Origin of the sequence: Nocardia sp. NPDC004860 (genome assembly GCF_040609015.1) — a bacterium.
GTDB lineage: Bacteria > Actinomycetota > Actinomycetes > Mycobacteriales > Mycobacteriaceae > Nocardia.
On sequence record NZ_JBEXJI010000008.1, the window covers coordinates 196,534 to 252,891 of the forward strand.

The window sequence follows — 56,358 nt, forward strand, 5'->3', positions numbered from 1 at the left end:
TGGTCATGTTGGTGCGTGGCGCGGACTTACCGACGGTCGCGTAGTTCTGTGTGCTGCAGATCCGTCGGTGGTCGCGTGAGTTTGTGACCCGCAGGTCGACCGGTGGTTGTGTGGGTGCGTGATGCGGAGCTACCAATGGTGGCGTAGTTCTGTGTGCCGCAGGCTATCGGCGGTTGTGCGAACGTGGAGGTCTCCGCGGTCGTGGTTCGGTGCGGGTTGGGCGGTAGCGGATTCGCGGCGGTTGTCAGCCGGGGACGTTGCGGTCGAGCTCGTCGAGCCAGGCGGCGGCCGAGGCATCGCTCGGTGCGCGCCAGTCACCGCGTGGGGACAGGGATCCGCCCGAGCCGACCTTGGGGGCATTCGGGAGGGTGGAGCGTTTGAACTGGCTGGTCTGGATGAAACGGCGCAGGAATTCGGCCAGCCAGTGTTTGACGGCGGGCAGGTCGTATTCGTGGCGCTGGTCGGCGGGGACGAGGTCGGGCCAGCCGCCGCGGGTGCGGTCGGACCAGACATGGTGGGACAGGTAGGCGATGCGGCTCGGCAGGTCGCCGAAGCGGAGCAGGTGGTAGAGGTGGAAGTCCTGGAGTTCGTAGGGGCCGACGGTGGCCTCGGAGCTCTGCGGCGGAGCGTCGCCGTCGGCGGGAATGAGTTCGGGGGAGATCTCGGTGGCGAGAATGGAGGCCAGGACCTCACCCGCCTCGGGCCCCAGCTCGCCGGTGTCGATCGTCCAGGCCACCAGGTATTTGATCAATGTCTTGGGGACCGAGGCGTTCACGCTGTAGTGGGCCATGTGGTCGCCGACGCCGAAGGTGCACCAGCCCAGCGCGAGTTCGCTGAGGTCGCCGGTGCCGACGACCAGGGCATCGTGCAGATTGGCGAGCCGGAACAGGTGTGAGGTGCGCTCGCCCGCCTGCACGTTCTCGTAGGTGACGTCGTACCGCGGAACCCCTTCGGCGGCAGGGTGCTTCAGGTCTCGCAGCATCTGCGTGGCCGATGGCCGGATGTCGATCTCGTGTGCCGTCGCCCCGACCGCCCGCATGAGCCGCCGCGCGTCCTCGAGGGTGCGGGTGCTGGTGGCGAAGCCGGGCATGGTGTACGCCAGGACATTCGAGCGCGGCAGGCCCAGCCGGTCCATGGTCTTGGCGGCCACGATGAGCGCCACCGTGGAGTCCAGGCCGCCGGACACCCCGATCACCACCCGCTGTGATCCGGTGGCGGTCAGCCGTGTGCTCAGTCCCTCCACCTGGATGCGATGCACCTCGGCGCAGCGCTCGTTGCGGCGGGCCGGATCGGCGGGAACGTAGGGGAAGCGCGGGATCTCGCGCCGCAGCGCGACGGTCCCGGCGGGCACGGGCAGCTCGACGTCGATGCGCCGGAACCGTTGCAGCCGCTCCCGATGATCGTGCACGGTGTCGGCGAAGCTGGTGGTGCGCAGCCGGTCCGCGGCCAGCCGCCGCAGATCGATATCGGCGGTGACCACCTGCGGGTGTCCGGCGAACCGCTCGCCCTCCGCCAGCACATTGCCGTTCTCGCACACCAGTGCCTGTCCGTCCCAGGCCATGTCGGTGGTCGACTCGCCGTGCCCGGCAGCCGAATACAGGTACGCGGCGAGATACCGCGCCGAATGTGAGGCGCACAGTTCGCGCCGGTAGTCGGCCTTGCCGATGACGATATTGCTGGCCGACAGATTCACCAGCACACTGGCCCCGGCCAGCGCGGCGAAACCGCTGGGCGGCAACGGTACCCAGCCGTCCTCGCAGATCTCGAGATGGAACACGAAATCCGGCAGGTTGCGTGCGGCGAACAGCAGATCGGCCCCGAACGGCACCCGCTGCCCGGCGATCACCACCTGGTCGTCGAGGGCCTCCCGCGCGGCCGCGAACTGACGCTTCTCGTAGAACTCCCGATAGTTGGGCAGGTAGCTCTTGGGCGCGGCGCCCAGCACCCGGCCCCGGTGAATCACGATGCCGCAGTTGAACAGCCGGCCCTGCGCCCGCACCGGCGCACCCACCACCAGCACCGTCTCGATGGCGGTGCTCTCCTCGATCACGCGCTCGAGTGCCAGGCCGACCGCGGCGTCCAGCGCGTCCTGATGGAACAGGTCGTCGGCGGTGTAGCTGGACAGCCCGAGCTCGGGGAAGATCGTCAGCGCCGCGTGCTCGGCCGCGGCGCGCCGGGCCAGCAGCAGGGTCTGTTCGGCGTTGAAGCTCGGATCGGCGACCCGCACCGGTGGCACGGCCACCGCGACCCGCGCGAACCCGTGCCGATACAGCGAATCGAACGGCAGTTGCTGTGACAACACCGACCCCTTTGCATCCGGCCGAGGCGATCATGACCCGACCGCAATCTACCCATCCTGGGCGCGCGCCGGGGCCCCGGCCACGCCGGAGTCACTCGCGGGCGGATTGTTCCCGCAGGCGGGCAAGGGTTTTCGAGAGGATCCGGGAGACGTGCATCTGCGAGATGCCCATCTGCTGGGCGATCTGGGTCTGGGTCATGGATTCGAAGAAACGCATGGTGAGGATGCGGCGTTCGCGTTCGGGGAGCCCGGCCAGCAGGGGCCGGATGGCCACGTATTCCTCGACGCGGTCGAACTGGGATTCTTCCTCGCCGAGGGTGTCGAGGAGTGAGGCCTCGGTGTCGCGGCCGACGGAGACGGCGTCGATGCTGCTGGGCTGGTAGGCGTTTCCGGCGATGACCGCCTGGGTGACCTCGTCGGCGTCGATCTCGAGGGCGGCCGCGATCTCCTTGGCGGTGGGGGAGCGGCCCAGCTGCTGGGAGAGGGCGTCGATGGCGGAGCCGATGCGCAGGTGGGTTTCCTTGACGCGGCGCGGCACCCGCATGGCCCAGGTGTTGTCGCGGAAGTAGCGGCGGACCTCGCCCATGATGGTCGGCACCGCGAAGGACAGGAAGTTGGAACCGCGGGAGATGTCGAAGCGGTCCACCGCGTGCACCAGCCCCACCCGCGCGACCTGGGTGAGGTCGTCGAAAGGCTCACCGCGGCCGCTGAATTTGCGGGCGATGTGGTCGGCGAGGGGAATGCAGCGGTTGATCAGTTCGGTGCGCAGTGCGGCTCGCCGCCCGGATTCCGGTGCGGCGGCGGCCAGTTCCGCGAACAGCGTGGTGACGTCGTCGTAGCCGGAGACGCTGCGCGCGACCTCCTCGGCCTCGTCGGCGTCGACCGTCTCCTCGGCGGTGTCCTCGGTCTCGGTCTCGTCCGTTTCGGTTTCCCGGTCGTCGCGCGGTTCCTCGGGTCCCGGTGCGTCGGCGGATGCTGCGAACACGTTGTCTCCGTCGGTCACTACGCCTTCCCCCGGACCCGCCGGAACTCCACCGCCGTCGGGTATCCGGAGATCGCCGGATCGAAGGGTTCCTGGGTGGCGGTGACCTCGTCGGAGAGCGTCCGCAGCACGTGCCAGCCGAAGCTGCGCTGGTCCGGTAGCCCCTCGGCCCCGGCGATGCCGCTCACCCGCACGATCAGATCCGAGTCGCCGACGGTGAACACGCACTGCAGCGTGGTGCCCGGCGCGGCGACGGCGATCAGCGTGGAGGCCGCCTCGTCGACGGCGAGCCGGATATCGGCCACCTCGTCCAGGGTGAAATCGCTGAGCAGCACCAGTGTTTCGGCGAGTCCGCGCACGATGGGCAACTGGGAGACGGACGCGGCGACACCGATCTCGACCGGTGTACCTCGCAACCCTTGTTCCGCCGAAATGTTGATCACTCTGTAGAGGCTACCCATTCCGGTGCGCGGCAATCAGCCATTCCCGTTGACGTGGGGGCGATGGGGGGCTGCCGATAGACTGCGGCCCGTGTGCACCTCTTCCTCCCCCTTCCAGCGGCCCGCTCCGATGATCGCCCCGTCCATCCTGTCCGCCGACTTCGCGAATCTCGCGGCCGAACTGCAAGCGATCGAGGGCGCCGACTGGGTGCACGTCGATGTGATGGACAACCATTTCGTCCCGAATCTGACGCTGGGTCTGCCGGTGGTGGAAAGCCTGTTGAAGGTGACCGACATCCCGATGGACTGCCACCTCATGATCGAGAACCCGGAGCGCTGGGCCCCGGGCTACGCCGAGGCCGGTGCCTACAACGTCACTTTTCACGCCGAGGCCACCGACAACCCGATCGCGGTGGCGCGTGACATCCGCGCCGCGGGCGCCAAGGCGGGGCTCTCGGTCAAGCCGAACACCCCGATCGAGCCCTACCTCGAGATCCTGCGCGAGTTCGACACCCTGCTGGTGATGAGCGTCGAACCCGGTTTCGGCGGACAGTCTTTCATCGCGCACGTGCTCGACAAGGCCCGGCAGGTGCGCCGCCTGGTCGACGCCGGTGAGCTGCGCCTGGTCGTGGAGATCGACGGCGGCATCAATATGGACACCATCGAGCAGGCTGCCGAGGCCGGCATCGACTGCTTCGTGGCGGGCTCCGCGGTGTACGGCACCCCGGACCCGGCCGCGACCGTGGAAATCTTGCGGCAGAAGGTGATCGCGGTCGAGGCGGCGTCCGCGCAGTAGCGCGGGCTCAGTGCTGTAGCACCGCTTCGATCACCGATTCCAGCGGCGGAACCGTGTCACTGGAATCGGGGCAGTGCACCCAGGTGCGATATCCCGTCCGCTCGTCGTCGGCGGACGGGAGCACGACCTGCGCTCCCGGGCACGCGACGGTGGCGTAGAGCCGGAACAGGGCGGCGGCCACCGATTTGGTGAGGGATTCGGGCCGGGCGGGGCCGGTGATGAAGGTCCATCGCCGTGCCCGGGGGTGGTGCACGACCGGCCCGGCCAGATCGGCCTGCGCCAGCTGCTGCTGGACGCGTTCGCCGAGGTCGGCGGGCATGGTGATGGCACCGTACCGAGTGCCTATTTCCAACAGGATGTGCCGTGACGTCGGGTCGATCGATGCCGGCAGGTGAAATTCGCGTCGGTACTGTACGCAGCGAACTTCGAGTGTCGAATCGAGAAGCATGGTCACGCCGCACCCCCAACTGTGCCGATTGTGTTGTCTGCCACCTGAATCCGACCCGCGCGGGGTCCAACCTTCCTTCGGTTCTGCTTGCGATGATCGTCACCGCCCGGATGGCCGTGGACACGGTGACCGTTCTGCACTGAACTGCTCGCGGAGAAGTTGAACTGTGGGAATCAGCTGCATAACAATCTTGCGACCATTCTCGCTGCCGCGCAAGATTCTGGGTTGAGCGAGTCGTGAATTGGGTACCAATCCGAGTTGGGCCAGGTCAGGCCATTCAAAGTACCGGTAAATCCCGGCGTTTCAATTGGCGATCGCGACCAATGAGCGCAATTATCCGATCGCACATTGGCGTACGCCCGATTCCGTCCATCCACCGGTATCCAACGCTCCAGTGAACGAGGCCGCATGTCGCCTACGACCCCGCGTCGTTAGGCTGAAGGGGACAGCTGTCCACGCGGGGAATACCGCGTACCGCACCGGCTGTTGGCTCGAGCGGAGCACGCACACGCGATCAGGGAGAGGTACGCATGTTCACAGGCATCGTCGAGGAGCTGGGCGAGATCCTCGCCACCGAGCAGCTGGACGATTCGGCGCGGCTGACCATTCGCGGACCGCTGGTGACCTCCGATGCGGGACACGGTGATTCGATCGCCGTCAACGGCGTCTGCCTCACCGTGGTCGACCGGAAGATCGAGGGCGACACCTTCACCGTCGACGTCATGGCCGAGACCCTGGACCGCTCCAGCATCGGCGGCCTGACCGTGGGCTCCCGCGTCAACCTCGAGCGCGCGGCGGCCGTGAACAGCCGCCTGGGCGGGCACATCGTGCAGGGTCACGTCGACGGCACCGGCACCATCGTCTCCCGCACCCCGTACGAGAACTGGGAGGTCGTGCGAATCTCCCTGCCCGACAGCATCGCTCGCTACGTGGTGGAGAAGGGCTCGATCACCGTGGACGGCATCTCGCTGACCGTCTCGGGCATCGGCCCGGCCGAGGACGCCTTCGCCGACGGCGCCAAGGACTGGTTCGAGGTGTCGCTCATCCCCACCACCCGCGAGCTCACCACCCTGGGCACGGCCCCGGTCGGCACCACCGTGAATCTCGAAGTCGACATCATCGCCAAGTACGTCGAACGGCTCGTGCAGCGCGGCTGACGTCCAAGGTTCGCGGCCCGTCTCGTTCTGGACCGACAGAGCGGGGGAGCGAAGCGGAGGAGCGGAGGAGGGAAGAACGAGACCTCCAGGGCCGCGAACCCGCGACGCCGGAGGCGGCGCAAATTGGACAGTGCCCTACTGTAATGAGGCACCTAATTCGAGATGGAGCACAACAGACGTGACCAGGTTCGACACCATCGAGCGCGCAGTCGCCGACATCGCCGCCGGTAAGGCGGTTGTCGTCGTCGACGACGAGGGCCGGGAGAACGAGGGCGACCTCATCTTCGCGGCGGAGAAGGCGACACCCGAGCTGGTGGCCTTCATGATCCGCTACACCTCCGGTTACATCTGTGTGCCGCTCACCGGGGACGACTGCGATCGCCTGGGCCTGCCGCCGATGTACGCGGTCAACCAGGACAAGCACGGCACCGCCTACACCGTCTCCGTCGACGCCCGCGAGGGCATCACCACCGGTATCTCGGCCGCCGACCGCGCCACCACCATGCGCGTGCTGGCCGACCGCAACGCCAAGTCCGACGATCTGACCCGCCCGGGCCACGTGGTTCCGTTGCGCGCCAAGGATGGTGGCGTGCTACGCCGGCCCGGCCACACCGAGGCCGCCGTGGATCTGGCCCGGATGGCCGGGCTCAGCCCCGCCGGCGTCATCTGCGAGATCGTCAGCCAGAAGAACGAGGGCGATATGGCGCGCACCGAGGAGCTGCGCATCTTCGCCGACGAGCACGATCTGGCGCTCATCTCCATCGCCGACATGATCGCCTGGCGCCGCCGCAACGAGAAGCACGTCAAGCAGGTGGCCGAGGCCAAGCTGCCCACCGAGTTCGGCGACTTCCTGGCGATCGGCTACGAGAGCGAATACGACGACGCCGAGCACGTGGCCCTGGTCATGGGCGATATCGGCGACGGCATGGACGTACTGGTGCGGGTGCACTCGGAATGCCTCACCGGCGACGCCTTCGGCTCGCTGCGCTGCGACTGCGGCCCGCAGCTGGACGCCGCCATGGAGATGATCGCTCAGCAGGGCCGCGGCGTGCTGCTCTACATGCGCGGCCACGAGGGCCGCGGCATCGGGCTGCTGCACAAGCTGCAGGCCTACCAGCTGCAGGACGGCGGCGCCGACACCGTGGACGCCAACCTGGACCTGGGCCTGCCCGCCGACGCGCGCGACTACGGCATCGGCGCTCAGATCCTCGCCGACCTGGGCATCACCTCGATGCGGCTGCTCACCAACAATCCCGACAAGCGTGCCGGGATCGAGGGCTACGGCCTGAGCATCAGCGAGCGGGTGGCGATGCCCGTGCGCGCCAACAAGCACAATCTGCGGTATCTGCGCACCAAGCGGGATCGGATGGGCCACGACCTGGTCGGCCTGGAAGACCTGGACCTGGGCGAAACCGCGAACTGACGCGCCGGAACCGACTACCGAGAGGGCGGAACGAGAATGAGCGGTACAGGCGTACCGACCTTCGAGCTGGCCGATGCCAAGGACCTCAAGCTGGGGATCGTGGCGTCGCGCTGGCACACCACCATCTGCGACGCGCTGGTCGCGAACGCGGAGCGGACCGCCCGGGCCGCGGGCGTCGCCGACATCACCGTGGTCCGGGTCGCCGGCGCGATGGAGCTGCCGGTGGTGGCGCAGGCACTGGCCCGCAGCCATGACGCGGTGGTCGCGCTGGGTGTCGTGATCCGTGGTGAGACACCGCATTTCGAGTACGTGTGCGATTCGGTGACCGCCGGTCTGACCCGGGTGTCCCTCGATGAGAGCACCCCGGTCACCAATGGCGTGCTCACCGTGAACACCGAGCAGCAGGCGCTGGATCGCGCGGGCCTGCCCGGCTCGATCGAGAACAAGGGCGAGCAGGCCGCGGCCGCCGCCCTCGACGCCGCGCTGACCCTGCGCGAGCTGACCCAGACCGTCTAGCCATGCCGGTCGTGCGGATCTGGAAGCGGGACGGCGGCTCCGAGGAGCCGCCCCGCAAGCCTGCCGCCACGCCGGAAACGCCTGCGGCGCACTCCGATCCGCGGGCCGAGCAGAGAGCGGAGTCCGAGGACGCCATGGCCGAGCCGACCGAAACCGAGACACCGGTGCAGCCCGGCACCGCCGCGGGCGATTGGGATCTCGAGGTGCGGCCGCACCACGCCATCGTCACCGTGCGGATCGTGGCGGCGGTGCTGGCGGCCATCTTCATCTTCGGCGGCATCGTGCTGCGGCACGGATCCACCGGCGTGAACTTCCGGGTCTCCGACCAGATCGGCCTGATGGTGTTCGGCCTGCTGCTGGCCGGCGGCGTGCTGACGCTCACCCGGCCCCGGGTGCGGGTCGGCCGGCGCGGGGTGACGGTGCGCAATATCGTGGGCGACAGCGAGTTCCAGTGGAAGGACATCCGCGGGATCTCCTTCCCGGACAAGAAGTCCTGGGCCCGGCTGGAATTGGCGCACGACGAGTACGTGCCCATGATGGCCATCCGCTCCAACGACAAGATGCGCGCCGCCGAGGCCATGGACCGGTTCCGGGAACTCGGCGCCAAGTACAGCGCCGAGAACCAGGACCGACGCTAACACGGGGCGCCGAGCACCGCGCCCTCGCGGCGCGGGTCCGCGCCGCCGATCCAGCCGTTACCGTCGCGGACCAGGGCCGACAGACCGCTGGACTGCGGGGCGACCGAGACCTGGTCGCCGTACTGGCGCAGTTTCTGCACCAGCGGATCGTGGTCGCCGTTGCCGGAGGCGTCGACGGCCGGATGCTCACCACCCACATAGGTGGTGGGGGAGTTGGCCGCGCCGAAGTCGATCATCGACACCGCCTGCTGCGGGTTCATGCCCCAATCCAGCATGCCCACCAGGGTTTTCACCACGAACTGGATGATTACCGCCCCGCCGGGCGAACCGGTGACGTAGCTGAGCGCGCCGCGCGAGCCGTCGGGATTGCGGTCGAAGACCAGGGTCGGGGCCATGGAGCTGCGCGGCCGCTTGCCGGGGTCGAGGCGGTTGGCGATCGGGGCGCCGTCCTTGTCGACCGGTTCGGCCGAGAAGTCGGTGAGCTGGTTGTTGAGGATGAACCCGTCCACGAAATGGAATGACCCGAACGCGGATTCGACCGTGGTGGTCATGGCGGCCGCGTTGCCGTACTTGTCGACGATGGAGATGTGGCTGGTGCCGTGCTCGGGCTGCTGCGGGCCGTTGCCGACCGGCACCGGGCCGAAGTCACCCGGCTTGGCGGTGCCCAGGCTCTTGGCCGGGTCGATGAGCGCCGCACGCTGCTTCAGGTAGCCGGGATCCAGCAGGGTCTGCGGCGAATTGCCCGGCAGCGGAACGAAATCCGAGTCGGCGATGTACTTGTCGCGGTCGGCGTAGGCCAGGCGCTCGGCCTCGGCGATCAGGTGCACGGCCTCCGGGGTGGGTTTGCCGCCGTTGCGGGCGGTGGTGCTGTCGCCGCCGAGGTCCGCCGGTTTCATCGACGCCAGATCGAAGTTGGACAGGATGCCCAGGGTCGCCTCCACCGCGATGCCGCCCGAGGACGGGTTGGGCATGCCGCACACCTCGTGGGTGCGGTAGGGCGAGCACACCGCGGTGCGCTTCTTCGCCCGGTAGGACTGCAGATCCGCCAGGGACAGCAGCCCCGGGGTGCGTCCGCCCGCGGTGGTGGCGGTGGTGTCCACGATGTCCGCGGCGATCGCGCCGGTGTAGAAGGCGTTCGCCCCGTCGGTCGCGATGGCCGAGAGGGTCTTGCCGAAGGCGGGATTGGTGAGCGTGGTGCCGGACGGCTTCGGGCTGCCGTCGGGCTGCAGGAAATACGCCTTGGCATTGTCGTCGCGCGCCAGGTCGGCCTGGGAGTCGGAGATCTGGCTCGCCATCCGCGGTGAGATCTTGAAGCCCTGATCCGCCAGGTTGATCGCCGGGGCGAACAGGTCCTTCCACGGCTGCTTGCCGTGCTCGTCGTGGGCCAGCTCCAGCATCCGCAGCACGCCCGGCGTGCCGACGGAACGTCCGCTGGCCCGCGCATTCGGTTGCGGCACAGTGTGATCGGCGGCGCTGATGTAGCGCAGGTAGTCCTCGGTGGCGGCCGCCGGGGCGGTCTCGCGGCCGTCGTAGGCGTCGACGGTCCTGGTATTGGCGTCGTAGTACATCAGGAACGCGCCGCCGCCGATACCGGTGGCCTGGGGCTCCACCAGATTCAGCACGGTCTGCGCCACGATGAGCGCGTCCGCGGCGGTGCCGCCGTCTCGCAGTACCCGGCAAGCCGCCTCGGTGGCAACGGGATTGGCGGTGGAGACCGCGAAATCGGCGGTGCGCACGGGTGTCATGCCGGTGCGGTAGCCGGTGGCGACCTCGGGGTGCAGGGCCAGATTCGTGCTGCTGGGCCCGGCGGGCACCCCGGAGGTGACCGGAGTTCCGTTGGGGGACACCGTGCACGACGCACTCTGGTTCGTCGAGGACGAACAGGCGGTGACCAATCCGACCAGCAGTAGTAGAGCGGCAGCGCCGCTCCCGATTCGTCGCGAGCGCCTCATGATCGGACTCTAGCGCCGTGGGCCCGCGCGGGCAGGGCTTTGACGGGCCGGATCGGAGGGCTACCAGGGGAAATGCCGGCCGCAGGTCGCTCGAGTATTTCAGCGCCTTCACGGCAATCTCCGAAAAACAATGCTTATTGGTCGCTTGACCGGCCTTCTTTTTGCGAAGGATTTCCTGCTCAGAGTACCGATGTGGAGCTCAGCAAACGGCAAGGTACCCTCAGGCTGCCTCACTTCACGATTGCGGAGGGTTAACCCGGCGAATGACCGAGATCCGGACTACTGCCACCAGCCTCAATGCCGAGGACAGCGGCTATCACAAAGCCCTGAAGCCCCGGCAATTGCAGATGATCGCTATCGGCGGTGCCATCGGTACCGGCCTGTTCCTGGGCGCGGGTGGCCGGCTGCACAATGCCGGCCCATCGCTGTTCCTGGTGTACCTGATCTGCGGCATCTTCGTGTTCTTCATCCTGCGCGCCCTCGGCGAACTGGTATTGCACCGCCCGTCCTCGGGCTCGTTCGTCTCCTATGCGCGCGAATTCTTCGGTGAGAAGGCCGCATTCGTCGCCGGCTGGATGTACTTCCTGAACTGGTCCATGACCGGCATCGTCGACACCACCGCGATCGCCACCTATCTGCACTACTGGGGACCCTTCCAGCCGATCGCGCAATGGCTGCTGGCGCTGGGCGCGCTGATCATCGTGCTCGGCATCAACCTGGTCTCGGTCAAATGGTTCGGCGAGATGGAATTCTGGGCGGCCATGATCAAGGTGGTGGCCCTGGTGACCTTCCTGGTCGTCGGCACCGTCTTCCTGGCCGGGCGCTTCGAGGTCGAGGGCCAGGGCACCGGACTGCGCATGGTCTCCGATGCCGGCGGCTGGTTCCCGACCGGCGTGCTGCCGCTGGTCACCGTCACCTCCGGCGTCGTGTTCGCCTACGCCGCCGTGGAAATGGTGGGCATCGCGGCCGGCGAGACCGAGAATCCGGCCAAGATCATGCCGCGCGCCATCAATTCGGTGATCATGCGTATCGCCGTATTCTATTGCGGCTCGGTGATTCTGCTGGCGCTGCTGCTGCCCTACACCGCGTACAAGGGCGGCGAGAGCCCGTTCGTCACCTTCTTCGGCAAACTCGGTGTCGCGCACATGGGTTCGATCATGAATTTCGTGGTGCTCACCGCGGCGCTGTCGAGTTTGAATGCCGGACTGTATTCGACCGGCCGCATCCTCCGCTCGATGGCGATGAACGGCAGTGCGCCGAAATTCACCTCACGGATGTCCAGTGCCGGTGTGCCGTACGGCGGCATTCTGCTCACCGCCACCATCGCGCTGTTCGGTATCTGGCTGAATTACATTGTGCCGTCGGAGGCTTTCGAAATCGTGCTGAACGTCGCGTCGCTCGGCATTCTGGCTTCCTGGGCGACCATTGTGCTGTGTCAGTTGAAGCTGTTCTACCTGTGGAAGAAGGGGCGGGCGGAGCGTCCGGCGTTCCGGATGTTCGGTGCGCCCTACACCGGCATCGCGACACTGGTGTTCCTCTTCGCGGTGCTGGTGCTGATGGCTTTCGACCATCCGGTCGGTACGTGGACGGTGGCCAGCCTGGTGATCATCGTGCCCGCGCTGGCCATCGGATGGAAGGTCGCCAGCCCGCGGGTGCTGGCCATCGCCAGGCTGCGCGAGGGCTACACCGGCGAGTTCCCGGTGATCCCGCCGATCCCCATGGACGACAAGTAGTTTTCCGCTTCCGGGGGTACACTGAGAAACTCTGTCCGGACCTGCGCTTTCAACGGCCGCACGCGAAATCGCGTGCGGCCGTTATGTGTTCGAGATCACTGTTTCGCATGCTACCTATCGGCTGTGGCCATGGTCATAACTTCGTCAACCAGATTGTCCGGAATCCGAACATTTGGTTAGCGTCAGGTTCAGCGCGTTCGCAGGGGGCGCGCGACCAGGGGTTACTCGATGAGGAGTGCTGTGAGTTCGCAAATGGCCGTTGCCGACGAGGTGGATATGACGCCCGTCGCCGCGGAAAACGGCATTCCAGCCACATTTTTCGAGCGGGTGCTCGACGGGGTGCGGGGGTTGCGCCGTGATGGTTCCGAAATCGACATGCCCGCCCAGGTCCGGGAAACGCAGTACGCCGCGTTCGGCGCGATGGGACTGGCGGTGCTGCACAGCCTGCTGTCCATCACCGGCGGCGTCTCGTGTGTGGTCGGCAGCATCGGCCACTTCTTCGCCGCCTGGGTGACCGGCGGTGTCGCACTGCTGTTCGGGCTGCGCTCGCGCTGGATCTGGGTGACCGCGCTCGGATTGGCCAGCCTGCAGTCCTTCCTGGGCATCTTCACGCTGGTGTCGGCCGAAATGCCCACGGGCGTGGGACCGTTCACCGTGCTCTTCGGCGTCATGGTGTCCGGCGTGGTGCTGGCGCTGCTGCTGCGCCGCGACCTCTACCGCTGGTTCGCGGTGGCACCCTGAAGTGATCGAGCGCCCGGCCGCCCGGACCAATATCCGGGCGGTGGGCGACAACTGATTTCGTGCCCTTCGGGGTAACTCGCCGGGTACGTCCTGAATTGGTTCGGCAGCCAACCGCCGGCACGGGTGCACGGCGGCCAACGGCACTCAGCTGCCCGCTAAAGTTCCGGGGAGGCGGTATTGCCGAGCGCGCGGCCGGCTGCGCGACCGGAGAAGATGCAGCCGCCGAGGAAGGTGCCCTCCAGCGCGTTGTAGCCGTGCACGCCGCCACCGCCGAACCCGGCGACCTCGCCCGCGGCGTAGAGGCCCGGGAACGGGGTGCCGTCGGCGCGGATGACCTGCGAGTCCAGATTGGTCTGCAGGCCGCCCAGCGTCTTGCGGGTCAGGATGTTCAGGCGCACGCCGATCAGCGGGCCGTGCGCGGGATCCAGGATCCTGTGCGGGCTCGCCACCCGGACCTTGTCGCCCAGGAAGCGGCGCGCGTTGTTGACGGCCATCAGCTGGGCGTCCTTGCTGTACTTGTTCTCGACATCCCGGTCGCGGGCCACGATCTGGCGCTCGATGTCGGCGAGGTCGAGGTGCGGGCCGCGCGAGATCTTGTTCATGCCCGCGATCAGCTCGGCCAGGGTGTCGGCGACCACGAAGTCCACCCCGTGCTGCTTGAATGCCTCGACCGGGCCCGGCGCGCCCTTCGCCACCCGGCTCTTGAGGGCCAGCTTCAGATCCTTGCCGGTGAGATCGGGATTCTGCTCCGAGCCCGAGAGCGCGAACTCCTTCTCGATGATCGACTGGTCGAGAATGAACCATGAGTAGTCGTAGCCGGTCGCCAGGATCTGCTTCATGGTGGCATTGGTGTCGAAACCCGGGAAAGCCGGTGCGGTCATGCGCTTTCCATTGGCGTCGAACCACAGCGAGGACGGGCCGGGAATGATGCGGATGGCGTGATCGGGCCAGATCGGATCCCAGTTGTGGATGCCCTCGGTGTAGTGCCACATGCGATCCCGGTTCACGATGCGCCCGCCCGCGGCCTCGGTGATGCCCAGCATGCGGCCGTCCACGTGTGCGGGCACGCCGGAGATCATGTGCTCCGGGCAGGGGCCGAGCCGGTCGGTCGGCCAGTTGCGGCGGATGAGTTCGTGATTGTGGCCGATGCCGCCGGAGGACACGATGACCGCCCGCGCACGGAACTCGAACTCGCTCACGATATTCCGTGAGGACGCGACCCCGCGGGCCTCGGTGGCGGGCTCCAGCACGCTGCCGCGCACGCCGGTCACCGCGTCGTCCTCCACGATCAGCTCGTCGACCCGGTGCCGGAAGGCGAAGCCGACCTGTCCCCGCTGCTCGGCCTCGAGCACCGGCTCGAGGAACACCCGTACCACCTCGGGGCCGGTGCCCCAGGTGAGATGGAAGCGCGGCACCGAGTTGCCGTGCCCGTCGGCGGTCACGCCGCCGCGCTCGGCCCACCCGACCACGGGCGTCACCCGCAACCCGAGATCGTAGAGGTACTGCCGCTTCTCGGTGGCCGCGAACTCCACGTACGCGCGCGCCCACTGCCGGGCCCAGTGGTCCTCGTCCTCACGGTCGAAGCCGGCCGAGCCGAACCAGTCCTGCATGGCGAGCGCGAGGCTGTCCTTGACGCCGAGCCGCCGTTGTTCGGGACTGTCCACGAAGAACAGCCCGCCCAGCGACCAGAACGCCTGTCCGCCCAGGTTGGCGCGGTTCTCCTGATCCAGCACGAGTACGCGGCGTCCCGCCTTGACCAGCTCGTACGTGGCGACGAGACCGGCCAGCCCGGCCCCGACCACGATGACATCCGGATTCTCGATCATGCCCATGATTTCCTTGGTGTCGAAGTTCGATACACGAATGTATCGAACGAGGTCGCTGCTGTACAGGCGCTCGATACAGTGCTGTATCGAACGAGCTTGTCGGTGGGACATGGCATGGTTCGAGTGTGCCGACTTCTTCGTCCGGATCCCTGTCACTCGCGGCGGCGCGCCGCATCGCACTCGCGGCACAGGGCTTCGCCACGGCGCCGCCGAGCGGTACGCCCACCCGGCGGACGGTTCTGAAGGTGCTCGACAGCACCCGGCTGCTGCAGCTGGACTCGGTGTCGGCGGTGGTGCGCGCGCACTACGCCCCGGTGTTCAGCCGGATCGGGGCCTACGACCGGGCGCTGCTGGACGAGGCCGCATGGGGGCACACCGCCCGGCGGCCCCGGCAGCTCATCGAGTACTGGGCGCACGAGGCGGCGCTGATCCCGGTCGAGGACTGGCCGCTCCTGCGCTGGCGCATGGTGCAATACCGGCACGGACGCTGGAACGGGATGCGGCAGGTGCTCGAACGCAATCCGGCCCTGGCCGACGATGTGCTCGGCGTGGTCAAGGAGTTCGGGTCCAGCACGGCGGGCGAGATCGAGCGGCATCTGGAGCTGGATCGGCCACGGGCCAAGGACAATTGGGGCTGGAACTACAGCGACACCAAGGTGGTCTGCGAGGCACTGTTCGCGGCGGGGGAGCTGACGGTGCCGAAACGCGTGGGCTTCCAGCGGCATTACGACCTGGCCGCGAATGTCCTTCCGCCCGAGGTCCTCTCGCGCGAAGCGGATGAAGCCGACGCGGTGCGGGAACTGGTGCGGCGTGCGGCGTGGGCGCACGGCATCGGCACCGAAACCGATCTGCGGGACTACTACCGGCTCAACCGCCGCCAAACCGAGCCCGCCATCGCCGACCTCCTCGACGCCGGAGAGCTGGAGCGGGTCACCGTCGCGGGCTGGGACAAGCCCGCCTACCTGCATGCCGAGGCCCGCACGCCGCGCCGGGTCACGGGCGCGGCCCTGCTGTGCCCCTTCGATCCGCTCATCTTCTTCCGCGACCGCACCGAGCGGCTCTTCGACTTCCACTACCGCATCGAGATCTACACGCCGGAACACAAACGCGTGCACGGATATTACGTCTTCCCGTTCCTGCTCGACGGCGAACTGGTGGCGCGGGTGGACCTGCGCGCCGAGCGCGGGACCGGGCGGCTGCTGGTGCCGGGCGCGTTCGCCGAGCCGGGCCGGGATCACTCGCGGGTGGCGGCCGCACTGGCCGCGGCGCTGCGGGACATGGCCGGCTGGCTCGAACTCGACACCGTCGAGGTGGGCGAAAAGGGCGATCTCGCACCGGCTTTGCGGCACGAGATCGCCTAGCTCCGCGCACCGCGGATCGGAACCGTGCAGGTGGGTCAGAACGGTCCGTCGGTCCAGGCATTCAGCACGATGCCCCGCTTGCCCTCGCCATTGCATTCGATCGTCATCGGGATGAGCGGCCGCGGCGAATCGCCCACGATGAAGGTGGGGGCCTGGTAGCCGCTGCCCACCTGCCGGGTGCCCAGGCACTGCACCACCGCGGCGTACCAGGTATCCGCGGGGCAGGTGAAGGTGGCGGTGTCGAGCGTCCGGTCGATGCGGCAGACCGAGTCGGCGCCGGCGGCCGGCGCCGATACCGCGATCAGGCCCGCCGCGCCGATGCCGAGTGCGGAACCGATCGCGAGCGACCGGCGGCGCGGGTGGAGATGGTGATGGTTCGTCATCGATCGAGCTCCCTCGTAGACGGACAGATCAAGCGAAACAGTTCGTCCCATACTGACCGCGAGGCCCCGCTGGACGGCCGAACCTCGCGGAGATCGGTGTTCCGGCGTGGCGAGTCCTCCGGAACGCGCGGGCGCTGCCGGGCCGCGCCCGTGCTGGGCGACCAGCAGCTCCGGCTCCGAATTCGCCACGGCCCCAGCGCGGATCGGCAGCGGCGTCGGGTGCTCGCGGTAGTCGCCGTAGACGAAGATCGGCCCGGCGGCGGCCTCGGCCGGTACCGAGACCGCCACCAGCGCGGCGGCGGCCAGGCAGACCGCCCCCGCGATGGCGAGCGAGCGGCGCAAACGCAGTCGGATGAGGGCGGTCCCCTCCAGGTGAACGATCTTGCGGATACTTCGTCACCGTGGCCGCCGCGGATGGTCGCCCGGAGGCCCGGCGGGTGTGTCGGAGGCCTTCCCCGCCTGTCGGGGGCACTGACTAACCTGGAGCCGTGGCAGATCCCGCGACCTACCGGCCCGCACCGGGCACCATTCCCGTCGAACCAGGCGTCTACAAGTTCCGGGACAAGTTCGGGCAGGTCATCTATGTCGGCAAGGCGAAAAGCCTGCGCCAGCGCCTGAACTCGTACTTCGCCGACGTGGCCGGGCTGCACCCGCGCACCCGGCAGATGGTGACCACGGCGGCCGGGGTCGAGTGGACCGTGGTGTCCACCGAGGTGGAAGCGCTGCAGCTGGAATACAACTGGATCAAGGAATTCGATCCGCGCTTCAATGTCCGCTACCGCGACGACAAGTCGTATCCGGTGCTGGCGGTCGGCCTCGACGAGGAGTATCCGCGGGTGTTCGTCTACCGCGGCGCGCGCAAGAAGGGCGTGCGGTACTTCGGCCCGTACGCCCATGCCTGGGCCATTCGCGAGACCCTGGATCTGCTGCTGCGGGTGTTCCCGGTGCGCACCTGCTCGGCGGGAGTCTTCAAGCGGCACAGTCAGATCGGGCGGCCGTGCCTGCTCGGCTATATCGACAAGTGCTCCGCGCCGTGCATCGACCGGGTGAGCGCGGCCGAGCACCGGCAGATCGTGGACGACTTCTGCGACTTCCTCTCCGGCAAGACCGATCGCCTGGTCAAGCAGCTCGAGCGCCGCATGCACGAGGCCGCCGACGAACTCGACTTCGAATTGGCCGCCCGCCTGCGCGACGACGTGCAGGCGCTCAAGCGCGCCCTGGAGAAGCAGGCCGTGGTGCTGGGCACCGGCACCGACGCCGATGTCATCGACTTCGCGGTGGACGAGCTCGAGGTCGCGGTCCAGATCTTCCACGTGCGCGACGGCCGGGTGCGCGGGCAGCGCGGCTGGGTGGTCGACAAGTCCGGCGACGCCCTGGACCTCGGGCGGTCGGGCTCGGAGGCGGAAGCCGGCGTAACCACCGAGGGCCCCGGCCCAGGTCCCATCGACCCTGCGGTGGCGGAATCCGGTGGGGAGCTGGCGGCCCTGGTCGAGCAGTTCCTCACCCAGTTCTACGGCGAGCAGACCGCGGTCGCCGCGCAGAGCGGGGACGCGCAGCCCGGGGCCGTGGTCCCGCGCGAGGTGCTGGTCCCGGCCCTGCCCAATGATCATGAGCAGGTTCAGCAGTGGCTCTCGGACCTGCGCGGCTCGGCCGTGCAGCTGCGGGTGCCGCAGCGCGGCGACAAGAAGGCGCTGGCCGAGACCGTGCAGCGCAATGCCCAGGAGGCCCTGGCCCAGCACAAGCTCAAGCGCGCCGGCGACCTGACCGCGCGCTCGGCCGCGTTGCAGGAACTACAGGACGCGCTGGATCTGGACAGCGCGCCGCTGCGCATCGAATGCGTGGACATCTCGCATGTGCAGGGCACCGATGTGGTGGCGTCACTGGTCGTGTTCGAGGACGGCCTGGCCCGCAAGTCCGAGTATCGGCACTACGCCATCAAGGAGGCCGCCGGCGAGGGCCGCTCCGACGACGTCGGCAGCATCGCCGAGGTGACCCGGCGGCGCTTCGGCAAGCTGCGCCGCGACCTGGACGCCGCCGAGGCCGCCGAGCTCGAATCCGGTTCGGACCCGGTCGAATCCAGCCTGCCCGGCATCGATCCGAAGACCGGTAAGCCGCGCCGCTTCGCCTACCCGCCCAACCTGTACGTGGTGGACGGCGGTGCGCCGCAGGTGAATGCCGCCGCCGAGGTGCTCGACGAACTCGGCATCACCGATGTCGCGGTCATCGGGCTGGCCAAGCGCCTGGAGGAGGTGTGGGTGCCGAACGAAGCGGACCCGGTGATCATGCCGCGCACCAGCGAGGCGCTGTATCTGCTGCAGCGGGTCCGCGACGAGGCGCACCGCTTCGCCATCACCTTCCACCGTTCCAAGCGCTCGCGGCGGATGACCGAATCGGTGCTGGATTCGGTGCCCGGGCTGGGCTCGGCGCGCAAGACCGCACTGGTCACGCACTTCGGATCGGTCGCCAAGCTCAAGCAGGCTACGGTGGAGCAGATCACCGAGGTCCCGGGCATCGGCGTGGCGACGGCCAAGGCGGTCCTGGCCGCCCTGCAGCAGCCGTAGCAAGCGTGCGCGGACCTATCGGTTTGCCGCGATGGCGCGTCGAATCGGGACGCACCGGGTAGAGTGCGACACGCCGAATAGCAAAACTGCGACACGCCGTGTGTGCAGGTCGGGAGCAGAAATCACAGCTGTGTCTCGCTCCCGTCGTGTGCCTGCCGCGTTTCCGGGCGTCGGTGCAGGATGATCGAGGGAACTCCAGACACGAACCGGTAGGACATGACGCGCGTCGAAGCCAGTACTGATACGGCCGAAAACAGCAAGGCAACCGATACAGGTGAGTCCCAGCCGACCGCTCGCAGCGGGCGATCGGCACCCGAATCCGCACCGGTCGAGGTCGTCATCGTGACGGGCCTGTCCGGCGCCGGGCGCGGCACCGCCGCCAAGGTGCTCGAGGATCTCGGCTACTACGTGGCCGACAACCTCCCACCCGAATTGATCGGCCGCATGGTCGATCTCGGCCGCGGCGCCGAACCGCCCATCCGCAAACTGGCGCTCGTCATGGACGTGCGCAACCGCTTCTTCACCGGGAACCTCGCCGCGGTCGGCGAGCAGCTGCGGGCCGCGGGTGTACGCACCCGCATCCTGTTCCTGGAGGCCTCCGACGACGTGCTGATCCGCCGCTTCGGGTTCGCGCGCCGCCGCCATCCGCTGCAGAGCGAGAGCGCCGACGGCACCCTGACCGCCGGCATCGCCGCCGAGCGGCGGCGCCTGGACCCGGTGAAAACGGCCGCCGACGTGGTCATCGACACCACCGCACTGTCCATCCACCAGCTGCACCGCAAGCTCGAGGAGGTCTACGGCGGCGACGCCGCCACCGTGCTGCAGCTGACCATTCAATCGTTCGGTTTCAAATACGGGGTCCCGCTCGACGCCGACATGGTGTTCGATTTGCGGTTTCTGCCGAATCCGCATTGGATTCCCGAACTCCGCGAAAAGACCGGACAGGACGCCCCGGTCAGCGAGTATGTGTTGTCGCAGCCGGGCGCGCAGGACTATCTGGGCACCGCGCGGCATCTCGTCGACCTGACGACCGAGGGCTACCGCCAAGAGGGGAAGCGATACATGACCGTGGCAGTGGGTTGTACCGGCGGCAAACACCGCAGTGTGGCGATAGCGGAGGCGCTGGGCGAGGCGCTGGCGGGCAACGAATCGGCCCCGGCCGGCAACAACGACTCGGGTGACGTGGTGCGTGTGGTTCATCGGGATCTGGGGCGGGAATGAGTGAGAACGACTCCGTCCGCACCACCAATCCGGCCATCGTGGCCCTCGGTGGTGGGCACGGCCTGTATTCGACGCTGACCGCCATCCGGCGGCTCACCCGCAAGATCACCGCGGTGGTCACGGTCGCCGACGACGGCGGCTCCTCGGGACGGCTGCGGTCCGAGCTGGGCATGCTGCCCCCGGGCGATCTGCGAATGGCCTTGGCGGCCTTGGCCGAAGAGGCCGACGGCATCTGGGCGCGAACTTTGCAACACCGCTTCGGCGGCACCGGCGCGCTGGCCGGGCATTCGGTGGGCAATCTGATTCTGGCGGGTCTCACCGAGGAGCTGGGCGATCCGGTGGCGGCCCTGGACGAGGCCGGAAGGATCCTCCGCATCACCGGCCGTGTGCTTCCCATGTCGCCCATCGCGCTGACCATCGAGGCGGATGTGTCTGGGCTGGAAGGCGATCCGCGCGTGAGCCGTTGCCTCCGCGGTCAGGTCGCCGTGGCGACCACGCCGGGCAAGGTGCGCCGGGTGCGGCTGATCCCCTCGGATCCGCCCGCCTGCCCCGAGGCGACCTCGGCCATCGAGCACGCCGACGTGGTGGTGCTGGGCCCCGGAAGCTGGTTCACGAGTGTCATCCCGCACGTGCTGGTGCCCGAATTGCACGAAGCGCTGCTGTACACGCGGGCACGGAAAGTGCTGGTGCTCAACCTCGCTGCCGAACCGGGCGAAACGGCCGGATTCAGCGCCGAACGGCACCTGCATGTATTGTCCCAGCACGCACCGGATTTCACAGTCGACCATGTTCTGGTGGATTCCGGTTCCGTACCCGAGGGTAGGGAACGCGAACATCTGGCAAGAGCTGCCGAACAGCTGGGTGCGCGAGTAACCTTCGCTGATGTCGCCGAGGCGGGGACGGACCGGCACCACCCCGGAAAGCTTGCCGCCGCACTGGATCAGGTGATCCGGCAACCTCGGCCGGAATTGGCAGGGCTTCGAGTCGAAGGACGGCATATGGGCCAACGTGTGCGGTCCGGGTTGGGTGGAAAGGAGCGCGTCTCGTGGCGATGACAGCGGAAGTGAAGGACGAGCTGAGCCGGCTCTCTGTATCACAGGTGAGCTCGCGCAAAGCGGAATTGTCCGCGCTACTGCGGTTCGCCGGTGGATTGCACATCGTCGGCGGTCGAGTGATCGTCGAAGCCGAGGTGGACATGGGTTCCATTGCACGTCGGCTGCGCCGAGAGATCTTCGAGCTGTACGGATACGGCTCGGACGTGCATGTCCTCGGCGCCGGCGGGCTCCGGAAAACCTCCCGGTACGTGGTGCGGGTTTCCAAGGAGGGCGAGGCGCTGGCGCGCCAGACCGGATTGCTCGATGTGCGCGGCCGCCCGGTGCGCGGGCTGCCCGCGCAGGTGGTGGGCGGCAGCATCGGCGATGCCGAAGCCGCTTGGCGTGGAGCGTTTCTCGCGCACGGCTCGCTCACCGAGCCGGGCCGCTCCTCGGCCCTGGAGGTGAGCTGCCCCGGGCCGGAGGCGGCGCTCGCCCTGGTGGGCGCCGCGCGGCGGATGGGCATCTCGGCCAAGGCGCGCGAGGTGCGCGGCACCGATCGCGTCGTGGTGCGCGACGGCGAGGCCATCGGCGCCCTGCTCACCCGCATGGGCGCGCAGGACACCCGGCTCACCTGGGAGGAGCGGCGCATGCGTCGCGAGGTCCGGGCGACCGCCAACCGGCTGGCCAATTTCGACGACGCCAACCTGCGTCGTTCGGCTCGCGCGGCCGTGGCCGCCGCGGCCCGCGTGGAGCGCGCGCTCGAAATACTGAGCGAGGATGTGCCGGACCATCTGGCCGCGGCGGGCAAGCTGCGCGTGCTGCACCGGCAGGCGTCCCTGGAGGAGCTGGGCCAGCTGGCCGATCCGCCCATGACGAAAGACGCTGTGGCGGGCCGGATCCGGCGGCTGCTGTCGATGGCGGACCGGCGCGCCAAGGAACTCGGCGTGCCCGACACCGAAAGCGCTGTCACCGCAGAGCTGCTCGAAGAGGCATGAAACACCCACGCCGCCGCATAAACTGATGAATACCGCCCGGTGATTCCGTCCGGAAGCGTCGCAACCTCAAGGGTCGCGGCGCTTCCGGTCGTCTGTGACGAAAGTGAACGTTTCGTAGTTCACCGTGGCGGGGGTGTGTCCGTGATGTTTCTGTTACAGGTCTAGGGTTAGCACCGCAACGGAAACGATCCGCAAAGCTGAGGAGCGAAAACGTGACTGTCCGGGTAGGGATCAACGGCTTCGGCCGCATCGGGCGAAACTTCTTCCGAGCCGTCGAGGCGCAGAAGGCCCTCGGCACCACCGACATCGAGATCGTGGCGGTCAACGATCTCACCGACAACAAGTCGCTGGCGACCCTGCTGAAGTACGACTCGATCCTCGGCCGCCTGCCGCAGGACGTTTCCCTGGACGGCGACGAGACCATCGTCGTCGGCGACCAGCGCATCACCGCGCTGGCCATCAAGGAGGGCCCGGCCGCGCTGCCGTGGGGTGACCTGGGTGTCGACGTGGTCGTCGAGTCCACCGGTATCTTCACCGACGCCACCAAGGCGAAGGGCCACCTGGCCGCCGGCGCCAAGAAGGTCATCATCTCCGCGCCCGCCAAGGGCGAGGACATCACCATCGTGATGGGCGTCAACGACGACAAGTACGACGGTTCGCAGAACATCATCTCGAACGCGTCCTGCACCACCAACTGCCTGGGCCCGATTGCCAAGGTGCTCAACGACTCCTTCGGCATCGAGCGTGGTCTGATGACCACCGTGCACGCCTACACCCAGGACCAGAACCTGCAGGACGGCCCGCACTCGGATCTGCGTCGCGCCCGCGCCGCCGCGCTGAACATCGTGCCCACCGGCACCGGCGCCGCCAAGGCCATCGGCCTGGTGCTGCCCGAACTGCTCGGCAAGCTGAACGGCTACGCGCTGCGCGTGCCGGTCCCGACCGGTTCGCTCACCGACCTGACCGTGGACCTGGCCAAGACCGCCTCGATCGACGAGATCAACGCCGCCATGAAGGCCGCCGCGGACGGCCCGATGAAGGGCATCCTGAAGTACAACGTCGACCCGATCGTCTCCTCCGACATCGTGACCGACCCGCACTCCTCCATCTACGACGCGCCGCTGACCCAGGTCATCGACAACCAGGTCAAGGTCGCCTCGTGGTACGACAACGAGTGGGGCTACTCCAACCGTCTCGCCGACCTGGTCGGCCTCGTCGGCAAGTCCCTCTAAGCGCCGATGACGATCAAGACTCTGCAGGATCTGCTGACCGAGGGTGTCGAGGGCCGGGGCGTGCTGGTGCGCTCCGACCTGAATGTTCCCCTCGACAACGGCGTCATCACCGACCCGGGCCGCATCGTCGCGTCCGCGCCGACCATCAAGGCGCTGGCCGAGGCCGGCGCCAAGGTCGTGGTGACCGCGCACCTCGGCCGCCCCAAGGGCGAGCCGGATCCGAAGTTCTCCCTCGCGCCGGTCGCGGCGCGGCTGTCGGAGGAGCTGGGACGCAACGTCCAGCTCGCCGGCGACGTGGTGGGCCAGGACGCGCTCGCCCGCTCCGAGGGCCTCACCGACGGTGATGTGCTGCTGCTGGAGAACATTCGCTTCGACGCGCGCGAGACCAGCAAGGACGACGCCGAGCGCACCAAACTCGCCCGTGCCCTGGTCGAGCTGGTCGGCGACGACGGCGCGTTCGTGTCCGACGGTTTCGGTGTGGTGCACCGCAAGCAGGCCTCGGTGTACGACGTGGCCAAGCTGCTGCCGCACTACGCGGGCACCCTGGTCGCGGCCGAGACCGAGGTGCTGAAGAAGCTCACCGAGAACCCGGAGCGTCCGTACGCGGTCGTGCTCGGCGGCTCGAAGGTCTCCGACAAGCTGGCGGTCATCGAGGCGCTCGCGCCCAAGGTCGACACGCTGGTCATCGGCGGCGGTATGTGCTTCACCTTCCTTGCGGCGCAGGGACTTCCGGTGGGCACCTCGCTGCTGCAGGCGGAGATGATCGAGACCTGCAAGGGGCTGCTGGACAAGTACGCCGACGTCATCCATCTGCCGGTGGACATCGTGGTGGCCGACAAGTTCGCCGCCGACGCGGACTCGAAGACCGTGCCCGCCCACGAGATTCCCGACGGCTGGATGGGTCTGGACATCGGTCCCGACTCGGTCGCCCGCTTCTCGGCGCTGCTGACCGAGGCCAAGACCGTGTTCTGGAACGGCCCGATGGGGGTGTTCGAGTTCGAGAAGTTCTCGGCCGGCACCCGCGGTGTCGCCGAGGCGATCGCCACGGCGACCTCGAAGGGCGCGTTCACGGTGGTCGGCGGCGGCGACTCGGCCGCGGCCGTGCGCACCCTGGGTCTGCCCGACGACGGTTTCTCGCACATCTCCACCGGTGGCGGCGCGTCGCTGGAATACCTGGAGGGCAAGGAACTTCCCGGCCTCGCTGTCCTGGAGGACTGAACCATGGCACGTAAGCCTTTGATCGCCGGCAACTGGAAGATGAACCTCAATCACCTCGAGGCCATCGCGCTGGTGCAGAAGATCGCATTCGCGTTGCCGGAGAAGTACTTCGACAAGGTCGACGTGACGGTGATCCCGCCGTTCGTGGACCTGCGCAGCGTGCAGACGCTGGTCGAGGGTGACCGTCTCCTGATCACCTACGGTGCCCAGGACGTGTCCACCCACGACGAGGGCGCCTACACCGGCGAGATCAGCGGCTCCATGCTGGCCAAGCTGGGCTGCAGTTTCGTCGTGGTGGGTCACTCGGAGCGGCGTCAGTACCACAACGAGGACGACGCCACCGTGCTGGCCAAGGCCAAGCAGGCGCTCAAGTACGGCATCACCCCGATCGTCTGCATCGGTGAGGGCCTGGGCGTCCGCGAGACCAAGACCCACGTCGAGTACAACCTCGAGCAGCTCCGCGGCTCCCTCAAGGGCCTGACGCCCGAGGAGATCTCGAAGATCGTCATCGCCTACGAGCCGGTCTGGGCCATCGGCACCGGCAAGGTCGCCACCCCGGCCGACGCGCAGGAAGTCTGCGGCGCCATCCGCAAGGAACTCGCCGAACTGGCGAATCCCGAAGTGGCGGCCGGTGTCCGGGTCCTCTACGGTGGCTCGGTCAACGCCAAGAACGTCGGCGAACTGGTCGGCCAGACCGACATCGACGGCGCTCTCGTGGGCGGCGCGTCCCTGAAGGGTGACGAGTTCGCCACCCTCTCCGCGATCGCCGCCGGCGGCCCCCTGCCGTAACGGTTTCCGCTGCACAGGGCCGGGCATCCACAGGATGCCCGGCCCTTCGCCGTCTCCGGGCGCGAGTGGGTGATCGCGGGCGGATGACGCCGCGCCCGGGGCGTTCCCCTCGGCCACAGTGCTCGTACAGAAGAATGATCGGTATGAGCGACTGGAATACGAACATCATCAACGAGTTCCGGGCCAATGAGGGACGGGTCGGCGGGCCGTTCGAGGGGGCGCCGATAATTCTGGTGCACCATCGGGGGCGCAAGACCGGGCGGGAGCTGGTGACGCCCATGATGTACCTGGCCGATGAGCAGGATCCGGCGACCATGTACGTTTTCGCGACCAAGGCGGGCGCGCCCACCAATCCGGACTGGTACTACAACCTGACCAGGGCGGGGACGGCCGAGGCCGAGGTCGGGACCGAGACCTTCCAGGTCGAGGTCACCGAGGTGACCGGCGCGGACCGTGACCGGATCTATGACGAACAGGCCCGGCGATACCCGGGTTTCGGCGAATACGCCGTGAAGACGGCCGGTATCCGCACCATCCCGGTGCTGGCGCTGCGCCGGGCCTAGGCTGCGCGGCAGCAGGGCGCGGGTGCTCGGCCCGCGCCCCGGCAGGCGTCGGCGCGGGGGTGCGTTCGACGTGCGGGTGGTCGCGTGTTTGCCGAGATGGTGGGCGCTGAGATCGATCGCTGGCAGGCGACGGCCGGGGTTCGAGATGGGGTCGAGGGTAGTGGCGGCCTCGTTCGTCGGTGGGGAGGCCGGGAGCAGGGTGAGCCACCGCGTCCATGAATTCATTTGCGGCGGTGGGGGAGTCGGCGGGGGAGTGACGGCCGCCCAGGTGCAGGGGCGGGGGTTTCGAGGGCGAGTGGATCGCCGAATCTTGCTGGTCAGGACCTTGTCGAATGCCGTCCGCGGTGGTGACAGGAAATCCCTTCTTGACAGTAACTGTCATATAGGCAGATACTCGCTCTAACGAAGGAGGGCGACGGATGTCATTGCGGGAGCGGCAGCGCCGGCAGGTGCGCGGCGAGATTCAGCGGGCGGCGTACGAGTTGTTCGCGGAGAAGGGCTTCGGGGAGGTGACGACCGAGCAGATCGCCGCCGCGGCGGGTGTGTCGGCCAGCACCTACTTCCGGCATGTGCGGAGCAAGGAGGATCTGCTGCTGGATCCGGTCCGCGAGGGCGGGTCGGGAATCGTCGCGCTGCTCGAGGAGCGCGACGGCGACGAGCCCGCGGATGTGGCGCTGGCGCAGTCGATTCTGGCGCGGTCCACCGCGCTGGCCCCGGCGGAGCTGGAGCAGTGGCGAGCCGCGTTCCGCACCGCGCCGCATCTTCTGGAGCGGGTGGCTCTGATCGCTCCGGAGCATCGGGCGCGCCTGGTCGAGCTGGTCGCGCAGCGGATGGGCCGAGACTCGCAGCGGGACAGCACTCCGGGTTTGCTGGTGCATCTCATGCTGGCGGCGGCGGAGTTCGGTTACCTGCAGTGGCTGCGTAATTCGGCGCAGCCGGAGATGTCGCTGGCGGTGTGCGTCGAGGGCGCGCTCGGCGCCGTGGCCGGGGAACGCTGGCGGCATAACGGCTGAAAGCAGTTGGCATGCAAGCGGTTAGCTACAACAGAACACGAAGATAGAGGAAACATGCAGCACGACAGGGCAACTGACGAGACATTCGATCTGGTCGTCGTGGGGTCGGGGGCGGCGGGCATGGCCGCGGCGCTGACGGCCGCCCACCACGGACTGTCCACGGTGATCGTCGAGAAGGCGCGGGCATGGGGCGGATCCACCGCGAGATCCGGTGGCGGCGTGTGGATTCCGGGCAACACCGTGCTACGCCGTGACGCCCCCGCCGATGACCTCGAGGCCGCGCGAGCCTATCTGAAGCACATCGTCGGACCCGGGGTGCCGCCCGAGCGGATCGACACCTTCCTCGACCGCGGACCGGAGGCCTTCGACTTCCTGGCCGCGCACGCGCCGCTGCGCATGCGGTGGGTGCCGGGCTATTCCGACTACTACCCGGAGGCGCCCGGCGGCCGCGGCCACGGCCGCTCGATCGAGCCCGTGCCCTACAACGCCACCGGTCTCGGCGCCGAATTGGCCACGCTGGAGCCCGATTACGTGAAGGCCCCGAAGAATGTCGTGATCACCCAGGCCGAGTTCCGGCAGCTGCACTTGGGCCTGCGCAATCCGCGCAGTCCCCTGGCGGCCGTGCGCGTCGCCGGACGGTGGCTGGCGGCGGCCGTGCTGCGCCGGCGCGTCCTGGCCCGCGGCCAGGCGCTGAGTGCCATGCTGCGCGCGGGCCTGGTGGAGGCGAATGTGCCGCTGTGGCTGGACACTCCGCTGGTGAACCTGCGCATCGAGGACGGCCGGGTGACGGGCGCGGTGGTGCTGCGGGACGGGCGTGAGCAGGTGCTCACCGCCCGCCGGGGCGTGGTCATCGCGGCCGGTGGCTTCGAGCACAACGAGGTGATGCGCAAGCAGTACCAGCGTGAGCCGATCGGCACCGATTGGACCGTCGGCGCGCAGGCCAATACCGGTGACGGCATCCGCGCGGGCGAGAACGCCGGTGGCGCGGTGGAATTCATGGCCGATGCCTGGTGGGGCCCATCCATTCCGCTGCCCCGGCTGGCCTGGTTCTGCCTGGCCGAGCGCAATCTGCCCGGCAGTATCGTCGTCAACGACCGCGGCGAGCGGTTCATGAACGAATGCCTGCCCTATGTCGAGGCCACCCACCGCATGTACGGCGGCGAGCACGGGCAGGGTGCGGGCCCGGGCGAAAACCTGCCCGCCTGGCTGATTTTCGACCAGCGCTACCGCAACCGCTACCAGTTCGCGGGTGTCCCGCCCCGTCAGCCCCTGCCCGGCCGCTGGCTCGAGTCGGGCGCGCTCACCCGCGCCGATTCGCTCCCCGAACTCGCCGAGCAGATCGGCGTCCCGGTCGACAAACTCCGGGCCACGGTGACCCGTTTCAACGAATTCGCCACCGCCGGTACCGATCCCGACTTCGGCCGCGGTGACAGCGCCTACGACAACTACTACGGTGATCCGCGCAACCGCCCCAACCCGAATCTCGGTGCGCTGGAGACGGGTCCGTTCTACGCGGCGAAACTGGTGCCGGGCGACCTCGGCACCAAGGGCGGCCTGAGCGCCGATGTCGACGGCCGGGTGCTGCGGGCGGACGGCTCGGCGATCGAGGGCCTGTACGCGGCGGGCAATGCGAGCGCTCCGGTCATGGGCCACACCTATGCCGGGCCCGGCGCGACCATCGGCCCCGCTGTCGTCTTCGGCTACCTGGCGGCCCGCCACGCGGCCGGCCGGTAGTCCCGGCGCCGACCGGCGCACCGCTGGGGGATCCGTCCGGTGTCCCGCGGCGGTGCGCCACCCGACGTCCGGGTCAGGCCAGGACCGCGCCGCCGTCGAGGGGCAGCACGGTGCCGGTGGCGTGGGGCTGGGCGAGGAAGAAGACGAAGGCCTGCGCGATATCGTCCACTTCGGCGATGCGGCGCAATGGCGTCGCGGCCGCGGTGTCGGCGTAGAACTGCTCGCGCAACTCCTCGGGGAAGCTCCACAGCGGCGACCGGACCACGCCCGGCATGACCGCGTTCACCCGGATCGGCGCCAGTTCCACCGCCAGCGCCCGGGTCAGGGTCTCGATCGCGCCGCAGACGCTGGACGTGACCGTCGAACCCGGGACGGGGCGCGGCCCGGCGGTACCGCTGGTCAGGGTGATCGACCCGTCGGCTCGCAGCCGCGGCACGGCCGCCTGTACCGCGGCCAGCACGCTGAAGTAGCGCAGCTCGAAGAACTTCCGCGCGGCGTCGAGATCCAGTTCGGCCAGCGGGGAGAGCAGCAGCGGCTCGCCGGCGGTGTAGACGAGGTGGTCGAGCGCGCCGAGTTCATCGAACATCGCGCGAATCCGGTTGGTGTCGTTGAGGTTCGCGACCAGGCCGGTGACGCCGGCCGGGAGTTCGGCCACCGCGCGCTCCACGTTCTCCTGGCGGCTGGAGACGACGGTGACCTTCGCGCCCTGTGCGGCGGTCGCGGCGGCCACGGCGTAGCCGATTCCGGAGGTGCCGCCCAGGATGACGACGTGCTGTCCGTCGAGAGACATCGGATTTCCTTTCGGGAATGCTGTGCGTATGTGCCTCTCCACCTTGGGTTTCGCGACCCGCTCCCGTCCAAGACCTATACCGCCGCCTGTAATACCCTGAAGGCATCATGAGTGACGTCGATCTGCGCAAGCTGCGCTACTTCGTGGCGGTGGCCGAACATCTGCATTTCGGCCGCGCCGCGGAGCAGCTGTTCATCGCGCAACCGGTCCTGTCACGTCAGATTCGCGCGCTCGAGGAGGAACTGGGCGCGCAGTTGTTCGCCCGCGATCGCCGCGGGACCGCGCTGACGGCGGCGGGGGAGCAGTTGCTGGCCGACGCCAGACCGCTGCTCGCCGCTGCGGAAGGCCTGCAGCGCAGGGTGATTCGGGCCGTCGAGGGGACGCAGCGCTTCACCGTCGGCTTCATGCCCGGCCTCATCGTGACCGCCGCGGTGCGGACGCTCACCGAGCGTCACCCCGGCCTCGCCGTCGATCTGGTGCGCACCGGCTGGTTCGATCAGGTCGAGGTGATCCACGACGGCCGCGTCGACGTCAGCGTGGTGCGGCTGCCGGTGGATCCGCACGGTCTGGTCGTGCGCCCGCTCTACACCGAGCCCCGGGTCGTGGTGCTGCCCGCCGACCACCGCCTCGCGGGCAAGGACGCGGTCGCGGTCGGCGATCTCGCCGACGAGCACCTGCTCCAGGATCCGGACACGGTCCCCGAATGGAGTGCGGTGGCAACCGAATTGCGCACCGACCGCCCCGGCGTCCCGGTCTTCCACAGTGTGGAGGAGAAGCTCGAGCACGTCGCCGCGGGCCGGGGCATCATGTTCCTGCCGCTGTCGGTCATGACGTTCTACACCCGCCCGGACATCGCCTACGTCCCGGTTCCCGACCTCGCGCCGCTGCGGGTGAGCCTGGCGTGGTCGTCGGCGCGCCCGGTTCCGCTGGCCGAGGAGTTCGCCGCCCTTGCCGCCCAGTGAGATTCGATCTACGCCGTCCACTCGGGAGTGATCCCGATTCCGGGCGACGAATGCCGCGCGAGCGGTTACCGTCGATGGTGTGTTCGGCATCATCCGGCCCTGCCGTCATCGGCTGGGCGAGGAACTCGGGCGGGCTTGGCTGGCGCAACTGTGCGGACTCTGTCTGGCACTGCGTGACGACCACGGCCAGAGCGCCCGCATGGCAACCAATTACGACGGGCTGATCGTCTCGGCCCTGGTGGAGGCGCAGTCCACGGCGCCGCCCACCCGCCGCGCGGCCGGGCCCTGCCCCTTGCGCGGCATGAGACGCGCCGACGTTGCCACCGGGGATTGCGTCCGGCTGGCCGCCACGGTCTCGCTGGTGCTGGCCGCCGCCAAAGTGCGTGATCACGTGGCCGATCATGACGGCATGGCGGGCGCGGCCGGACTCCGGCCCGCCGCCCGGCGCATCGCCCAGCGCTGGGCCAGGCAGGGCGAATCCACCGGCGCCGGACTGGGTTTCGACACCGGTGTGCTGGTGACCGCGGTGGATCGGCAGGGTGAGGTGGAGGCCGCGGCCGCGGTGGGTACCCCGCTGCTGGAGGTCACCGAACCCACCGAAACCGCGACCGCCGCGGCCTTCGGCCACACCGCCGTCCTGGCGGGGCGCCCGGGAAACCAGGCAGCGCTGTCGGAGGTCGGCCGATTGTTCGGCCGCATAGCGCATCTCGTGGATGCCGTCGAGGACCTGGGCGAGGATCTCGCGCACGGGAAGTGGAATCCCCTGGCCGCCACGGGAACCGAGGTGGCCGAGGCGCATCGCTTGTGCACCGACGCCCTGCTGGGTATCGAATTGGCGTTGGCCGACGTGGAATTCACCGATGGGCGGCTGATTCACAAACTGCTGAAGCATGAGCTGAACCGGTCGGTGACCAGGACCTTCGGCGGTCCCGCGCACACCTGCGCGAATCACGGTGCGGCCACCGCGCCGCTGAGCCGCTGGCGTCGCCGGGGTCCGGGGCCGGGCCCCTGGGGTCCGCCACCGCCCGGCTACGGTCCGCCTCCGGGCTACGGCCCGGGTCCCGGCTACTACGGCCCCGCCCCGCGGCGCCGCGGTGGCTTCTGCCTGCCGTGCTGTGAGGGCTGCGTCTGCTGCGGCGAAGGATGCTGCTGTTGTGAGGAATCCTGTTGCTGCTGTGAGGAAACCTGCTGCGACTGCTGAGTCACCGCGAGGGGCGGGCACTGCGGATTGCCCGGCCCTCCCGGCCCGATGATCCCGCCACCTCCGGGTAGACGGCTCACCGATGCCGGATCGGCTAGCTGGAGGCGGAGGCGGAGCCGGTCGAGAGCAGGCTGCTGCCGCTCGCGCTGCCGCTGATCAGGTTCGACAGACCCGACGAGCCGGTGTTCGTGGTGGTGGTCTGCAGGGTCCAGGTGCCGCAGCCGCTGGTGAAGAAGGCGACGTCGGTGGGCTTGATCTCGACGGTGACGGTGCCGTTGACCGCGCCGCCGGCCTGGATGGTGGCGTTGGCGTCGGGGGTGATGGCCGACAGCCGCGCCCAAGCGCACACCGTGGCGGCCGTCGTGGTCCTATAGACACCGGGCTGGATGTCGACGCCGACCTTGAAGGTGGCATCGGTGCTCATGCTGTTGCCGACGGCATTCGCGGTGCCGGTGGAGGCCAGGATCGCGGCCGCGGTGAGTGCGAGGCCGTTGGCCCAGACTGTCTTACTCATGATGTGTCCTCAAGGGTGTGAAACGAGAGCGTTTCGGAGAGTAATGGGCGCCCGGGTCACCGGGGTGCGTTTTCCCTAACCTGGCGTAAATGGGCATCCGGACTATCCGGACATCGAACATCGAATGCCGGAATCGCCGCGGGCCGCCATGATTGATTGCGTGGCAGGACAATTCGTTCCGATCCCCGATTGGTTCTGCCCGGAACTCCCGGTGCCCGGGCGCTGCCGGGGCTCGTCGATCCGGAGTCGCGCAGCCCGTCCACCAGCGTGCTGCTGCCGCCCGCGCAGGCGCAGCGGGTGATGCTGATCGGCGGCGGCAGCGTCGACCCGTACGGTCCCTCGACCGGGCAGTGGCTGCACCTGAATCCGGACGCCCCCGCACCCGTGTGAACCGCGAAATGCGGCAGCCCGGGCCGATACTCCGCACTACCGTGGAAGGTATGACCGCGGAGTACCGGCACCTACTCGTGAAGCGGGACGGCGACACCATCACCGTCACCATGAACCGTCCCGACCGCCGCAACGCGCTGTCGGCCGACCACCTGACCGAACTGCTGGCCGCGTTCCGCGCCGCGGGCGACACCGACGCCACCGGCATCGTGCTCGCCGCGGCCGGGCCGGTGTTCAGTGCGGGCCACGATTTCGCCGATGTGGCCGCCCGTGACCTGCTCGGCGTGCGCGACCTGCTCACCCTCTGCCAGCAGGTCATGACCACCTTGGAGACGGTGCCGCAGGTGGTGATCGCCCGCGTGCACGGGCTGGCCACCGCGGCCGGCTGTCAGCTCGTCGCGTCCTGCGACCTGGCCGTCGCCGCCGATTCGGCGGGCTTCGCCCTCCCCGGCGGCAAGGGCGGCTGGTTCTGCCACACCCCGGCCGTCCCGGTCGCCCGTTCCATCGGCCGCAAACGCCTCATGGAGCTGGCCCTCACCGGCGAGGTCATCGACGCTCGCACCGCCGTCGACTGGGGTCTGATCAACTACGCCGTCCCCGACGCCGACCTCGACGACGCCGTCGCCGACCTGCTCGCCCGCGCCACCCGCGGCAGCCGCGCGAGCAAGGCGCTCGGCAAACGCACCCTCTACGCCCAGCTCGACCGCCCCGAGGCCGACGCCTACACCCTCGCCCGCGAGGTCATGGCCGCCGCCTCCCAATTGCCCGGCGCCCGCGAGGGAATGGCCGCCTTCCTGGAGAAACGCCCACCCGTCTGGCCCGACTGACCGGCGAGTGGGTGGGCGGGAATCCCACCCGGTCTCCACCCTGGGGTGGTGGGTGGAGGCGGTTCGCGAGGCGACCGTAGAGCCATGAACGTGCAGAATGCGGTGGTCGACGGCGCGGTGGCGGTGCTGGTGATCGGGTGGATCATGTACCGGCAGACCCGGTGGCAGGTCCTCGACGCCAATCGGCTGTGGCGGGGACCGATCATTCTCGGGCTGGTGGGGTTTCTGCAGATGAAGTCCGTGGTCACCGGTGGCGGCCTCGGGGTGATGTCGGTGGCCCTGCTGGCCGTGTCGGCGGCGCTCGGTGCCGGGATCGGCGTGGTGATGGGCATGCTGTCCCAGCTGCGCCGCACCGCCGCGGGATTGGAGGCGCGGACCGGGTGGGCCGGATCGCTGCTGTGGCTGGTGCTGCTGGCGGCGCGCATCGGGGTGGACGTGGTCGCGCACCTGGCCGGCGCGGTGGCCGTCACCTCGGTCGGGGCGATCCTGCTGGTGGTGGCGCTCAATCGGGCGGGCCGGGCGCTGGTGCTGGCCCGGCGTGCCGAGCAGGCGCACCCGGTTGCGGCACACTGAGACCGATGTCCATCATCGACCCACCCTCGAGCCTGTCCAGGCTGCTGCGCCTGGTCGGGCTCGTCGCCGTGGTCTCCTCCTCGGCGAGTGTGGCCCTGTTCCACCGGCCGTGGGTGGCGGCGCTGGTGGTGCTGTCGTGGCTGGGCTGGGCGGCATGGGTGGTGATGCCCACACGGAAGTGGCGGCGGGAACGAATCTGCCTGTGCGCCATGGCCATCGGCGGGGGATCGACCGTCGCCCAGTCGGTCGGCTCCGGAATCACCGCCCTGGCCACGGTATTCGTCGCCCTCGGCCTGCTGAGCGCGCCGCTGTGGTTCGGCCTGGCGATCGCGGTGTCCACCTCGGTGCTCATGTGCGTCTCCATCCTGATGGACGGTGCGCGTCCAGGGGCGCTGGCGGGATTGCTGGTCGGTGTGGTCGTGGTCGGCCTGGCGGGCTGGAGCCGCCGCCAGGCGCGGATCGGCGCGGAGCGCAATCGGATGCTGGTGGAACAGAATCGGATCATCCGCGAGGAGCGGGATCGGGCCGCCGCCCTGGCCGAACGCGGGCGTATCGCCCGCGACATCCACGATGTGCTCGCCCACACGCTGGGCGGTCTGGTGCTCCAACTCGACGCCGCGGACGCATTGTTGGAGGCGGGGGAGACGGACCGGGCCGCGGAGCGGGTCAAGGCGTCTCATCGGCTGGCGGTGTCCGGGCTGGCCGATGCCCGCCGGGTGGTGGGCACGCTGCGGTCGGGCGGCTTCGACGCGGCGGCCGAGCTGCGCCGGGTGATGGAGGAGCACCGCGCCGCCGGCGGGCAGCTGGCCGAACGATTCGACGTCGCGGTGGATCCGGCGAACGAGCAGGCGGCGGTGGCCCTGACCCGCGCGGTGCAGGAAGCGCTCACCAATGCGCGTAAACACGCGCCCGGGCAACCGGTTACGCTCACGCTGCGCGGCAGCGGCGCGTCGCTGGAGGCGGTGGTGTCGAATCCGATTGCCGCGCAACGGATTCTGCTCGACAGCACCGGTTCCGGTGCGGGACTGCTGGGTATGCGGGAGCGGATCGAGGCGGCGGGCGGACTGCTGTCCGCCGGGAAGGAGGAGGGTCGGTGGACGGTGCGAATCCTGCTGCCGCGGAAGTGATCACGGTGGTGGTGGCCGACGACCAGACCACCGTGCGCGACGGGCTCACCACGGTGCTGTCGCTGCTCCCCGATATGCGGGTGGTGGGGGAGGCCCGTGACGGCGCGGAAGCGGTCGAGCTGGTGCGGCGGGTGAAACCCCGTGTCGCGCTGATGGATCTGCGCATGCCCGGCATCGACGGCGTGGCCGCGACCGCCGCCATCACCGACCGATATCCCGAGACCGCGGTCCTGGTGCTCACCACCTACGCCGACGACGCCTCCATCGCGGGCGCGCTCCGGGCGGGCGCACGCGGCTATCTCACCAAGGACGCCGGTCGCGCCGAGATCGCCGCGGCCATCCGATCCGTCGCGAGCGGTCACACCACCCTGGCCGCCGATGTGGGCCGCCGCCTGCTCTCCGCCCTCGACGCGCCACCCGAACCGCCTGTCGACCTCACCGACCGCGAGCGGGACGTGCTGCGGCTGATGGCGCAGGGGCGCAACAACTCCGAGATCGCCAAGGAACTGTTCATCGGCGTCAGCACCGTGAAGACGCACATCAATTCACTGTTCGCCAAGCTAGGGGTCCGCGATCGTGGCCAGGCCATCGCCTTCGCTCATCGCACGGGTCTCGCCCGCTGAGCGAGGGTCCGGGACTACCGGCCCTCCATTCGGCTATCTGAGTCTGTAGATATTGCAATCTGCGCATGGATTGCCGGTATGGCACCGCTGCCGCGACACCTGGACCATGAACCCGCTCAGGACAAGCAGCTGAGAAGAGCGGTGCCCGCCATCGGACTTCGCCGCGGCTAGGGGGAAACCGCTTGCCCGAAGCGGGCTTCGAATGCGGCACGGTTGGCCGAGACGGGGGAGCGGTCCCAGACGGCGAACACGACGCGATCGAAGGCGGCGCCGTGGATCTGGAGCGCCCGGTCGAAGGCCTCGGCGACCTCGTTCGGGTCATTGCGGAACACACCGCATCCCCATGCGCCGAGGACCAATTCGCGGACATGTTCGTGGGCGGCGACAGCGAGTACCCGCTCGGCGCGGGCGATCAGGATCTCGCGAACATCGACCCGTTCGCCCGTACGGTCCGCCAGTGCACCGGCATTCGGGGCGGGGGAGGTCAGGAACGAGGTGGTGAAGGTGTGCGCGGTGAGTGCGCCGCGGTGGTCGCGGATGACCGGGACCTCGCGGGAGAAGATGACGCGATGGCTGTAGCGCAGGTCGTCGGATGCGCGGTGGGCCTCGTAGTAGCGGGGCGTCTCGAGCAGACAGCGGTAGAGCAGGGCACTGCGGCACAGGTCTTCCTCCTGGGCGCGGGCACCGCGGAGGTAGCCGCCGCCGGGGTTGCGGGCGGAGGCGAAATTGAGGACGGTGATGGCCTTTCCACCTTCCTCGTGGAGCCGGCGCGCGGCCTGCATGCTGCCTTCGGCCGTGACCTCGGGGCGTCCGGTGAACGGTCCGGGATCTCGGTTGTAGAGCTCCTCGTCGGGTTCGAAGCAGTGGGTCCGGGCGCGCGCCTCGGACAGCGCATCGGTGATGTCGACGAGGGTTCCGTCGGCCGCGCGATAGGTGCCGAGGGCGGCGATCCGCTCGTTCTCGTCGGCGATTTGTTGTGGGCTGGTGCTCATTTCAGTGACCATACGGGCGGGTCCGGGGGATGGCATCCGAATTTTAGTCGCAGACACCAATACTGGGCTGTCGCGGTGCGCGCACCCGGTTTGTCCGACCTTCCGCCTACGATGTCGCCATGACCGGCTCCCAGCGTTTGCGGATCGTCCCGTCGCAGTTCGCGGTGGATCATCTGCCGAATTCCACCTTTCCGGAGGATGACGAGTGGATCGCCCTGGTGCGGGCGCCGGAGGGGCTCACCGTGATTCGCGAGGCGCCCGCGTGGGCCGAGGGTGAGACCTGGAAGGGCTTCTACGGTGTCGACGCCGGCAGCCTGAACGCGCCGGGCACGCTGGCCGCCTTGATCGGGCCGCTGGCGGAGTCGTCGATCCCGGTGTTCGTCGCCTCCACTTTCCATGCGGATCTGGTGCTGGTTCCCGCGCATCGGCTGGAGGAGGCGTCGGCGGCGCTGCGTGATGCGGGGCATCGCATCGCCGACTGATACCGGGGCATGGTTGGGAAGCGGGGCTTCGGGGTAGTCCGGTGTCGTCCTGCTGTCCGGTTGCGTGCGACGGCCCACGGGTGCACCATATTACTGTCTACGTACGTAGAACGTATGAGCGGGCGCGCCCCCGGCGCCCGGGGCGGCTCGAGTCCATGCCGGCGACCACCCTACGATCGGGTGCGCACCAGGACAGTAGGCCGACACACGATGCGGAACCGGCTGTGCCGTGAGGTGAGGAGACGTCAGACGTGAGTGCGCGAGGCTTCGGAGACCTGGAAGCGGTCGTCATCGAACGCATCTGGGATCGCTCCGCAAAGACGACGGTCCGGGAAGTGTTCGACGAGCTGGCCGGCGAGCGCGACATCGCGTACACCACAGTCATGTCCACCATGGACAATCTGCATCGCAAGGGCTGGCTGGAACGCGAACGCGTCGGCAAAGCCTACCGATACTGGGCAACCCTGAGCCGCGAGGAGTACAGCGCCCGCCTCATGCGTGAGGCGCTGGGCAGCGGCGGTCGTTCGGATCTGGTGCTCGCGCACTTCGTGGAGCAGATGAGCGCCGAGGAGTCCGAGGGTCTGCGCGCGGCCCTGCGCAAACTCGCGCGCTCCAAACTGCGCTGACCGGAGGGCCTGCGCGCCACCTCGATTCCCGCCGCTGCCACCGGTCGTGGTGTGCGGCCGTCTGACGACCGTGGGTTCGGCGTGTCGGGTGGCCGATTGCGCAAACCTCATGCGTGTCCTGTCGTTTTGCCTCGGATTCGCCTCGGCCGGGCGTGAGCCCGATCACCGGCTCCCAACTAACTACGTACGTAGATAGTAGATTGTTTCGAGGGCGTGTCAATGACATGCCGGCGAGGCAACCGGTCGGTCAAAACATCGGCCGGGCAGTCGGATTCGAGGCGGGAGGTGTCGGCGGTGGGTCGTGTCGGCGGGTTCGGCCGGACGCTGTGGGTGCTGCTCGGGTCGGGGCTGGTGCTGCTCGCCGCGATTGCCGGTTGCGCGCTCGGCGATGGGTCCGATCACGCGCGCCCGCTGGAAGCGCTGTCGATCGCCCCGGGCGAGCCGGCGGATCCGGGACCGCACGGCGGCGAATCCGCGCACTGCGATCCGCATGTCGAGGACGCGATCCGGACGGCCTCGCCGGGCGCGGAACACGCGCCGGAGGCGGCAGCCGATCCCGTTGTCCCGGCAGCCGGACCTGCGGATACCGGAATCGCCGCCGTGTCCCACGGCGTCCGGGGACCACCCGATTACGCGGTCGGCGGCCGAATGCTGCTGACCCGCCTGTGTATCGACCGACGCTGATCGGCCGGCGACAGGCCCTGGGCGTCCTGCCCCGGGCCGGAGTCCGTTGCCGTGCACGTCATGCCGCCGCCGCGGCGGTCCGATACCGAAAGCGACAGTCATGGACAAAGGTCTGCTCGACGACTTCGATACGATCACCGGCCATCCCGGATTGCCCGGCCTGGCCCGGGAACCCCGCGCGCTGGTGGGCAATACGCCGGTGCTGTGGGTGGGGGAGCCGTTCGCGCCCCCGGGGCTCGGCTTCTGGGCCAAGCTCGAGGGGCGCAATCCGGGCGGGATGAAGGACCGGCCCGCGCTGCACATGGTGCGGCGCGCCCGGGAACGGGGAGTGCTGGCGCCCGGCGGCCGGATCATCGAATCATCCAGCGGCACACTGGGGTTGGGGCTGGCACTGGCGGGGCTGGTGTACCGGCATCCGGTGACGGTGGTAACCGATCCGGGGCTCGAACCCATGGTCGCGCAGCTGCTCGCGGCCTACGGCGCGCACGTGGAGCTGGTGTCCGAACCGCATCCGGCCGGCGGCTGGCAGCAGGCGCGCCGCGATCGGGTCGCCGAACTGCTGGCGGCCGAGCCCGGCGCGTGGTGCCCGGACCAGTACAGCAATCCCGACAATGTCGACGGCTACGAGTCCCTGGCCCGGGAGCTGATCGAACAGCTCGGCGGTGTCGACGTCCTGGTCTGCGCCGTCGGGACCGGCGGCCATTCCGCCGGTGTCGCCCGTGCCCTGCGCCGCACCAACCCGGACCTGTCCCTGATCGGTGTGGACACCGTGGCCTCCAGCATCTTCGGCCAGCAGGCGGGCCCGCGCCTCATGCGCGGCCTCGGCTCCAGCATCCACCCGCGCAATGTCAACTATGCCGCCTTCACCGAAATCCACTGGGTCGCACCGGCCGAAGCCGTCTGGGCCTGCCGCACCCTGGCCGCCGCCTACCTCACCAGCGGTGGCTGGAGCGTCGGTGCGGTCGCGCTGGTGGCCGGGTGGGCGGCCCGAACCCACGCGCCGGGCACCCGTATCGCCGCCGTCTTCCCCGACGGTCCGCATCGCTACTTCGACACCATCTACAACGATTCCTATTGCGCCGCACACGGACTGCTCGGTGCCCCGCGACCCACCGCGCCGGACACGATCGCTCATCCCCGGGACCGGCAGGTGGAGACGTGGACCCGCTGCTCCACGGTGATCGACCCCCGAGCGTCGGAGCGCGTGTCGGAGACGGGAGCCGGCGACGGCGCTCCGGCGCTGATCGCGAACACGGTCGGCCCGATTCCCGGTCGCGGTCCGGGCGGTGGTGCGGCCGGTGGTTCGACGGCGGTGGGGCCCGGAGATGGTGAGCCGGTGGGGAATCCGGTACTCGGTTCGGCGAGCGCCCGCGACGTCGCGGAGCCGCTGTCGTGAACATCGTGGCGAAGTTCCGCGGGTTCGATCGGACCGCGCAGTTGCTGATGGTCAATCAGTTCGGTATCAACCTCGGGTTCTACGTGCTCATGCCGTATCTGGCCGGCTATCTGTCCGGGCCGCTGGGTTTGGCGGCGTGGGCGGTGGGGCTGGTGCTGGGTGTACGGAACTTCTCGCAGCAGGGGATGTTCCTGGTGGGCGGCACGCTGGCGGATCGGCTGGGGTACAAGCCGCTGATCGTGGCCGGATGTCTGTTGCGGACAGCTGGTTTCGCGCTGCTGGTGTTCGCGTCGGATCTGCCGGGCCTGCTCATTGCCTCGGCGGCAACGGGATTCGCGGGGGCGCTGTTCAATCCGGCGGTGCGGGCCTATCTGGCCGCGGAGGCGGGGGAGCGGCGGGTGGAGGCGTTCGCGGTGTTCAACGTCTTCTACCAGGCCGGGATGCTGGCGGGCCCGCTGGTCGGATTGGCGCTGCTGGCCTTGGATTTCCGGGCCACGGCAGCCGCGGCGGCGGTGGTGTTCGCGCTGCTCACCGTCGCGCAGCTGTTCGCGCTGCCCGCGCGCCGCGGTGCCGAACCGGCCGTGCGGACCTCGGTGCTGGAGGATTGGCGCACCGTCGTCGCCAATCGCCGTTTCGTCGGGTTCGCGCTGGCCATGATCGGTTCGTATGTGCTGTCGTTCCAGGTGTATCTGGCGCTGCCCCTGCAGGCCGAATACCTGGCCGGTGAGCGGGCACAGACGGTCACCTCGGCGCTGTTCGTGATCTCCGGCCTCGTCGCGGTCGCGGGGCAGCTGCGCATTACCGCCTGGTTCCGGAAGCGCTGGGGGATCGGCCGCGGCCTGGTGGCCGGTGTGGCCCTGCTGGCGGTGGCGTTCGTGCCGCTGGCGATCCTGCCCGCACCGCGGCCCTTCGGTGCCCCGGTGGCGATCGGCGCACTGCTGCTGGCGGCGGCGGTGCTGGCGGTCGGCACGGCGGCGGTGTTCCCGTTCGAGATGGACACCGTGGTCTCCCTGTCGGGGAATCGGCTGGTAGCCACGCATTACGGCTTCTACAACACGGTGGTGGGGATCGGTATCCTGGTCGGCAATCTCGCGACGGGTGCGCTGCTGGGTGCGGCGCATGCCGCCGGGGCGGACTGGGCGGTGTGGCTCGGTCTCGCGGTCGTCGGCGCGCTGGCTGCCGTCGCCTTGCATGTCCTGAATCGGTCCGATCGGGATCCGGCCCCCACCGGCGGGCATCACACGCCGATCGAGGATCCGTCATCGCCCGCGGGTCGGCGCATCGACTATCCGACCCGGCTGCTGCGGGTGCGGCGCTGAGCGCGGGACCCGGCGCGGCGATCCGCGCCGGGTCCCGGCTACACGGCACAGACCTGGATGCCGATGCCGGCGGTGACGATGGCCGCCACCGGGATGAACACGGCCGTGAGCGTGATCGCCGTGACCGCGATGCGCGTGTGCAGGCGGGGCGGGTTCTCCGGCGCGGAGAGGCGGCGGACCCGGGGCAGCAGTGCGGCCTCGGCGGTCGCGGGCGGGGTGGGCAGGGTGGAGAGGGTCAGCAGTGCCTGTAGGACGGCGTCGCGCCCGTGGATTCGAGCGGCGGCATCGTCGGCGAGCATCTCCAGCAGGCGCGCCACCTCGGAGGCGCCCAGGGTGAACAGCTCGACCCGCGGCAGCACGGTGGCCAGGCCGCGGGTGAGGGTGAGCAGCAGGTGGTGGCGGCCGTCCAGGTGGGCGCGCTCGTGGGAGAGCACCGCATCGAGGTGGCGGTCCTCGAGCGCGGCCAGCACGCCGCGACTGACCACGATCGTATGGGGTTTGCCCGCAACGCAATACGCGGCCGGATGATCGACCTCGAGCACGACCGCGTCCAGGCCGGGGTGGTGGCGTCCGGCGAGCCGGGCCATGCGCGCGTGCTCGAGGGTGGTGCGGCGCGCGCGCAACAGGGTGGTGCCGAGCCGCACCGCCAGCACCAGCACGGCGAGCGTGGCGAATCCCGACAGCACGAACAGCCCGGTCTGTATGTGCCCGCCGTAGTCGCCCACCGCCGCGTCGTGCAGGTGCAGCAGGCAGCTGTCCATGAATCGGGCGGGAAAAAGCGAAATCCGGTGCGTGACAAGGTCGATGATGATGATCGCCAGCGTCACCATCCAGGCCAGCACGGTCGAGGCCATGGCCGCCAGCCACGCCGCCACCGCGATCCGCGGCGCTGCCCCCTCGGTGCTGACCCGGCGCAGCAGCCGGGGGGCGAGCACGGCCACGGCGAATCCGTACAGCAGCAGACAGACGGCGATGCTCATGCCGGCACCCGCGATCGCGCTGCTCGCATCCAATCTCCTCCCGTGGAATGGGCACGAGTGTAGAGGGCAAAACTGAGGGCAGGCTTACTCCCGCAGTCTGACGGCTGCCGCAGGCGGCCCGGCAGGAGCACCATCTCCAATACCCCTGTGGGGTACAGTATCTGGATACCCGCTGGGGGTATTACTCCGAAACCGGCGACAGGAGAACCGATGTCGACCCGAACCGAAGCGGCATGGCGCATGGCACGACATCCCGCCACTGTGACCCTCGCCCGCTGCGTCACTCTCTGCGTGATGGCCGGCGTGCGGGCCGGCCTGCGCGGACGCGCTTCCGACTCGCCGTGCCGGGGTAGGGAAACCGCATGAATAGACCGGGCGTGCTTGCGCCCCGCGGCGAATCTCCGGTATTACGTATCTACGTAGTTGTTGCGTAGACAGACCGGGTGTCGTTCCCTCGACGGCACCGGGACGCCGACCGGACCGGCGTCGACCACGGGTGGGGCCGGGTGTTTTCCGCGAGCAGCCCCGGCCCCACCCGTGGTCACCGCGGAGCGGTGAGCAGCGCGTAGGCGGCGCCCTCGATCGCCGCCTCGTCCAGCAGCACCTCCGCGGCAGCCGGACCCAGCGGCACGAAACTGTCGGCGCTGGTGACACGGGCCAGGCGGCCCCCGAATCCGGCGTCCAGCAATGCCGCGCACACCGCCTCGGAAACGCCTCCGCTGCGTCGGGTCTCATCGGCGACGAGCACCCGGCCCGTGGCGCGTGCATGCTCGAGCAGATCCGTCACCGGCAGCGGAGCCAGCCAGCGCAGATCCAGCACCCGCGCGTGAATCCCCCGCGCGGCCAGCCGCTCCGCCACCCGCAGGCTCATCGGCACGCCATTGCCGAAGCTCACGATGGTGAGATCCGCGCCGGTGCCGTACACGCGGGAACGCCCGATCTCGGCATGGCGCAGGCCGGAAATCGGCGCCAGCCAGCCGCCGTCCCCGGCGTGGTACAGGTCCCGGGTGTGATAGAGCGCGATCGGCTCGAGAAACACGCACACCCGTCCGTCCACCCGCGCCGCCGACACACAGGTGCGCAGCATCGCCGCCGCATCGTCGGCCCGGGCCGGCGCGGCGATCACCAGGCCGGGGATATCCCGTAGCGCCGCAAGGGAATTGTCATTGTGGAAATGCCCTCCGAAGCCCTTCTGGTAGGCCAGCCCCGCGATCCGCACCACCACCGGATTGCGGTACCGCCCGCCCGAGAAGAACGACAGCGTCGCCGCCTCCCCCCGCAACTGATCCTCGGCATTGTGCACATATGCCAGATATTGAATCTCCGGAATCGGCACGAACCCCGCCAACCCCGCCCCCAGCGCGGTCCCCAGCACACTCTGCTCATCGAGCAGCGTGTCGAAAACCCTTCGCACCCCGAAACTGTGCTGCAACCCCTTCGTCACCCCGTACACCCCACCCTTACGCCCCACATCCTCGCCGAACACCAGCACATCCGGATCGCGAGCCAGCAGCTCCGCCAGCGTGCGATTCACCGCCTGCGCCAAGGTGAGCGGCTCGCCGGAAACCGGTGAAGGAGAGGCTGCGGACGAGATCCCCTGTGCCACAGCCGCGCTCGCTGATGCGTCGGCGGCCGCTTGCGTAGTGGCAGCCAGGTCCGATATCCCGTCTCCCGCGTCCGAGGCACCGGGAGCCGGATGGGCGGCCGCGCCTGCCGAGTCCACGGCAGCGGCGGTGTGGGATGTGACAGCGCCGGTGGGTTTCCGGGCTGCGGCGGTCGGGTTTCGGGGACCGGCGGGTGTATCTGGCCCGGCGCCGCCGGTTCGATCCAGGTCGGGCCGGGTGCGCAGGGCGTCGGCACGGATCGCGGCCGGGCGGGTGGGGGCCAGCGGGGCGGTGATCTCGGCGGCCGAGTGCAATTTCGGTTCGTGCCAGGCGGATTCGGCGGCCTTGGCGACCTGGTCGCCGATCTCGTCGTAGCGCCTGACGATCTCGGCGGGGGTGATGACGCCGGTGGTGACGAGCAGGCGGGCGGTGGCGGTCACCGGGTCGCGGCGCAGGTCGGCGGCGATGTCGGCGGGGCGGCGATAGGCCGATTCCGCATCGGATCCGGCATGGCCGAGCAGCCGCACGGTGCGCAAGCGCAGGAAGGCCGGTTTCCGGTGTCCGCGTACGTGATCCGCGGCCGCGGTCGCCGCCGCCAGCGCGGCGGGCAGGTCCGTGCCGTCGGCATCGAAGTACGCGAGTCCAGGCCGGGATCCATAGGCCTGCTCGATCCAGGTGCGCGGAGTGGGCACGCTGATGCCCAGGCCGTTGTCCTCGCAGACGAACAGGATCGGCATCGGCACGCCCTGGTAGGCGGTGTGGATCGCGGCATTGATGGCCCCGGCCGCGGTCGAATGGTTGGCCGAGGCGTCGCCGAAGCTGCACACCACCACCGCATCCCGGGGCCACTCGGTGTGCAGGCGCAGCTGCGCGGCCCGGTCGAGGGCGAACGCCAGGCCGACCGCGCGCGGCAGGTGCGAGGCGATGGTGGAGGTCTGCGGAATGATGTGGGCCGGCTTGCTGCCGAAAACCTTGTGCCGCCCACCGGAAATCGGGTCCGCGGCCGCCGCCGCCACACCCAGCATCACATCGCGGAGCGGATCCAGGCCGGGCACCTGCCGGACGCGGTGCACGAAGAACGCGCCGGACCGATAGTGCAGCAGCGCCGGATCGGTGACCCGCAGCGCCGCCGCCACCGCGACATTGCCCTCGTGTCCCGACGAACCGATGCTGTAGTACCCGTGCCCGTCCCGGGTGAGCCGCCGCGCGGCCAGATCCAGCTGCCGGGACGCGGCCTGGGCGTCGAACAGCTCCAGACATCGCGCCCCGGTCAATCCGGTGGCGGCGTCGATCGGTTCCCGGTGCGCGCGAGCCGCTCCCGGCGTCGCCGCCGCCACCTCCGCGCGAAACCACTGATCCAGCTCAGCTTCCGGGTCCTTGATGACGCCCTCCCATCTGTCGGGTACGCCGGGACCTCAGCGTAGGTGCGAAACGCCGGTGGCAGCGGCAACATCCGATCCGTCGGCCAGTCCGTCCAGACTGCCTCGCCTCCCCGCGGTCGCGCAGCATTTTCCGGCATGTCTGTCATTGGAACGGAAATATGCCGAGCGACTTGTCCTTTGGGGTGTGAATATTCTCGGATACCGCCGATGCCAATCACGCGGAATTGCGGCTGATACAACATTCCGTCGCGAGATCCGGGACTTGTGAGTCGCTCGTCAGCGAGGTGCGGGAGGCTCGTGGTCGGTGTGGACGTCGCTGAGCAGCTGAGTGCGGGCTGCCTGCGGCCAAGTACTGCCAATCGGATCGTCGTGTTCTCGAGGCGGTCGACGGGCAGCACCCGCATAAGGAAGCGTGCCAGTGCCTGGTTGTCGAACAGGTGGTCGCGTCGACCGGTGATCGCCTCCATACCGACAGTCACAGCCTCGCCAACTCGTCGGCGCCGGCGGGAGTCGGCCGGGCCGCGTAGTGCGCGGCATCGAGCGCCCCGACCGACGCACCCACGATGAGATCGGGCACGATCAGATGCTCGGCCAGCGCCCGTAGCATCCCCACCTGGGCGGCGCCCAGGCTTCCCGCGCCCCACAAAACGAATGCCTTCATTGATCTGACCAGCGGGATGTCCGCTTGCGGCGGGGTGCCGTGCCGCCGATCATTCGGTCCGGGTTATCTGGTCCGGGGCATCGTCGTCAACGCCATCGAGCCCAGGCCGAGTACCAGGGCGATCGTGCCGGTCACCACGTTGCTCCAGATGGTCGCGGTATGGGCGACGTCGCCGCTGATCACCCAGGGAGCGATGATCGTCCACAGCCCGATCAGCGGAGCGACCCAGGTCAGGGTGTGCATCCGTCCGTGCGCCGAGGAGGACCCGAAAGCCAGCACCGCCAGGGCGATTCCGAGAATCAGGTCGTTGCCGGTCAAGGTGGGGAACCGGTTGAATCCGACGACCCACGGAGAGATCGCGAGGTAGAGGCCGGTCAGGAACAACAGGCCCGTGACCAGCTGGGCAACCGGCGCCTCCGCGGCGAGCTCGTATTTGTCGTGCTTGGCCCGCAACGCCACGATATCGGGATGCAGGCTCATGTTCATGGCCTCACTGGTCATGTCTTCCACCAACTTTCCGACTGAATGCCGAATCGAAGGACACCTCGAGCCGGAGCGGTCGCAATCGTCACGGACAGCGGTTTGGGTTGCGATCACCACCGAACCCCTTGTATCACGTCATGATAATATCGTCTTATGACACACGAGTCCATGTCGTCTCCGGAACACCTCACCGACCAGGACTACTCGAGGTTGCTGGCGTTCCGTGCCGGGCTTCGCCGGTTCCTGCGCTGGAGTGAGCAGCGGGCAGCCGATGCCGGACTCACCGCCGCACAGCACCAACTGCTGCTGGCCATCCGGGGTCATGGCGACCCGGCCGGGCCCAGCATCGGAGAAATCGCGGAATATCTGAGCGCCCGCCACCACAGCGTGGTGCAACTGACCGATCGCGCCGAGCAACTCGGCCTCGTCGCCCGCAACCGGGAAGGAGACAAGGATCGCCGCGTCGTGCGCCTGGCACTGACCGAGACGGGCAAGCAAACCCTGGCCCGGCTCACCGCCACCCACTTGGAAGAACTGCAACGACTGGCACCCCTGGTCGACGCACTGGCCGACCCGGCTACCGCAACGCAGTAAGCGGGGTAGTCCGTGTTCGATGAGGCGGTAGGCGGTGCGGTCGAATGGAAATCCTTGCTGGCCAAGTAATTCCGATATCGGATGCGGTCCCTATGTCCGCCGGATCGGCAGTTCGCTGAACGGAAGGACGCTGAACGGAAGGGTGATGATGATGGCCAACGCGATTTATCGATGTACCACGCGTCGGCTGTTCGCCAAGGCCGCGCTGGCGGCGGTGGCGATGGCGACTCCGGTGATGGCGGCAGTTCCGGGCGTGGCGGCGCCGACCCCGGTGCCCGGAATAGTGCAGGTCGATCGGCCTGGGGGGTGGGGCAGTAATAGCGCCCAGCCCGTACCCCCACCGGTCCCCCCGCCACACGGCTGCGACAACCAGGACTGCAACGGCAACGGCGGAACTTGCCAAAGCACCGGCGGGAACTGTGACAACAACGGCCAGCCCTGCTACGAGACCGACGGGAACTGCGGCGACGGCGGGACCGGTGGGGGTCCAGAGGTCGGCAATGCCCTCGGCAAATACACCGCCGTGCACCCGGCACATCGCACCAGCCTCGACTTCGCCGGCTGACCACAAGACCAGCCCGTAACCAGCACGGAGGTGGTGGGTATGGGAACGTCGATCGACCGGCCCGATTTCGACCGGTGAAGTCATCCACCGGTCCGGGGGTAAGCCACGCGGCGAGGCCGACCTACCGTTCCCGGCTTCAGCCCACGAATACTACGGCTACCGGCAGTCTCTCTAGGCCGGAGCAGCCGAAACACGATGCTCGCCCGTTCCACACCGCTGCCACGCTCAGCCCGGCCAGGCGTCGTTCGCCATCATGTCGGCGATCAATGCCGCGATGTTCCAGGCGTCGTCCCCGCCACGATGATGAGTTCCCTCCAGCGGTAATCCCGCCAGCCGCAACGCCCCTGCCATCCCGTACCGCCGCTTGGTGTCCCGCGCGACCGAGAAGGCCGGCTTGGCATTGGTGTGCCTGCTGCCGAACGGGTACCGCACCCCCGTCCCCTCGCACTGCGCAGTGAACTGCCTGCGGTCGTAGTCGCCCCAGCTCGCCCATGGCCGCGAATCGGCATGAAATTCGGTGCGCAGCAACTCGCAGGCCTCCGCGAACCCGATTCCCGCCGCCACCTGGTCCGCCGTGAGTGTGGTCAGCCGGGTACAGAATTCGCTGACCGTCGAACGCTCGGGTCGTACCAGGATGCTGTGCTTGCTCACCCGCTCCCGGGTGACCGTATCGAGCACGCACAATCCGATCTCGATGATCTCGTTCGGCTGTCCCGGCGGATTGGGCCCCTCCCAGCAGGTGGCCTCCACATCCACCACGTTCAGATATCTGTCGTCCATACGACCGCACGCTAGCGGGTGGATACCCGCGCACGACAACGGTTTTCGGTGGCGTGCCACCGGAGCGCCACTCACTCCGCGCGCAGTTCCAATCCCGTGTCGTTGGCGGAGTTGCGGAGGGTGAGTTCGTTGGAATCGATGGTGGCCTTGGTTTTTCCGTCCAGAGCATGCAGTACCTGCTGTTCGACCTCCATGACCTGCGGGTCGCACATCATGCGGGTGGTCGCGATCTGGAAGGTAACGGTGCCGTCGTCGATCTGGGCCGTGCCGGTCATGGTGTTGCAGCCCGCGCTGCCCGAAACCTTGCCGTCCGGGGTGATGGTCAGGGCGGGGCGGACCTCGTCGAGGGTGGCCGAGTGGATCTCGGCGTCGGGGCGCAGCAGGGCGGTCACGATCCAGGGGGTGCCGATCAGCGGTTTGTCCGGGTGGGCGGCCTTGCGGTCGAGCATGGTGACGGTGGAGCCGTTGCCCTTCAGGGTGAGCGTGTCGCCGGTCAGTGTCCAGGTCGGCTGGGAGCGCAGCAGGCCGTCCTGCCAGCCGTCCGCGCCCGTGAGATCGCCCGGGCATGCCATGAGCGTGGTCGCCATCTCACCCACCTGGATTGTATTGCCTTGCAGGTCAACGGGACCGGTGGCGGTATTGCAGCCGGAGGTGGCCGAGATGCGCCCGTCGGCGAAGGTCAGGGTCAACGGCCCGCCGCCCGGGATGGGGGTGCCCGCCACCGCGGTCGAGACGAAGGAGCGGCCCATGAGCGAGATGGACGGGATGTCGTTGACGCCGCCGTTGGAGGAGCATCCGGCCGCGGTCACGGCGGTCAGCGCGAGCAAGACCCACAGACGAGTTGCTGGCATATCCCCGATCGTACGGCGATCACACCGGTATCCCGAGTGCCGACGCGATCGTCCGCCCGGTCGAGTGCACGAACGAGCCCGCGCCGCTCAGCCGTGGGCGAGCGCCTGGTCGGTGAGTGCGCCGATGACCGGTCCGAGTGTCCGGGCATAGCTGACCGTGACGTGGTTGTCGTCGCGGTACACCAGGGTGTTGCCGACGATGAGGGGACAGCGGACGGCAGTGCAGAACAGCGGGGTGAGGTCGGCGTACCGGCCGCCTCCGGCGACGGCCGCAGTCTGCTCGGCCACGACGCCCGCGTCGTTCACCGCGACCGGTCGCTCGGGGGTGCATGCCAGGGCATCGTCAATGTGCTCGGACAGGCATGCCGGCACGGTGGTGTGCGGATCGGGGATCGGTCCGAGAACGAGGACGGCCGAGCCGATCGCGCGCAGCTGGGCAACCAGGCGGGTCAGGCCATCGATCCAGGCAGTGTCATAGGAGACGAAGCCGAAGTCTCCGCCATAGCGCCGGGACATACTCACCACGATCAGCCGTGGGCGTTCGCTCTGCAGCCGGGTCAGCACCTGGCCGCGCCATTGCTCGCATTCGGTGTACTCCCGGTCCAGAAAAGGACTCGTAATGGGCAGGTCCAGCAGTGGGCAGGTGACTTTCGCCATGGTTTCCAGCCGCCAGCCCCGCGCCGCGGCGATCGGCTCCAAGGCCGGACTCCACATCGCGGCGTGCGAATCACCGACCAGGGCCACCGTGGTGTCCGAGTCCGGATTGCCCGAGGCACACTCGGGCTGGCCCACATCGCGCCAGGAGCGCACACACCCGTTGTTGAACACGTCGGCCTTGTCGCCGGACGCGTTGCCGAGTGAGGGAGTGAGATTCGATGGGACAGCCCGGATTTCGGCCGAGTCGGCGACCGCCGACTGCGTTTGCGTCACCAGCTGCCGAACCGCCTCCTCACCGGGGTCGGCGGCAGGAGTGGACGGTACAGCTGGCGCGACGAGCGTGAGCGCCGGCGCCGACATGCCGTGGCCGACCGGGGCGGGGACGAGCACGAGCAGTACCACCGCCGCACAGATGGCGACAGCAGTGCAGGCGCCGCCGCAGGCGAGGCTGAGCCTGGCAGAGCTGCGCAACTGTGCGGCGAAGCGGACCGGATTCTCGACCGACCAGTGCGTCAGCAGGGCGAGTCCGCCGGTCATCACGACCGCGCCGAGTGCGCCGACTCTCCCGAGCGGGTGGCCGAGCGCCAGGGGCGCCAGCAGCAACACCGGCCAATGCCACAGATACAAGGTGTAGGACAGGCCGCCGATCGCCCGCACCCGAGCCGGAGCCAGTACCCGGCCGACCCCGAATCGTGGTGCGGCACAGCCGGACACGATCACCAGGGCCGTGCCCAGGACCGGCAGCAGCGCCGCGGCGCCGGGAAACGGTGTCTTGCCGTTCAGCTGGGTGCAGGCCGTGACGATCAGGACCAGGCCGATCCATCCGGCGAGCGCGGCCACCGATTTCGGCAGCCGGGACCAGGCGACGGCCGAGAGCGCGACCATGCCGCCGACCGCCAGTTCCCAGGCCCGAGCGGGCAGCGAGAAGAAGGCCCAGGGCGGCAGCACACGGGTCCACACCAGCGAGATCGTGAACGAGGCGGCCGCGACAACCGCGAGCACGATCAGATACGGCAGCGGCGTGGCCGACCCGGTGCGGCGCCGCCGCACGAGCCAGGCCGTCGCCATGATGAGCACCGGCCACAGCAGATAGAACTGCTCCTCCACACCGAGCGACCAGAACTGCTGGAACGGCGACGGCGGCGCATCGGCGGCGAGGTAGTCGGTACCGTGCAGGGCGAGCCGGTAGTTCCCGGCGTACAACGCGCTCGCGATCCCGTCGCCGAGGACCTGGCGAGCCTGCAGCGGCGGCAGCAGTACCGCCGCGCCGATCGCGGTGGTGACCAGGACGATGCACGCCGCGGGCAGCAGCCGACGAGCCCGTGCGCCGTAGAACCGGGCCAGCTCGATGGTGCCGGTGGCCGTCGCCTCCCGGCAGAGTATTCCGGTGATCAGGAAGCCCGATATCACGAAGAAGACATCCACGCCGACGAATCCACCACCGAGCCCGGGCGCACCCGCATGGAAGAACACGACGGCCAGGACCGCGACTGCTCGCAACCCTTCGATATCGGGCCGGAATCCCTGCCGGGGCGACGATGCATGCTGAACCCGGTCTGCCTGCCGATATATCAATCCGCTCCCGGCCGTGTCCGTCATGGGGCTGCATTGTTATCGATCGTGTGGGCCATGTCACCGCGACTCTCCGGGTGGTCCCATTTGCCGCTTCGCCCGCGCACCATCGCCGTGCGGCCCGTGTCGATCGCGTCCTGCCACGGTCGGGCCGGATGTTTTCTGCACGCCCGGCAGCGGGCAGAATGGTCGGGCGTGAGTGAAGTTTCCCGGCCGCGCCGCACTCAGCAGGAGCGCCGGGGGCCATATTCTGGCAGTTCGACACCGCCCGGACCTGATCTTGCGCACCGCCGAGGAGGTGTTCGAGCGCCAGCTCATCGGCTACGCCGTCGCCATGGAACACCTTGGTGCCCAGGATAATCCGTTCGACGTGGCGCTGCGCTTGCTGCGCCGGGCCTGGCGGTTTACTCCGCGCATACCTCGACCCCGCCAGCGCCGGGTTGACCTTGCCGCTACGTCAACTCATAGCGTCGAGGCCATGAGCGAGCCCACCGAACCGGCCGTCGACCGGACCATCTACCCCATGCCCATGTTCGCCACCTTCCGGGTGCGCGACCTCGCCGCCGCGACCGCCTGCTACCAGGCCGCCGGATTCATCGCGCTGGCAACCATTCCCGGCGCCGACGGCACACCCGTCCTGGTGCACCTGCGGCGGATGAAGTACCAGGACCTGCTGCTGGTCCCGGGCGAACCGGCGCCGGGCAGCACGACGGTCACCTTCGCCGCCGGCGGCGCGGACCTCGCCGCACTGGCGACAACCCTGCGTGAGTTCGATATCCCGGGCCTCGGCGTCGAAGGTCCCGCGGACACCGCGTGGTACACCACCGATGTCACCCTCGACGATCCGGACGGCAACCGGGTCATCTTCACCGCAGCCCGCGAGGCCGAGCTGGACCGGGCCAAGGAATGGGCGGCGACCTTCGAGGGTGACTGGGTCGGCAAGAATTAGCGACGAGACGGGAGGGCTTCGTGGAGTGGACGATTCAGCAACTGGCCGACAGCGCCGGCGTCACCAGCCGCACGCTGCGTCACTATGACGAGATCGGGCTGCTCCCGCCCGCCCGGGTGGGCCACAACGGCTACCGCTTCTACGACGCCGACTCGGTGGCCCGGCTGCAGCGCATCCTGCTGCTGCGCGAGCTCGGCCTGAGCCTGCCGGTGATCGCCGAGGTCCTCGATCGCGAACACGACGCGGACAGGGCCCTGCACACCCATCTGCGGTTGCTGGAAGACGAACGCGCCCGCCTCGACGAGCGCATCCGGACCCTGCGCCACACCCTCGACGCGCGCGCCGGAGTCGACGGATCACTGCAGATGATGCTGGAGGGTTTCAACGATCCCTACCGCGACGAGGTCGTATCCCGCTGGGGTGAACGCGCTTTCGCCGTGAGCAACCAGTGGTGGCACGGCAAGTCGTTGCGCGAGCAGCGGGAGTGGAAGCGTGACACCGACGATCTGATCGCGTGCTGGATCGCCGCCCGCAAGGACGGGTGCGCCCCGGACTCCGGGCGCGCGCAGGCGGTGGCCGCCCGGCACGTGGCGTGGTTGCGGGCCATCCCCGGAACGCCATTGGCGGACGGTGATCGGGAGCGTTCCATCGCCATGATCGGCGGTCTCGGGCGGATGTACGTCGAGGACGAGCGGTTCGCCGCGGCCTACGGCGGGCCCGAACACGCTGCGTTCGTGCGTGATTCGCTCGACGAATACGTCCGCCGGACACTGTGAAGCCCTGCCGGGCCGCGAAACGCGTGCCCGGCAGGGCTTTTCACGCGCGCACGGCTCAGCTGCCGTAGACCTGGCCGGCGTTGAACGAGAACTGGTGGCCCATCGAGCTGCACTGCACCCCGCCGCGGTAGCCCTGCGTGCACGTCGCACCCGCGTAGCTGATGCTGGCCGGAGACCACGCGTCACCGCTGGACGGCAGCGCCTGGTTGCCGCCGGGCTGGGTGTGGCCGCCGCCGCTCCACTCCGGATGGGCGGGCCAGGCGGCGTTGTCGATGATCGCGGCCGGGGCATACGGCACCGGATAGGCCTGGCCACTGGGTCCGGCCAGTGACACGTACATCAGCACGCCCGCCGGGTTGATATCGCAGCCGACAATGCCATTGGCGGCGATCGAACAGTTGAAGCCACCGATATTGAAGAAAGCGGCGTCTCCGATGAGGAAACTCGCCGGATCGGTGGGGTCGGCGGAAGCGATGCCGGTGCTGAGGAACAGGGCGCTCCCGGCCGCGGCGGCGAGCAGGACAGATCGAGTTTTCATCGTCATGAGTGCCTCTCCTGTAGTGAACCACCTTAGATAGCTGGTCATGTGCTATTGGTTTCAGCACTGGTTAACGGATACTACAGGTGGCTCGCTCGTCCTGCGGTGGCGGCGGGAATTCCGGGTGGGATACTCCTTCGTCAGGTTGATAGCTGTGAATAAGCTGTCGATGTGACGAGGAATTCATCGATGTCATGGCCCTGAGGCAACCCGGAAATTCGGTTGCGGCATTCCTTGGTCGGCTGCGAATGTTGTTGTACCGCAAGCTCGATGGGGCGGCGGTTTCGGAAGGTTCCGGCCTGTGGAGGTCAGCCGGTCTTGAAAACCGGAGGCGGGCAACGTGTCCCGGGGGTTCGACTGCTCAGCTTTCCGCGGTGTTCTGTCCTGAAACGGGACCGAATGGCGTAGCGATGTGGCGACCTCCCGCCTTCGGGCACGGGTGGTTCGATTCCATCCGGCCGGACGATGGCGTAGTTGCTCTGTCGGCACGGGCAGCCTGACTTTCACTCAGGATCCACGTCGGTTCGACTCCGACCTACGTCACCTAACGACCTGGTGCCGCTCCGGCCCGGCACTCCGAATCTCACTCGAGACAGCCACGAAGCGGCCCCGAAACCGTGACGGTTCAGTCGGCGAGATGATTTGCCCGGGGCTAAACTCTGGTTAGCTTCGTTGGCGCGACACGCGCAGAACAAACGTTGGTCGCTGTGATGGGACTGGGCCAGGATCCTGATCCGGCTGCTGGCGGACGCTATTCACCGTCGCTGCCGCGACCGCCGTCCCTCCTCGGCCGTTTGCCGCTGGAGGTTGCCGGCCCGATGATCAGTCGACGATCTCGATGAGATCCAGCCGCAGCAGGACCGCATACAGCTCACGCAACGGCACAGCGAGCATCTGCGTCAGTGCCCCCGTCAATGGATCCGACCCGCCGCCCACACCAGTACTCATCACGCTCGACACACTGCGGATCCCAGGCGTCGAACACTCGAACGCACTATGACCGGGAGGCAACAAATGGCCGAAAAACCATCAACCGGCCACCAGAACGCCGTCGACCGTGTGCTGGCTGCGCAGGGTTTCGCAGTAGATCTGCCGGTGATCGGCCGGGTTCGCATCCCCCGGCCCGAGCAGTTGGCGTACTACGGCGTACTGGGCGCGCTGGCCGCCGCGGAGATCATCGAATGGCCTGTCGCACTGGTGCTCGCAACAGGTCATTGGCTGCTACACGATCAGCACAATCGCATCGCTCATCAGATCGGCGAAGCACTCGAAGAGGCGTAGATCCAATTTGCAATAGCAACTAGCCTGCAATTTCGGCCGCTCGGGTAGCGAAATATCGTCGCTACAAGGGTCGGATCGGGTCGGCACTGCTTGGAAATGGCATTTTCTGCCTACGTCTTACGTAGACGAGTCGAGTGCGCCGCCTTTCGTTTCGATAACGTAGGGCCGATTAGAGCATCGCGGAGTATTCTGGCAACGCACTAGTTTCCGCACGAAGTTCTTTGCGCTACCTACGACGACTGGGGTGTGATGAGCAGCGTTGCATCGGACACTGTGAGGACGCTCGAGGCTACGGCCTCGGCGAGTGTGCATGCGGTCGAGGCGGCCGGTGGAGCCGTCGTCGGCGCGGTGACCGGCGCGGCGCGCGGCACAGTCGAGGGCGCCGTATCCGGCGCTCGCAGTGGGGTGGACGTGTCTGCCGCCACTGTGCTCGGCGTCGTCGCGGCCGGCTTGACCGGCCTGATCGAGTGGCCCGTGGCCGCCGCTGCGGGCGGCGTCGCGGGTGCGGTCTATCTGTTACGGCGCGCCAGAACCGAATCCGGGAAGCAGGACACGTCCGAACGACCGCGGCCGCGGGAGCGCAAGAGCACTCGGCCGAAGCAGTCCACCGCGGGTTCGCGACGGTCGCGAACCGCCGCACAGTAGTGGTATCCCTGCGCGGTCTGGCCACTGCGCCGATCCGGCTGCCCCTCGCGGCCACCGGAGCCACGGTGGGATTGTTCCGGCGGCCGGTCGCGGTCGCGTCGCGGCTCGCGGACCCGGCGGTCGCTCGAGCAGTCGCCGAATTCACCGAGGGCATCGGCCGGGAACTGAGCGCGCTCGTGGACCCGCAGCGCATGCGTACGCAGCGACGGCTCACGGTGCATGCCAACCGTATTCATGCCGAGGTTCGCGGCTTGCAGTCGGCACAGAGCGCTCGGGTAGCCGAGTTGGCGCGCAAGCACCTCGAGCAGGAACCGGAGGTGTGCTGGTTCCAGGTCAATGCCGCCACCGGGCGGGTCGTCGTGGCCGCGGACCCGCGACGCCTGTCTCCGGCACAGCTGGAAGCGATCCTGGAACGCGTCGAAGATCTCGCCGGAACCAGTGCGGAGCCGTGGAGCCGTCGACTCGAGCACCCCTCCGAT

General features: G+C 68.7%; 55 protein-coding genes, 1 tRNA gene and 1 pseudogene (1 of these 57 only partly in view). 38 read left to right on the forward strand and 19 right to left on the reverse strand.

Annotated features, from left to right (window positions below):
• Positions 1-244: 244 nt before the first annotated feature.
• From ABZV44_RS18275 to ABZV44_RS18285, 3 genes are all read right to left on the reverse strand, one after another.
• Positions 245-2,299, reverse strand: coding sequence for an NAD(+) synthase (locus ABZV44_RS18275; protein ID WP_354837442.1), 2,055 nt, complete (start codon positions 2,297-2,299; stop codon positions 245-247).
• A gap of 91 nt (positions 2,300-2,390) precedes the next feature.
• A complete protein-coding gene (locus ABZV44_RS18280; protein ID WP_354837444.1) occupies positions 2,391-3,284 on the reverse strand; it encodes an RNA polymerase sigma factor SigF in 894 nt (297 codons plus the stop codon).
• Positions 3,285-3,301: 17 nt separating this feature from the next.
• Positions 3,302-3,724 carry an anti-sigma factor gene (locus ABZV44_RS18285; protein WP_354837446.1) on the reverse strand — a complete coding sequence of 141 codons (423 nt, stop codon included), beginning with the start codon at positions 3,722-3,724 and terminating at the stop codon, positions 3,302-3,304.
• Positions 3,725-3,851: 127 nt separating this feature from the next.
• Here ABZV44_RS18285 and rpe point away from each other — a divergent pair, with 127 nt between their 5' ends.
• Positions 3,852-4,517: a ribulose-phosphate 3-epimerase gene (gene rpe, locus ABZV44_RS18290; RefSeq protein WP_354837566.1), complete on the forward strand. Its 666-nt coding sequence runs from the start codon at positions 3,852-3,854 to the stop codon at positions 4,515-4,517.
• Between the two features lie 7 nt (positions 4,518-4,524).
• Here rpe and ABZV44_RS18295 read toward each other — a convergent pair whose 3' ends face one another.
• Positions 4,525-4,836: a hypothetical protein gene (locus ABZV44_RS18295; protein WP_354837448.1), complete on the reverse strand. Its 312-nt coding sequence runs from the start codon at positions 4,834-4,836 to the stop codon at positions 4,525-4,527.
• Between the two features lie 659 nt (positions 4,837-5,495).
• Here ABZV44_RS18295 and ABZV44_RS18300 point away from each other — a divergent pair.
• The 4 genes from ABZV44_RS18300 (at position 5,496) to ABZV44_RS18315 (ending at position 8,699) form a co-directional block, all read left to right on the forward strand.
• On the forward strand, positions 5,496-6,122 hold the full coding sequence (locus ABZV44_RS18300) for a riboflavin synthase (protein ID WP_354837450.1): 627 nt from the start codon (positions 5,496-5,498) through the stop codon (positions 6,120-6,122).
• A gap of 178 nt (positions 6,123-6,300) precedes the next feature.
• Positions 6,301-7,545, forward strand: coding sequence for a bifunctional 3,4-dihydroxy-2-butanone-4-phosphate synthase/GTP cyclohydrolase II (locus tag ABZV44_RS18305; protein WP_354837452.1), 1,245 nt, complete (start codon positions 6,301-6,303; stop codon positions 7,543-7,545).
• A 36-nt stretch (positions 7,546-7,581) separates the two neighbouring features.
• Complete coding sequence (ribH, locus tag ABZV44_RS18310) at positions 7,582-8,061, forward strand: 6,7-dimethyl-8-ribityllumazine synthase (protein ID WP_354837454.1); 480 nt, start codon at positions 7,582-7,584, stop codon at positions 8,059-8,061.
• Between the two features lie 2 nt (positions 8,062-8,063).
• Positions 8,064-8,699 carry a PH domain-containing protein gene (locus ABZV44_RS18315; RefSeq protein ID WP_354837456.1) on the forward strand — a complete coding sequence of 212 codons (636 nt, stop codon included), beginning with the start codon at positions 8,064-8,066 and terminating at the stop codon, positions 8,697-8,699.
• Here the strand turns inward: ABZV44_RS18315 and ABZV44_RS18320 are convergent.
• Entirely contained in the window at positions 8,696-10,651 is a 1,956-nt protein-coding gene (locus ABZV44_RS18320; protein WP_354837458.1) for a gamma-glutamyltransferase family protein, read from the reverse strand. The genes ABZV44_RS18315 and ABZV44_RS18320 overlap by 4 nt on opposite strands.
• A gap of 263 nt (positions 10,652-10,914) precedes the next feature.
• Between ABZV44_RS18320 and ABZV44_RS18325 the strand changes: the two genes are divergently transcribed.
• Together ABZV44_RS18325 and ABZV44_RS18330 are read left to right on the forward strand one after the other, a co-directional pair.
• Entirely contained in the window at positions 10,915-12,384 is a 1,470-nt protein-coding gene (locus ABZV44_RS18325; RefSeq protein WP_354837460.1) for an amino acid permease, read from the forward strand.
• A 240-nt stretch (positions 12,385-12,624) separates the two neighbouring features.
• Entirely contained in the window at positions 12,625-13,125 is a 501-nt protein-coding gene (locus ABZV44_RS18330) for a hypothetical protein (protein WP_354837462.1), read from the forward strand.
• A 155-nt stretch (positions 13,126-13,280) separates the two neighbouring features.
• On the opposite strand, the gene ABZV44_RS18335 is transcribed toward ABZV44_RS18330, so the two are convergent.
• Positions 13,281-14,951, reverse strand: coding sequence for an FAD-binding dehydrogenase (locus ABZV44_RS18335; RefSeq protein WP_354837464.1), 1,671 nt, complete (start codon positions 14,949-14,951; stop codon positions 13,281-13,283).
• A 125-nt stretch (positions 14,952-15,076) separates the two neighbouring features.
• On the opposite strand from ABZV44_RS18335, the gene ABZV44_RS18340 reads away from it, so the two are divergent.
• The gene (locus tag ABZV44_RS18340) at positions 15,077-16,312 is read left to right on the forward strand and encodes a crosslink repair DNA glycosylase YcaQ family protein (RefSeq protein WP_354837466.1); all 1,236 of its coding nucleotides are present in this window, start codon (positions 15,077-15,079) and stop codon (positions 16,310-16,312) included.
• Between the two features lie 35 nt (positions 16,313-16,347).
• On the opposite strand, the gene ABZV44_RS18345 is transcribed toward ABZV44_RS18340, so the two are convergent.
• Positions 16,348-17,037 (reverse strand): hypothetical protein, encoded by a 690-nt coding sequence (locus tag ABZV44_RS18345; protein WP_354837468.1) that lies wholly within the window; start codon positions 17,035-17,037, stop codon positions 16,348-16,350.
• 146 nt (positions 17,038-17,183) lie between these two features.
• Between ABZV44_RS18345 and uvrC the strand changes: the two genes are divergently transcribed.
• From uvrC to kstD, 10 genes are all read left to right on the forward strand, one after another.
• Entirely contained in the window at positions 17,184-19,256 is a 2,073-nt protein-coding gene (gene uvrC / locus ABZV44_RS18350; RefSeq protein ID WP_354837470.1) for an excinuclease ABC subunit UvrC, read from the forward strand.
• Positions 19,257-19,472: 216 nt separating this feature from the next.
• A complete protein-coding gene (rapZ, locus tag ABZV44_RS18355; protein ID WP_354837472.1) occupies positions 19,473-20,477 on the forward strand; it encodes an RNase adapter RapZ in 1,005 nt (334 codons plus the stop codon).
• The gene (yvcK, locus tag ABZV44_RS18360) at positions 20,474-21,532 is read left to right on the forward strand and encodes a uridine diphosphate-N-acetylglucosamine-binding protein YvcK (protein ID WP_354837474.1); all 1,059 of its coding nucleotides are present in this window, start codon (positions 20,474-20,476) and stop codon (positions 21,530-21,532) included. Before rapZ ends, yvcK begins: the two co-directional genes overlap by 4 nt.
• Positions 21,523-22,506, forward strand: a complete 984-nt coding sequence (gene whiA, locus ABZV44_RS18365; protein ID WP_040858457.1) for a DNA-binding protein WhiA — start codon at positions 21,523-21,525, stop codon at positions 22,504-22,506. The genes yvcK and whiA overlap by 10 nt, the downstream gene beginning before the upstream one ends.
• Before the next feature lie 212 nt (positions 22,507-22,718).
• Positions 22,719-23,738 (forward strand): type I glyceraldehyde-3-phosphate dehydrogenase, encoded by a 1,020-nt coding sequence (gap, locus tag ABZV44_RS18370; RefSeq protein WP_354837476.1) that lies wholly within the window; start codon positions 22,719-22,721, stop codon positions 23,736-23,738.
• A gap of 6 nt (positions 23,739-23,744) precedes the next feature.
• On the forward strand, positions 23,745-24,956 hold the full coding sequence (locus ABZV44_RS18375) for a phosphoglycerate kinase (protein WP_354837478.1): 1,212 nt from the start codon (positions 23,745-23,747) through the stop codon (positions 24,954-24,956).
• Between the two features lie 3 nt (positions 24,957-24,959).
• The gene (tpiA, locus tag ABZV44_RS18380) at positions 24,960-25,745 is read left to right on the forward strand and encodes a triose-phosphate isomerase (RefSeq protein ID WP_354837480.1); all 786 of its coding nucleotides are present in this window, start codon (positions 24,960-24,962) and stop codon (positions 25,743-25,745) included.
• Between the two features lie 134 nt (positions 25,746-25,879).
• On the forward strand, positions 25,880-26,308 hold the full coding sequence (locus ABZV44_RS18385) for a nitroreductase/quinone reductase family protein (RefSeq protein WP_354837482.1): 429 nt from the start codon (positions 25,880-25,882) through the stop codon (positions 26,306-26,308).
• A gap of 419 nt (positions 26,309-26,727) precedes the next feature.
• Positions 26,728-27,321: a TetR family transcriptional regulator gene (locus ABZV44_RS18390; RefSeq protein WP_354837484.1), complete on the forward strand. Its 594-nt coding sequence runs from the start codon at positions 26,728-26,730 to the stop codon at positions 27,319-27,321.
• A gap of 54 nt (positions 27,322-27,375) precedes the next feature.
• Positions 27,376-29,055, forward strand: coding sequence for a 3-oxosteroid 1-dehydrogenase (gene kstD, locus ABZV44_RS18395; RefSeq protein WP_354837486.1), 1,680 nt, complete (start codon positions 27,376-27,378; stop codon positions 29,053-29,055).
• Between the two features lie 73 nt (positions 29,056-29,128).
• Here kstD and ABZV44_RS18400 read toward each other — a convergent pair whose 3' ends face one another.
• The gene (locus ABZV44_RS18400) at positions 29,129-29,845 is read right to left on the reverse strand and encodes an SDR family oxidoreductase (protein WP_354837488.1); all 717 of its coding nucleotides are present in this window, start codon (positions 29,843-29,845) and stop codon (positions 29,129-29,131) included.
• A gap of 107 nt (positions 29,846-29,952) precedes the next feature.
• Here ABZV44_RS18400 and ABZV44_RS18405 point away from each other — a divergent pair, with 107 nt between their 5' ends.
• Positions 29,953-30,807, forward strand: coding sequence for a LysR substrate-binding domain-containing protein (locus tag ABZV44_RS18405; protein WP_354837490.1), 855 nt, complete (start codon positions 29,953-29,955; stop codon positions 30,805-30,807).
• Between the two features lie 79 nt (positions 30,808-30,886).
• Entirely contained in the window at positions 30,887-32,008 is a 1,122-nt protein-coding gene (locus ABZV44_RS18410) for a DUF5685 family protein (protein WP_354837492.1), read from the forward strand.
• Between the two features lie 94 nt (positions 32,009-32,102).
• Here the strand turns inward: ABZV44_RS18410 and ABZV44_RS18415 are convergent, their stop codons facing one another.
• Positions 32,103-32,522 carry a hypothetical protein gene (locus ABZV44_RS18415; protein WP_354837494.1) on the reverse strand — a complete coding sequence of 140 codons (420 nt, stop codon included), beginning with the start codon at positions 32,520-32,522 and terminating at the stop codon, positions 32,103-32,105.
• Positions 32,523-32,711: 189 nt separating this feature from the next.
• Between ABZV44_RS18415 and ABZV44_RS18420 the strand changes: the two genes are divergently transcribed.
• From ABZV44_RS18420 to ABZV44_RS18440, 5 genes are all read left to right on the forward strand, one after another.
• Positions 32,712-32,912, forward strand: a complete 201-nt coding sequence (locus ABZV44_RS18420; protein ID WP_354837496.1) for a hypothetical protein — start codon at positions 32,712-32,714, stop codon at positions 32,910-32,912.
• Between the two features lie 50 nt (positions 32,913-32,962).
• Entirely contained in the window at positions 32,963-33,739 is a 777-nt protein-coding gene (locus tag ABZV44_RS18425; RefSeq protein ID WP_354837498.1) for an enoyl-CoA hydratase-related protein, read from the forward strand.
• Positions 33,740-33,823: 84 nt separating this feature from the next.
• Positions 33,824-34,312 carry a hypothetical protein gene (locus ABZV44_RS18430; RefSeq protein WP_354837500.1) on the forward strand — a complete coding sequence of 163 codons (489 nt, stop codon included), beginning with the start codon at positions 33,824-33,826 and terminating at the stop codon, positions 34,310-34,312.
• 5 nt (positions 34,313-34,317) lie between these two features.
• A complete protein-coding gene (locus ABZV44_RS18435) occupies positions 34,318-35,439 on the forward strand; it encodes a histidine kinase (protein ID WP_354837502.1) in 1,122 nt (373 codons plus the stop codon).
• The gene (locus ABZV44_RS18440) at positions 35,406-36,062 is read left to right on the forward strand and encodes a response regulator transcription factor (protein WP_354837504.1); all 657 of its coding nucleotides are present in this window, start codon (positions 35,406-35,408) and stop codon (positions 36,060-36,062) included. The genes ABZV44_RS18435 and ABZV44_RS18440 overlap by 34 nt, the downstream gene beginning before the upstream one ends.
• A 167-nt stretch (positions 36,063-36,229) precedes the next feature.
• Here the strand turns inward: ABZV44_RS18440 and ABZV44_RS18445 are convergent, their stop codons facing one another.
• Positions 36,230-37,054, reverse strand: coding sequence for a TIGR02452 family protein (locus ABZV44_RS18445; protein ID WP_354837506.1), 825 nt, complete (start codon positions 37,052-37,054; stop codon positions 36,230-36,232).
• 119 nt (positions 37,055-37,173) lie between these two features.
• Between ABZV44_RS18445 and ABZV44_RS18450 the strand changes: the two genes are divergently transcribed.
• The 5 genes from ABZV44_RS18450 (at position 37,174) to ABZV44_RS18470 (ending at position 41,561) form a co-directional block, all read left to right on the forward strand.
• Positions 37,174-37,536: an ACT domain-containing protein gene (locus ABZV44_RS18450; protein ID WP_354837508.1), complete on the forward strand. Its 363-nt coding sequence runs from the start codon at positions 37,174-37,176 to the stop codon at positions 37,534-37,536.
• A gap of 251 nt (positions 37,537-37,787) precedes the next feature.
• Positions 37,788-38,162, forward strand: a complete 375-nt coding sequence (locus tag ABZV44_RS18455; protein WP_354837510.1) for a BlaI/MecI/CopY family transcriptional regulator — start codon at positions 37,788-37,790, stop codon at positions 38,160-38,162.
• Between the two features lie 294 nt (positions 38,163-38,456).
• Positions 38,457-38,846: a hypothetical protein gene (locus ABZV44_RS18460; RefSeq protein WP_354837512.1), complete on the forward strand. Its 390-nt coding sequence runs from the start codon at positions 38,457-38,459 to the stop codon at positions 38,844-38,846.
• A 100-nt stretch (positions 38,847-38,946) separates the two neighbouring features.
• The gene (locus ABZV44_RS18465; protein WP_354837514.1) at positions 38,947-40,242 is read left to right on the forward strand and encodes a PLP-dependent cysteine synthase family protein; all 1,296 of its coding nucleotides are present in this window, start codon (positions 38,947-38,949) and stop codon (positions 40,240-40,242) included.
• Positions 40,243-40,289: 47 nt separating this feature from the next.
• Positions 40,290-41,561 carry an MFS transporter gene (locus ABZV44_RS18470; RefSeq protein WP_354837568.1) on the forward strand — a complete coding sequence of 424 codons (1,272 nt, stop codon included), beginning with the start codon at positions 40,290-40,292 and terminating at the stop codon, positions 41,559-41,561.
• A 38-nt stretch (positions 41,562-41,599) separates the two neighbouring features.
• On the opposite strand, the gene ABZV44_RS18475 is transcribed toward ABZV44_RS18470, so the two are convergent.
• The 4 genes and pseudogenes from ABZV44_RS18475 to ABZV44_RS18490 all read right to left on the reverse strand — a co-directional run bounded on the left by ABZV44_RS18475 (position 41,600) and on the right by ABZV44_RS18490 (position 46,689).
• On the reverse strand, positions 41,600-42,541 hold the full coding sequence (locus ABZV44_RS18475; protein WP_354837516.1) for a M56 family metallopeptidase: 942 nt from the start codon (positions 42,539-42,541) through the stop codon (positions 41,600-41,602).
• A 541-nt stretch (positions 42,542-43,082) separates the two neighbouring features.
• A complete protein-coding gene (locus ABZV44_RS18480) occupies positions 43,083-45,482 on the reverse strand; it encodes a thiamine pyrophosphate-dependent enzyme (protein ID WP_354837518.1) in 2,400 nt (799 codons plus the stop codon).
• A gap of 544 nt (positions 45,483-46,026) precedes the next feature.
• Positions 46,027-46,188 (reverse strand): annotated as a pseudogene (locus ABZV44_RS18485) (patatin-like phospholipase family protein); the annotation flags it as partial.
• A gap of 63 nt (positions 46,189-46,251) precedes the next feature.
• Positions 46,252-46,689, reverse strand: a complete 438-nt coding sequence (locus ABZV44_RS18490; RefSeq protein WP_354837520.1) for an SPW repeat protein — start codon at positions 46,687-46,689, stop codon at positions 46,252-46,254.
• 135 nt (positions 46,690-46,824) lie between these two features.
• On the opposite strand from ABZV44_RS18490, the gene ABZV44_RS18495 reads away from it, so the two are divergent.
• Together ABZV44_RS18495 and ABZV44_RS18500 are read left to right on the forward strand one after the other, a co-directional pair.
• On the forward strand, positions 46,825-47,265 hold the full coding sequence (locus ABZV44_RS18495; protein ID WP_354837522.1) for a MarR family transcriptional regulator: 441 nt from the start codon (positions 46,825-46,827) through the stop codon (positions 47,263-47,265).
• A gap of 151 nt (positions 47,266-47,416) precedes the next feature.
• Positions 47,417-47,830, forward strand: a complete 414-nt coding sequence (locus ABZV44_RS18500; RefSeq protein ID WP_354837524.1) for a hypothetical protein — start codon at positions 47,417-47,419, stop codon at positions 47,828-47,830.
• A 225-nt stretch (positions 47,831-48,055) separates the two neighbouring features.
• Here ABZV44_RS18500 and ABZV44_RS18505 read toward each other — a convergent pair whose 3' ends face one another.
• The 3 genes from ABZV44_RS18505 to ABZV44_RS18515 form a co-directional block, all read right to left on the reverse strand.
• Positions 48,056-48,610 carry a 3'-5' exonuclease gene (locus tag ABZV44_RS18505; RefSeq protein ID WP_354837526.1) on the reverse strand — a complete coding sequence of 185 codons (555 nt, stop codon included), beginning with the start codon at positions 48,608-48,610 and terminating at the stop codon, positions 48,056-48,058.
• 71 nt (positions 48,611-48,681) lie between these two features.
• Entirely contained in the window at positions 48,682-49,461 is a 780-nt protein-coding gene (locus tag ABZV44_RS18510) for an META domain-containing protein (RefSeq protein WP_354837528.1), read from the reverse strand.
• A gap of 87 nt (positions 49,462-49,548) precedes the next feature.
• Positions 49,549-51,717: an acyltransferase family protein gene (locus ABZV44_RS18515; protein ID WP_354837530.1), complete on the reverse strand. Its 2,169-nt coding sequence runs from the start codon at positions 51,715-51,717 to the stop codon at positions 49,549-49,551.
• Between the two features lie 451 nt (positions 51,718-52,168).
• Between ABZV44_RS18515 and ABZV44_RS18520 the strand changes: the two genes are divergently transcribed.
• Together ABZV44_RS18520 and ABZV44_RS18525 are read left to right on the forward strand one after the other, a co-directional pair.
• A complete protein-coding gene (locus ABZV44_RS18520) occupies positions 52,169-52,639 on the forward strand; it encodes a VOC family protein (RefSeq protein ID WP_354837532.1) in 471 nt (156 codons plus the stop codon).
• Between the two features lie 20 nt (positions 52,640-52,659).
• The gene (locus ABZV44_RS18525) at positions 52,660-53,415 is read left to right on the forward strand and encodes a MerR family transcriptional regulator (RefSeq protein WP_354837534.1); all 756 of its coding nucleotides are present in this window, start codon (positions 52,660-52,662) and stop codon (positions 53,413-53,415) included.
• A 55-nt stretch (positions 53,416-53,470) separates the two neighbouring features.
• Here the strand turns inward: ABZV44_RS18525 and ABZV44_RS18530 are convergent, their stop codons facing one another.
• Entirely contained in the window at positions 53,471-53,959 is a 489-nt protein-coding gene (locus ABZV44_RS18530; RefSeq protein WP_354837536.1) for a hypothetical protein, read from the reverse strand.
• A 461-nt stretch (positions 53,960-54,420) separates the two neighbouring features.
• On the opposite strand from ABZV44_RS18530, the gene ABZV44_RS18535 reads away from it, so the two are divergent.
• Positions 54,421-54,496, forward strand: a tRNA-Glu gene (locus ABZV44_RS18535).
• 279 nt (positions 54,497-54,775) lie between these two features.
• Here ABZV44_RS18535 and ABZV44_RS18540 read toward each other — a convergent pair.
• On the reverse strand, positions 54,776-54,901 hold the full coding sequence (locus tag ABZV44_RS18540; protein WP_354837538.1) for an Rv1535 domain-containing protein: 126 nt from the start codon (positions 54,899-54,901) through the stop codon (positions 54,776-54,778).
• 66 nt (positions 54,902-54,967) lie between these two features.
• Between ABZV44_RS18540 and ABZV44_RS18545 the strand changes: the two genes are divergently transcribed.
• From ABZV44_RS18545 to ABZV44_RS18555, 3 genes are all read left to right on the forward strand, one after another.
• Positions 54,968-55,234 (forward strand): hypothetical protein, encoded by a 267-nt coding sequence (locus ABZV44_RS18545; RefSeq protein ID WP_354837540.1) that lies wholly within the window; start codon positions 54,968-54,970, stop codon positions 55,232-55,234.
• A gap of 273 nt (positions 55,235-55,507) precedes the next feature.
• Positions 55,508-55,879, forward strand: coding sequence for a hypothetical protein (locus ABZV44_RS18550; protein ID WP_354837542.1), 372 nt, complete (start codon positions 55,508-55,510; stop codon positions 55,877-55,879).
• Between the two features lie 65 nt (positions 55,880-55,944).
• Positions 55,945-56,358, forward strand: partial view of a cation-translocating P-type ATPase gene (locus ABZV44_RS18555; protein WP_354837544.1) — the 5' portion only. 4,116 nt of this gene lie beyond the right edge of the window; 414 of the gene's 4,530 nt are visible here — the first part of the coding sequence; the start codon lies at positions 55,945-55,947; its stop codon lies beyond the right edge, outside the window.

What these genes read in the sequence shown, in the direction of transcription:
- ABZV44_RS18315 (WP_354837456.1), top strand. Translation starts at nt 8,064, where the DNA reads ATGCCGGTCGTGCGGATCTGGAAGCGGGACGGCGGCTCCGAGGAGCCG.
- ABZV44_RS18500 (WP_354837524.1), top strand. Translation starts at nt 47,417, where the DNA reads ATGGCCAACGCGATTTATCGATGTACCACGCGTCGGCTGTTCGCCAAG.
- ABZV44_RS18540 (WP_354837538.1), bottom strand. Translation starts at nt 54,901, where the DNA reads ATGAGTACTGGTGTGGGCGGCGGGTCGGATCCATTGACGGGGGCACTG.
- ABZV44_RS18435 (WP_354837502.1), top strand. Translation starts at nt 34,318, where the DNA reads ATGTCCATCATCGACCCACCCTCGAGCCTGTCCAGGCTGCTGCGCCTG.
- ABZV44_RS18425 (WP_354837498.1), top strand. Translation starts at nt 32,963, where the DNA reads ATGACCGCGGAGTACCGGCACCTACTCGTGAAGCGGGACGGCGACACC.
- ABZV44_RS18300 (WP_354837450.1), top strand. Translation starts at nt 5,496, where the DNA reads ATGTTCACAGGCATCGTCGAGGAGCTGGGCGAGATCCTCGCCACCGAG.
- ABZV44_RS18530 (WP_354837536.1), bottom strand. Translation starts at nt 53,959, where the DNA reads ATGACGATGAAAACTCGATCTGTCCTGCTCGCCGCCGCGGCCGGGAGC.
- ABZV44_RS18495 (WP_354837522.1), top strand. Translation starts at nt 46,825, where the DNA reads ATGACACACGAGTCCATGTCGTCTCCGGAACACCTCACCGACCAGGAC.
- ABZV44_RS18490 (WP_354837520.1), bottom strand. Translation starts at nt 46,689, where the DNA reads ATGACCAGTGAGGCCATGAACATGAGCCTGCATCCCGATATCGTGGCG.
- ABZV44_RS18465 (WP_354837514.1), top strand. Translation starts at nt 38,947, where the DNA reads ATGGACAAAGGTCTGCTCGACGACTTCGATACGATCACCGGCCATCCC.
- ABZV44_RS18505 (WP_354837526.1), bottom strand. Translation starts at nt 48,610, where the DNA reads ATGGACGACAGATATCTGAACGTGGTGGATGTGGAGGCCACCTGCTGG.
- ABZV44_RS18375 (WP_354837478.1), top strand. Translation starts at nt 23,745, where the DNA reads ATGACGATCAAGACTCTGCAGGATCTGCTGACCGAGGGTGTCGAGGGC.
- ABZV44_RS18405 (WP_354837490.1), top strand. Translation starts at nt 29,953, where the DNA reads ATGAGTGACGTCGATCTGCGCAAGCTGCGCTACTTCGTGGCGGTGGCC.
- ABZV44_RS18400 (WP_354837488.1), bottom strand. Translation starts at nt 29,845, where the DNA reads ATGTCTCTCGACGGACAGCACGTCGTCATCCTGGGCGGCACCTCCGGA.
- ABZV44_RS18445 (WP_354837506.1), bottom strand. Translation starts at nt 37,054, where the DNA reads ATGAGCACCAGCCCACAACAAATCGCCGACGAGAACGAGCGGATCGCC.
- ABZV44_RS18470 (WP_354837568.1), top strand. Translation starts at nt 40,290, where the DNA reads ATGGTCAATCAGTTCGGTATCAACCTCGGGTTCTACGTGCTCATGCCG.
- ABZV44_RS18320 (WP_354837458.1), bottom strand. Translation starts at nt 10,651, where the DNA reads ATGAGGCGCTCGCGACGAATCGGGAGCGGCGCTGCCGCTCTACTACTG.
- ABZV44_RS18385 (WP_354837482.1), top strand. Translation starts at nt 25,880, where the DNA reads ATGATCGGTATGAGCGACTGGAATACGAACATCATCAACGAGTTCCGG.
- kstD (WP_354837486.1), top strand. Translation starts at nt 27,376, where the DNA reads ATGCAGCACGACAGGGCAACTGACGAGACATTCGATCTGGTCGTCGTG.
- ABZV44_RS18515 (WP_354837530.1), bottom strand. Translation starts at nt 51,717, where the DNA reads ATGACGGACACGGCCGGGAGCGGATTGATATATCGGCAGGCAGACCGG.
- ABZV44_RS18520 (WP_354837532.1), top strand. Translation starts at nt 52,169, where the DNA reads ATGAGCGAGCCCACCGAACCGGCCGTCGACCGGACCATCTACCCCATG.
- tpiA (WP_354837480.1), top strand. Translation starts at nt 24,960, where the DNA reads ATGGCACGTAAGCCTTTGATCGCCGGCAACTGGAAGATGAACCTCAAT.
- ABZV44_RS18510 (WP_354837528.1), bottom strand. Translation starts at nt 49,461, where the DNA reads ATGCCAGCAACTCGTCTGTGGGTCTTGCTCGCGCTGACCGCCGTGACC.
- ABZV44_RS18325 (WP_354837460.1), top strand. Translation starts at nt 10,915, where the DNA reads ATGACCGAGATCCGGACTACTGCCACCAGCCTCAATGCCGAGGACAGC.
- ribH (WP_354837454.1), top strand. Translation starts at nt 7,582, where the DNA reads ATGAGCGGTACAGGCGTACCGACCTTCGAGCTGGCCGATGCCAAGGAC.
- ABZV44_RS18335 (WP_354837464.1), bottom strand. Translation starts at nt 14,951, where the DNA reads ATGATCGAGAATCCGGATGTCATCGTGGTCGGGGCCGGGCTGGCCGGT.
- ABZV44_RS18545 (WP_354837540.1), top strand. Translation starts at nt 54,968, where the DNA reads ATGGCCGAAAAACCATCAACCGGCCACCAGAACGCCGTCGACCGTGTG.
- ABZV44_RS18450 (WP_354837508.1), top strand. Translation starts at nt 37,174, where the DNA reads ATGACCGGCTCCCAGCGTTTGCGGATCGTCCCGTCGCAGTTCGCGGTG.
- ABZV44_RS18295 (WP_354837448.1), bottom strand. Translation starts at nt 4,836, where the DNA reads ATGCCCGCCGACCTCGGCGAACGCGTCCAGCAGCAGCTGGCGCAGGCC.
- ABZV44_RS18390 (WP_354837484.1), top strand. Translation starts at nt 26,728, where the DNA reads ATGTCATTGCGGGAGCGGCAGCGCCGGCAGGTGCGCGGCGAGATTCAG.
- yvcK (WP_354837474.1), top strand. Translation starts at nt 20,474, where the DNA reads ATGAGTGAGAACGACTCCGTCCGCACCACCAATCCGGCCATCGTGGCC.
- rapZ (WP_354837472.1), top strand. Translation starts at nt 19,473, where the DNA reads ATGACGCGCGTCGAAGCCAGTACTGATACGGCCGAAAACAGCAAGGCA.
- ABZV44_RS18415 (WP_354837494.1), bottom strand. Translation starts at nt 32,522, where the DNA reads ATGAGTAAGACAGTCTGGGCCAACGGCCTCGCACTCACCGCGGCCGCG.
- rpe (WP_354837566.1), top strand. Translation starts at nt 3,852, where the DNA reads ATGATCGCCCCGTCCATCCTGTCCGCCGACTTCGCGAATCTCGCGGCC.
- ABZV44_RS18475 (WP_354837516.1), bottom strand. Translation starts at nt 42,541, where the DNA reads ATGAGCATCGCCGTCTGTCTGCTGCTGTACGGATTCGCCGTGGCCGTG.
- ABZV44_RS18430 (WP_354837500.1), top strand. Translation starts at nt 33,824, where the DNA reads ATGAACGTGCAGAATGCGGTGGTCGACGGCGCGGTGGCGGTGCTGGTG.